Below are 57484 nucleotides of genomic sequence, written 5' to 3' on the forward strand. Positions count from 1 at the left end.
GGCGGAACGCCTCGGCAGCAGCGTCGACCTCTGTACGGTCCTGCACGACCGGGCGGTGCTGGCGGCCCGGGCCGGAGACACGGCACAGGCCCTGGAGAGCGTCCGCGAAGCCCGCCGGATCCGGGCGACGGTCGCCGCGGAGGACGACGGCCATGCCGAGAGTCCCGCCTCCTTCGCGCTCCAGCACGCGTATGTCGCCCGGCAGAGCGGCCGGTTCGAGGAGGCGCTGGGCGCCCTGGAGGACATGCGCGACCTCGCGCTCGCGGCCGGACACCGCCCGGCCGCGGCCTGGGCCCTCAGCGAACTGGGCGTCACCTGGGACCTGCTCGGCGAACACGCGCGGGCCGAGGAGTTCCTGGCGAAGGCGGCCACGGAGGCCGAGCTGATCGGGCGCCACACCTGGGCCGACCACTGGCGGCACCGGACCCCCGACCAGCCCCGCCACGACGGGAACGAGAACGAGAGGCCCACCTCCTGGCACCGTGCGGCGTCCCTCATGCTCCGCACGCCCGACCGGGCCGCGGAGGCCGTGCCGCTGCTGCGCAAGGCGATCGCCGAGGCCCGCGCCGACCACCACCCGGATGTCGAGGCGGACGCCCGCACCCAGCTGGCCGCCGCGCTGGTGCGGTGCGGGCAGCCGCAGCAGGCGCAGCTCGCCATGCGCGCGGCCATCGCCACCACCCGGCGCTCGGGCGACCTGCTGCGCGAGGTCCGCTACGTCACCAACCTCGCCCACCTCCTCGTCTTCGAGGACGAGCCCGAGGAGGCCGGGAAGGAGATCGAGTCGGCCATCGAACGCGGTGAACAGCTGCGCGCCCGAGCGGCCACCGTCGAGCTCAGCCAGAACGTGGCCATCGCGCTCGCCCGCGCCTACGACATCGCGATCCTCATCGCCGCCGCGCTGTACCGGGGCGGGCTCGACAGCGGGCAGGAGGAGGGCATCGCCCTCGCCCGCCGGCAGCCCGACGTGCTGCTGGCGCTGGGCCAGCGGGCCCGGGCCGCCACCATGACCCAGGCCCTGCGGGCCGGCCTGATCACCGAGGAACACGCGGACTCGGCCCCCGCGCTGGTACCGGCGATGCTGGAGCTGCGCGCCGGCGAGGCCGCCGTACAACTGGCCGCCGCACGCGGCGAGAACCTGTCCGCGGCGATCTCACAGCGGGACCGGGCCGCCGGCCGGCTCCAGGACACCGCCGCCGCTGCCGGGGTGTCCCTCACGGTCGGCGCGGACCCGGTGCCGACGGACCAACTCGCCGCCGCCCTCGCACCGGACGAGGTCCTCGTCGACCTGCTCACCGTCCCCGAGGGCGTCGTCGTCACCTGCCTCGCCCCCGACGGGCGGTCCGCCGTCGAACTCCTCGTGTGGGAGGAGAGCGACCGGCGCCGCATGCGGCAGCGGCTCCAGCGGACCTACCGGGAGCGGCTGCGCGCCCATCCCGACGACCTGGCGGAGACCCGGCTGCTGGCCGAGGCCGCCCTGGACGACCTGGACGGCGTCCTGCTCACCCCGGTGGCCGACACCGTACGGCAGCTCGTCGGGGCGGCCGGGTGGCCGCGCCGGATCCTGGTGAGCCCGGAGAACGAGCTGTTCCATCTGCCGTACTGGCGGCTCTCGGCGCACCTGGGCGGCTGCACGGTGAGCATCCTGCCGACGCCCGGAGCCCTGCCGCTGCTGCGCGCACGGCGGCGCGACGGGCGGCGCCCGTGGATCTCGGTGAGCGACCCCTCCGGGGAGCTGCGGCATGCCGCCCGGGACCTCGCCCCGGAGCTGGGCTACCGGCCCTGTGCCCCGGACGCCGCGGCCCTGCTGAGCACGCTCCCGGCCGCCGGACGCGTCCACTTCGCCTGCCACGGGGAGTTCGACGCGCACAACGCGCACCTGTCCGGGCTGCACGTACGCCCCGCCCCCTCTTCGCCGGATCCGGCGGCCGATCCGCTCGGCCTGCCCCGGGACGCGGACCCCGAGGCCCGGGACCTGTTCACGGTGGCCCAGATCTCCGGCCGGCTGTACCTGCCGCACTGCACCCTGGTGGTCCTCTCGGCCTGCACGTCCGGCCTGCCCCGGGTGCACCCGGCCAGCGAGTTCACCAGCCTGCCCGGGGCGTTCCTGATGTCCGGGGCCCGCAACGTCGTCGCCTCCGTGTGGCTGGCGGACGACGGGGCGGCGGCCCTGTTCATGCGCGCCTTCTACGCCGAGCTGACGGACAGCCCGTCCGCCGCACTGGCCGCGGCGCGACGGCGGCTGGCCACCACGAGCCGCGCCGAGGCCGCCGAGGCACTGGGCACCGACGATCTCCCGCCCTTCGATCCGCCCTTCGCGGAGAGCGTGTACACCGACTGCTTCCAGCACTACGGAGTCGACTGATGGCCGATCCCTCCCGCGCGTTCATCCGTGCCCTGACCGGTGTCTGGGGCCAGGACTACTGGGTCACCTGGCATCCCTCGTCCCGGCTGTCCCTCGGTGCCATCGGCACGGTGGGGCACCCCGGGCTGGTCCCCATCGGGGAACTCCTCGACCACGGCATCGTGCAGCCCGAGGTGGAGCCGGGCGGCCGCGACAGCCTGACCTGGCAGACCGCGGGCGCCGTCAAGGTGACCCACCGGGCAGCGGCGGAGGCCGGCGAGCCGACCGGCGCGCTCGCCGCGGCCCGGGCCGGCACGCTGGTCGAGTTCACGCACAAGAACGCCGTGCTCGTGGTCTACCGAGGGCTGTCCGAGACCCGTCTCGCCGACCAGCCGGGGCTGGCGAAGGAACTCATCAGGCGCTACTGGAACGGCGACTGGAAGACGGACTGGTGCGTCGTCAGTCACCTGGTGACGGCGAGGTCCGGCACCGTCCTGATGTCGGCCGACAAGGGAGCGACGGTCGAACTCAGCGCGAGCGGCTCGGGCACCGCCGGGCCGGTGACGCTCGCCGACCTGGGCACCGAGGTCCGGGCCACCCGGTCGTCCGCCCTGCAGTGCGAACTGGTGGGCCGCCGGATGACCCCCTTCTACCGGGTGCTCCGCCTGCGCCGGCGCTTCATCCGCGGGATCGAGGCGGACTACGGCCAGGTCCGCAGCACACACCGCTCCCCCGACCGCCCACGCCCGGTACCCCCGGACCTCCTGGAGGAGGTCCAGGACACCCCCTACGAAGCCCTGGAACTCGTCCCCCAGCCGCTCGCCCCACCGGACGAGGAGGCCACCGACGCAGACGGAGCGTGAGGCTGCTCCAGCAGCTTTCCGCGGGCGCGGTGGCTTGCCGACTCCGATCCCGGAACCCGTCCGGGACCAGCATGCGGAGAGTCACGGATGCCCCGGGAAGCGCCCTGTCTGACCGTCACGGAGGCGCTGCGAGCGTGGCGGGCCGTCCACGGGCAGCAGGCGGACGACCTGCTCGGCGAAGGCGCCGGCTGACCGACCGACCGGCATCGCCGGCGCCCGGGACGCTCGGGGTCAGGACGTGTAGCGCCGGTTCGTCAGAGGCTGCTGCGGGTGGTCGGTGGGGTGCCAGGGCTGGTCGGTGGAGGGGGTGGGGGCGAGGATCTCCGGGGTGTTCCAGTCGCGTTGGCCGCCGACGACCTCCGGGTCGAACATGACGACGGCTGCCGCGAGGATCAGGGCCGCCACCGGGCCGGCCAGCATGACCAGGAGGAAGGCGAGCAGGCTTGTCGAGGACTGGCCGCCCGTCTGGGCCTGGGCGACGTGGACGCTCACCGCGGCCATGCCGGTGTAGTGCATGGTCGCGACGGCCGCGCCCATCACCAGACTGGCGCCCACGGTGGCCCAGACCGCGCTGATCGACACCGCCGCCCAGAGCGCGGCGGTCGCGGCGACCACGGCGATCACCACGGAGAGGACGACGATCGTGGTGTCGTAGTGCACGCTGCCGCCGGTGTTCATCGCGGTCATGCCGAGGTAGTGCATGGCCGCCACACCGAGACCGGTGAGGACGCCCGCGGTGCCCAGGGTGACAGGGCCCGCGCCCCGGTAGCCGACCAGGAAGACGCCGGCGGCGACCACCGCGATGCAGACGACGAGGCTCAGCACCGTCCGGCCCGCGTCGTAGCTGACCAGGGCGCCGTCCACGCTGAAGCCGATCATCGCGATGAAGTGCATGGTCCAGATGCCGCAGCCGAGGGACGCCGCGCCCAGGGCAAGCCAGCCGAAACGTTTCTCCCCACGGCCGCGGCCGATCGAACGGGTCGTGCAGCGCAGGGCCAGCACGGCGCCCAGGCAGGCCATCAGATAGGCGGCTATCGGAGTGACCAGGCCGTAGTGGAATTCGGACACGTCAGCAGTCATCGCGGGCAACTTTCTTCACGCGAAACGGGGACGACGGTGGCAAGAAACGAATGGAACCAGCCACCTGACCGATTCCTTCACCATTCAAACACAACCTGAGCGCACCGTGTCCACACCCGTACCGCCAGCGATCGAATCGCAACAACGACTGTGCGTCATGACTGTGCGTTACGACTGTGCGGCTGGCATGTGCGTCTCCCGGGCTATCCCGGCGTCACCAGCCGTGCCTCGTAGGCGAACACCGCCGCCTGGGTCCGGTCCCGCAGGCCCAGCTTCACCAGGATCCGGCTGACATGTGTCTTCACGGTCGACTCGGCCACCACCAGGCGCTCGGCCATCTCCGCGTTGGACAGGCCCTGGGCGATGAGGACCAGGACCTCCGTCTCGCGGTCCGTGAGGTCGCCGTAGGCGGCGTGGGCCGTGGGCATCAGGCGCGGGATGTCGGAGAGCCTGGAGAACTCCGTGATCAGGCGCCTGGTGACCGAGGGCGCCAGCAGGGCCTCGCCGGCCGCCACCACCCGCACGCCGTCCGCGAGTTGACGGGCCGACGCGTCCTTGAGGAGGAACCCCGAGGCCCCGGCGCGCAGGGCCTGGTACACGTACTCGTCGAGGTCGAACGTGGTCAGGACCAGGACCTTGGACGTCGCGTCGGCGGCGACTATCTCCCGGGTCGCCTCGATGCCGTTCAGCTCGGGCATACGGATGTCCATCAGGACCACGTCCGGGGCGAGTTCCCGGACCCGGTCCACCGCCTCCCGGCCGTTGACCGCCTCGCCGACGACCTCGATGTCCGGCATCGCGTTCAGCAGGACCGAGAAGCCCTCGCGCACCATCATCTGGTCGTCGGCGATCAGTACGCGGATGGTGCCGTTGGTCATGCGTCACCCTCGCGGGTGGTGGCGACGGGGAGGAAGACCGTCACCTCGTAGCCTCCGTCGGGCGTCGGGGCCGCCGTCATCTCGCCGTTCAGCATGGAGACCCGCTCCCGCATGCCCGTGATGCCGTGGCCTGCCCCGGGGGACGGTTCGACGAGGGCGGGCCGCGGCGGCGGGCCGTTGACCACGCGCAGGCCCAGGCCGCCGATGACATAGCCGATCTCGACGCGGGCGTCCGCTCCCGGCGCGTGCCGCAGGGTGTTGCTCAGCGCCTCCTGGACGATCCGGTACGCCGACAGCTCCACGCCCTGCGGGAGTTCACGCACCGCGCCGGTCACCCCCTTGCCGACGGCGAGGCCCGCCTCCCGCACGTTGTCGAGCAGCGCGTCCAGGTCGGCGAGGGTGGGCTGCGGGGCGTCCGGCGCCTCGTAGTCCTCCGCGCGGACCACACCCAGCACGCGGCGCAGTTCGGTGAGCGCCGCCACCGCGTTCTCCCGGATCGTGACGAACGCCTTCTCCAGCTCCGGCGGCGGGTTCTCGACCCGGTAGGGCGCGGCCTCCGCCTGGATGGCCACGACCGACATGTGGTGGGCCACCACGTCGTGCAGCTCGCGGGCGATCGTCGTGCGCTCCTCCAGGAGGGTGCGCCGGGACCGCTCGTGGGCGGTCACCGTCTGCTGGGCGGTCACCTCCTGCCGGGCGTCGCTGCGTATGTGCCGGACCGTCACGCCCAGCAGGGACAGCGCGGACAGGAACAGCAGCCCCATGGTGTCGGAGTCGAAGTAGTGGCCGCCGCGGAAGCCCGTCTCCGCCATGACGCCGTACACCGCCGTCAGCACCCACATCCAGGCGGCCGTGCGCGGCCTGGTGCGTATCGCCACGATCGTGAGCACCAGCAGGTGGCAGGCGTAACTGCCGGGCAGCCAGGGCCACTCGCTGTCCCAGTCGCTCCCCAGAGCGGCCGCGACCGGGGTCGCCGCCATCGACAGCCAGAACGCGCCGACGGGCCGCACCATGGTCAGCAGGACCGGGGCCAGGGCGAGCAGCCCGAGACCCAGGTTGAGCGCCGCGCCGTTGACCTCGCTGTCGGAGGCGATGAGCATCGCGACGAGGCCGCCCGCGCAGATCAGGGCGTGCGGCGCCCAGGCCGCGTACTCCCGCAGCCGGCCGGGGAGCCGGCGGGCGAGGGCGCTGTCGGTGCTCGCCGCGGGCAGCGGGCGGTAGGCGAAGGCGTCGTGGAACAGGTCCTGCCGCAGTCCGCGCAGGGCGTCCATCGCCGCCCGGAACTCCGGACTGCGCGGCTTGTACGGCTCGAACGCGCTGTCCGGCGGCTCCGGCGGCATCGGCTGCGTGTGGGTCGTCTCGGTCACGTACACGACCGTAGGGGCAGGGCCGGGTCACCGTCGTCACCAGTGAGAAGGGTCCTCGGCCGTCCTTCTCAGGTACTACGGGTACGGCGGAGGGCGGCCGGTCAGTAGCCCGAGGGCCGCACCAGCCCGGACTCGTACGCGAACACCGCCGCCTGGGTGCGGTCCCTGAGGCCCAGCTTCACCAGGATGCGGCCCACGTGTGTCTTCACGGTCTGCTCGGCGACGACCAGCCGCTGGGCGATCTCCGCGTTCGACAGGCCCTGCGCGATGAGGGCGAGGACCTCCGTCTCGCGCTCGGTCAGATCGGCGATCCGCGCCTTCAGCGGGGCCCGCACCCCACCCCCGTCCAGCTGGGAGAACTGGGTGATCAGCCGCCGGGTGATGCCGGGCGCGAGCAGCGCGTCGCCGGCGGCCACCACCCGTACCGCCTCCGCCAGTTTGTCCGCGGACGCGTCCTTGAGCAGGAACCCGGACGCGCCGGAACGCAACGCCTCGTACACGTACTCGTCCAGGTCGAAGGTGGTGAGCACCAGCACCTTGATGTGCGGGTGCGCGCCGGCGATCCGGCGGGTCGCCTCGATGCCGCCCAGTTCGGGCATGCGGATGTCCATGAGGACCACGTCCGGGTCGAGTTCGGCGACCTTGGCCACCGCGTCCAGGCCGTCCACCGCCTGGCCGACCACCTCGATGCCGGGCTGGGCGTTCAGCAGCACGGTGAAGCCCTGCCGGACCATCTGCTGGTCGTCGGCGATGACCACCCGGATGGGGCTGCCGGTGCTGCTCGTCATGCGCGGTCGTCCTTCGGGTCGGCGGCACGGGTGGTGCCGGTGGTGGGGTCCGCGGTCCTGCGGGACATCAGGCCGGGCGCGGTGGCCGGGAGCTCCGCGAAGATCCGGTAGCCGCCGTCCGCCGACGGGCCCGCCGTCAGCGTCCCGCCGAGCATCATGGCCCGCTCCCGCATGCCGAGCAGCCCGTGCCCGGCGCCCGGCGACGGCGGCGCGGGCCGGGTCGGCCGGGAGTTCGCCACGGACAGCAGCAGCCCGTAGGGGATGTACTCGATCTCGACATGGGCGGTCGCCCCCGGCGCGTGCCGCAGGACGTTGCTCAGCGCCTCCTGCACGATCCTGTACGCCGACAGCTCCACGCCCGACTGCATCGGGCGCCGCTCGCCGTTGATCCGGGTGGTGACGGTCAGACCGGCCGCCCTGGTGTTCTCGACCAGCCGGTCCAGCCGGTCCAGGGTGGGCTGCGGGCTGTGCGGGCCGGTGCCGGGGCCGTCGTCGGGCGCGTCCTCGTCGGGGCTCTCGGAACGCAGCACGCCCAGCACCCTGCGCAGTTCGGTCAGCGCCTCCAGCGCGTTGTGCCGGATGCCGTCGAGGTTCTCGCGCAGCTCGTCCGGCGGGTTCTCCACCAGGTGCGGGGCGACCTGCGCCTGGATGGAGATGACCGACATGTGGTGGGCGACCACGTCGTGCAGCTCGCGCGCGATCCGGCTGCGCTCCTCCAGCAGGGTGCGCCGGGCCCGCTCCTCCGCGGTGAGCGAGGCCTGGCGGCCGAGCTCCGCGCGCGCCTCGCGGCGGCCGCGCAGCGCGGTGCCGAGCGCCACGACGATCACGGCCAGGACGACGGTGACCACCGAGGTCGACTGGTGCGGCGGCGCACCCCAGACCCCGTCGAGCAGCCAGGTGAGCAGCACCGTCACGGTCAGTGCCTCGACGGCCGCCCGGGCCCGGACCCGCAGCGCGAGCAGCAGCAGGACCAGCAGCTGCGCGATGATCCCGGCCACGGGCCAGGGCCAGGTGAACAGGACCCCCGGTGTCCTGCCCAGCCCGCCGTGCAGCGCGACGGCGCCCACCAGCATGGCCCCCACCGACATCCACCACGCCGGGACGGGCCGCCACATCGCGAGGAGCACGGCGCCGCCCTGCGCGAGGCCGAGCGGAAAGGCGAGCCCGGCGACGAGATGGCCGTTGTCCTGGAGTTGGGCGATGCCGCCGACGGTGATGCCGAGCGCCGCCAGGCACAGCACGCCGTGCGGCAGCCAGCGCAGCCATACCGAGGGGGGCAGCGGGTCGACGCGAACGGTGCACAGGTCGTCGCGGAGTGTCCGCAGCCAGCGCAGCACACGGCCGGTCCCGATCCACTCCGGCCGCCGGGCCCCCGTCTGCGTCACAGCGATCAGCCTAGACATGACGGGCTCCCGTCGACGTCGCCCGGCCGGACGCGGGGCGGGTCCTGACGACGCGCGAGCGGGACCGCGGGCGGCCGCGCTCGTACCCGTGGAACGCCGCCCGGCACAGACCGAGCACCAGGGCGAAAGCCGGCAGCCAGAGCAGGCGGGCCGCGACCCAGCCGGGGTGGTCGGGGGGCGTGTGCAGGCCGGGCAGGCGGCCGAGCAGGAGGCCGGTGGCCGTGGTCGCCATGAGAGCCGTCTGGTGCCAGAGGAAGATCGTCATCGCGGAGAGGTTCACGACGGCGACCGCCGCCCAGGCCAGGGGCCGGCGCATCGCACGGCGCAGCCGCTCGCGCAGCAACAGGGCGAGGCCGCACTGGGCCAGGCCGAAGGTGACGGCGGCCAGGGTGGGCGGGTCGAGGTTGGAGACGGACGCGCCGGGCACGCCGACCATCGACGCCGGGTAACCCGCCCACGCGACCAGGCCGGCCGTCGCCGCCGTGCCGCCGATGAGCAGGACCCAGCCGGCGCGCGGGCGGTCCAGTTCGCCGCGGGTCCAGGCGGCGCCCAGGGAGTACGGCACCAGCCAGCCGGCGGCCAGGTTCACCCAGCCGACACCGGGCGGGGCGCCGAAGCCGAAACGGAGCAGGTCCACATGGAGGACGACGGCCAGCGGCCACAGCGGGTTGAGCCGGGCGACGAGCGGGGTCGCCGCCGTCAGCGCCGCGAAGACCAGGAGGAACCAGAGGGGGGACAGGGCGAGTTTGGCGAGGGTGCGGACGGTGGTGAAGTCGGTGCCGGACAGCAGGAGGGCGGCGGTCACGATCGTCCAGAGGACGAGGAGCGCGGCGACCGGCCGGGAGAGGCGGGACAGACGGGCCGTCAGCCAGGTCCGGTAGGGGGTGCCCCCGGCCCGGGCGATGGCGTAGCCGCGGGTGGCGACGTGGCCGCCGACCAGGAAGAACACGGCGAGGGTCTGGAAGAGCCAGGAGACCGGGGCCAGTTGCGGCAGCCGCTGCAGGGGGCTGTCGGTGTGCAGTCCGCCGCCCTCCGCGACCAGTGCCGTGACCAGCCAGTGGCCCAGGACCACACCGAGGACGGCGACCGCGCGCAGGGCGTCCACGGCACGGTCCCGGCCGGGCGGGGTGGCGGTGTCGACGCGGAGGGCGAAGTGCCGTACGCGGTGCTGTACGCGGTCGCGGAGACGGGGTGTCGACGGCTTACGCACGGGTGACCTCCGCTGACTCGCCGAGGACGATCCGGGCGAGGTTGGCCAGGGAGGCCGAGCCCGGGGTGAAGTAGTCGCTGTGGCCGCCGGAGCCCGCCGCGAAGACGCGGGCGCCGAAGGACGGGGAGACCGGGTCGGTGCCGAAGCCGACGGTCGTGCCGAAGAGGTCGGCGCGGACATGCGGGACCTCGGCTATCCAGTCGGCCGCTCCCCGGGCCGCCCAGACACGGGCGGAGGTGTGCAGGGCCGCGGCCGAGGCGGCGCCGGTGCCGGGACTGCCGACCAGGGCGATGTCGGTGACGCCCAGGCCGGTGAGGGCGGGGGCGGCGCGGGCGCAGACCACCGTGCCGTAGGAGTGGCAGAGGAGGGCGAGGGACGCGGGTCCGGGGGCGGTGAGGGTGCGCAGTTCGCGGAGGAACCGGCGCAGGTGCGGGGCGGCCCGGGCGGCCCGGCCCGGGGTGAGGACCGCGGTGCTGATCGTGGCGGGGGTGCGGTAGCCGAGCCAGGCGACGACGGCGACCCGGGTGCGTCGCCGCTCGTGGTCGCGGGTTCGCTGGTCGTGGGCTCGCTGGTCGCGGGTCCGGTGGCCGCGGATCCGGTGGTCGCGGGTCCGCTGGTCGTCGGTGAGGCGCCGGTACAGGGACTCGGCCGCCGTGTGGAATCGGGCGTAGGTGTCGAGGGTGGTGTCCGAGCCGGGCACCAGGACGGCGACGCGCGTCGCGTGCGCCAGATCGCCGAAGACCTCGGTGACCTGGCCGGTACCGCGGGCGTCGAGGTGGAGCAGGTGACGGGCGGGGGACGCGAGGGAGCGGTCGACGGCGGCCCGGGAGAGGTCGCCGTCGGCGGCGGCCATGCGGGCGGCCTCGGCGGCGTTGTCGCGGTTGGCCGCGTAGGCGGTGGCGAGGCCTGCCGGGGGGAGAGGGGCGGGGAGTACGGCGGGCGGCGGGGCGGGTATCCCGGGCCGGGTGGCCGCGGACAGCGGGAGGACCACGGCGGCGGCGAGGAGGGCGGCGAGAAGAGTGCGGCACAGCCTCCCGCGCCGATGCCCCCGGTCCGGCCGACCCCGATCCCGACGCCGACGGTCCCGGTCCGGCCCGTACCAGCGCCCCTGCTCCTGCGCCTGTCGCTGCCCCTGCGCCTGCTCCTGTCGCTCCGTCTGCTCCGGCCCAGGCCCGTGCAGTTCCCCCGTCACCGCCGTCATGGTCGGTCCCCCCGTTCAGTCGCCCGGCCGTCGGGCTCCTCTGATCGGGAAATTACGGACCGGACCGCGTCGTTCGCGTCCCGCCCGGGAGCTCACCTGGGAAGTAGCTCTCAGGTACTACGGGTATGCGGGGGAACTCTCAGGGATGCCCCGTCACCAGGCCAGTTGGGCCCATAAGGCGAGTTGGGCTCACCAAGCGGTCGGGCTCACCAAGCCGGTCGGGCTCACCAAGCCGGTCAGGCTCACCAGGCCGGTCGGGCTCACCAAGCCGGTCAGGCTCACCAGGCCGGTCGGGCTCACCAGGCCAGCTGGGCGATCTCCTCCGCCACCACGGCGCAGGCGTCCGCCGCCGGGTCGATGAGGGGGAAGTGGCCGACCTCCTCCAGCAGCGTCAGGCCCACCACCTCGCCCGCCTTGGCGGCCGCGTCCGCGTAGGACTCGGCGACCGCCTGCGGGACGACCACGTCCGTGCGGCCCTGGACCAGCGTGGTCGCGATGCCGGTCGGCAGCAGGAGCGCGGGGTCGGCGTACGGCTGCCGGTCGGCGAACTTCTCGTCGCCGCCGAGCAGTTGCAGGGCCGCGTTGCCGCAGACGTCGAGCTTCTCGGCCATCGCGAAGTCCGCGATCGGGGCCAGGGCCACGACACCGCGCAGGGGCGCGGGACCGGCGGTGCGCCACGCGGCGTCCGCCGGGAGGACGTGCCGTGCCGCCGCCCACAGCGCCAGGTGGCCGCCCGCCGAGTGGCCGGTGAGGACCGTACGGCGCAGGTCCGCCTGCGGGACCGCCTCGCGGACGAGGGTCGGCAGGGCGTCCAGCGCCGCCGCCACGTCGTCGAAGGTGTCCGGCCAGCGGCCCGCCACCGGGGCCGTACCGCCCTGCGCGGGCAGCGTCGTACCGCGCCGGTACTCGACGTTGGCCACCGCGAAACCGCGCCGGGCCAGGTAGTCGGCGAACGGCGTCACGTGGCCGCGGTCGTACGGCGCCCGCCACGCGCCCCCGTGCAGGACCACCACCAGCGGGGCCAGCGGGTCCTCGGTACGCGGGGCGTAGAAGTCGATCACCTGGTCGGGATGGTCGCCGTAGGCGGCCGTGGCGTCGGGCGCGACGTGCGGGTGCGAGAAGGCCGACTCCTCCTCGGCGGCGGCCCGGGTTGCTGCGTCGTCGTCCGGCATGCTCCAACCTCTCAGCGACGTGATCAATGTGGCGGACCAGGTGGGGAATTCGGCCGTTGGCCGGGACGGTATCAGGCCCGTGACGTGCGGGGACACGTGGATGTGACGCACGGTGAGGATTGCTCGGTTCTGTACCGTCCCGGCCCCTGTCCGGGGATCACTATGTCGCCATGTCGCTAGGCTCCGACCGCTCCCGTCTGCGCCTCCTGCACCTCGCTCAGGACCTCCGCCAGCACCCGCGCCGCCCGCTCCGCGTCCGCGAAGCCGACGTACAGCGGGGTGAAGCCGAAGCGGAGCACGTCCGGGTGCCGGAAGTCGCCGACCACGCCCCGCTCGATCAGCCGTCTCATCACGTCCCCGGCACCGGAACAGCGCAGCGCGATCTGGCTGCCGCGCTCCTCGTGGGCGACCGGGGTCACGCACTCGACGCGGCCCGCCGGGACGTACGCCTCGACGCACTCCAGGAAGAAGTCCGTCAGGGCGAGGGACTTGGCGCGTACGGCCGCCACCCGCACCCCCTCCCACACCTCCAGCGCCGCCTCCAGGGCGAGCATGGAGAGGATGTCCGGGGTACCGACGCGACCGCGTACCGCCCCGCCCGCCGGTTCGTACGCCGGGCGCATCCCGAAGGGCTCAGCGTGGGAGTTCCAGCCGGGGAGCGGGGAGTCGAAGCGGTCCTGCAGCTCCCGCCGTACATACAGGTAAGCCGGTGAACCGGGGCCGCCGTTCAGGTACTTGTAGGTGCAGCCGACGGCCAGGTCGACCCCGTGCTCGTCGAGGCCCACCGGCAGCGCGCCCGCGCTGTGGCACAGGTCCCAGACGGACACGGCCCCGGCCGCGTGGACCGCGGCGGTGAGGGCGGGCAGGTCGTGGAGGCGTCCGGTGCGGTAGTCGACGTGGTTGAGGAGAACGGCGGCGGTACGGTCGCCGAGCGCCGCCGGGACCTCGGCGGGGGCGAGCGGGCGCAGGGTGCACCCCGTCAGCCGGGCCGCCGACTCGGCGATGTAGCCGTCCGTGGGGAAGGTCGTCGCGTCGACGAGGATCTCGTCGCGGCCCTCCCCCGCCAGCCGTACCGCACCCACAAGTGCCTTGAAGACGTTGACACTCGTCGAGTCGCCGACCACGATCTGGCCGGCCGCGGCGCCGACCAGCGGGGCGATCCGGTCGCCGATCCGCTCCGGCGCCGTCCACCAGCCGCTCTCGTCCCAGGACCGGATCCGCAGCTCGCCCCACTGCCGGCGGACGACGTCCTCGACGCGGCCGGGGACGTGCGCGGGCAGGGCGCCCAGCGAATTGCCGTCCAGGTAGACGACCTCGTCGAGGACGAAGCGCTCGCGCACCCCGGCCAGTTCGTCCTCGGCGTCCAGTTTCTCCGCCCTCAGGGCCCGCTCAGACATGGGACCTCGCCGTCCACAGCTCGGGGAACACGTTCTTGCGGGCGCGCTTCTCCAGCCAGGCGACCCCGGCCGAACCGCCGGTGCCCACCTTGGCGCCCATGGCGCGGCGGGTGGCGACCAGGTGGTCGTTGCGCCAGCGCCAGACGAGCTCGGCGACGTCGGTCAGCGCCTCGCCGAGCCGGGCGAGGTCGGCGTCCTCGTCGCCGGAGTAGACGGCGGTCCAGGCGGCCTCGACGGCCTCGGAAGGTGTATAGGGCAGTGATATGTCACGTTCCACCATCACCGCCTCCGGGATCGGGTACCCCCGCCGCCCCAGCACCCGCACCACCTCGTCGTACAGGCTCGGCTCGTGCAGCGCCTTCTCCAGTTCCGCGTGCACCCGCGGCGCGCCGCGGTGCGGGACGAGCATGGACGCGGACTTCTCCCCGAGCAGGAACTCCATCCGCCGGTACATCGCCGACTGGAAACCGGAGCCCTCGCCGAGGGCGGACCGGTAGGAGTTGAACTGGGCCGGAGTGAGCTGGCCGAGCGGCCTCCAGGAGGCGTTCAGCGCCTCCAGCTCGCGGCCGGAACGCTTCAGCGCGGCGATCGCGGTGGGGATGTCGTCGCCGCGCAGCGCCGCCGCGGCCGTCTCCCACTCGTGGACGATGACGGTGAACCACAGCTCCATCACCTGGGTCGTGACCAGGAAGACCATCTCTCCGGGATCGTCGGAGAGGGTGTGCTGGAGGTGGGTGAGCACGTCCGCCTTGACGTAGTCCTCGTACGGCGTGGTGCCGGCGAAGTCGAGATGCGGGGTCTCGGGCTCGTTGTTTTCGAGAGCCTCGTGGGACATCGCTGTCTCCTGTAGTACTCCGGGTAGCGGTCCGCCCCTGCCGATGCCGACACGGGGGCCCCGGTCCCCACCGGCATCTTCCGCAACGTAACCCGGATACGGCAAGGCCCGCCCGTCGGGAGCCCCCGTCCGGCGGGCCACCGTTCAGCCGCGGACCGTCCGTCCCCGGTACAGCCGTCCGGGCACCCCTTCGAAGGCCAGGTCGAGCCCGGCTCCGTCGCGTTCCGCGTGCAGGTGCAGGTGGGGCTCGGTGCTGTTGCCGCTGTTGCCGACCTCGCCGAGCAGTTGCCCGGCCCGGACCGTGTCGCCCGCCGTCACCGTGACCGAGCCGGGGCGCAGGTGGGCGAGTTTCACGATCTCCCGGCCGGTGTCGAGGAACACGTGGTTGCCGTACGGCGGCTGGTAGCGGATCTCCCCCGGGCGCTGGTCGGCGACGCCGTCGGCCGCGGAGACCACCGTGCCGTCGCACGGAGACCGGACCGGCCGCCCGTAGGCGGCGTACGCCGTCGCTTCGCGGCCGGGCCGGGTACGGGTGCCGTACCGGCCGAGCGCGACCAGGTCGAGGGCGGCGCGCTGCTCCGGCACCCGGGCGTGGTGGTTCACCGCCGGGCCGCCGCCCTGTACGACGTACCAGGCGCCCTCCAGCGGGAACCGCAGCGGCCGGGAGACCGTGGCGGGCCCGCGGTGCAGCCGGGCGGCGGTGACCAGCCACCCGGCGCCCGCGAGCAGGACGAGCCCGACGGCGAGTCCGGACAGGCCGGCTCCGGCCGGCAGCTCCGGCAGCCGCCAGGCCGAGGCGAGGGCGGCCACCGCGCCCGCCTCGACCGCCCGTCTGAGCGGACGCGGTTGCATCGCCGGTGCGCCGCAGCCCTCCACGACCACGTAGAACGCGGCGAGGGTGGCCAGGTCCGCGGTCCAGGCGATGCGGTCGCCGGCCGTCCAGAGGATCAGGACGTTCCAGGCGGTGACCAGGGCGAGGCAGACCGTCCAGGCGAGGTGCGCGGGCAGCCGCCGCCCGGGCGGGGTGTAGCGGGCGCCCTCGATGCGCAGGGCGGTGAGTTCGCCGTCGGGGGCCGTCTGGGCCCAGGCCCGCACCCGGCCCGTGCTGCCGGACACGATGAGCCCGTCCGGGCCGTCCGTGACGGTGCCGAACGCACCGATCCGGGCGTTCGTGGCGTGCACGATCCGCTCCAGTGCCGGGATGCCGACCGCCGCCGTCACCCGCGGGGCGAGCCGGGGCCACTGCTCCGGGTCCGCGGTGAGAAAACGGGCCAGGGCGTCGGCCTCCGCCGGCCGCCCGCCGGGCATCGGATCACGCACGTGTGCTCCCCCTGCCGTCCCGCCTGCCGTCCCGGCTGCCGTCCCGGCTGCCGTCCCGGCTGCCGTCACCCGTGCCGTCCCGGCTGCCGTCGCCCACCGACCGGGCGGTCTGGAAGACGGCGGGACGCGGGGTGAGGTTGCCGGCGGTGGCAGACTTGCGCCATGACGACGCACACGAACCTGCTCGGCGGCCCGGAGCCGACGTATCTGCCGGAGAACGAAGAGGCGTACCGCCTGCTGGACGAGGAGTCGCTGGCTCCCGTCGAGGTGGCGGCGAAGTTCCCGACCTTCTCGCCGGCCTGGGCGCTGCTCGCCGACGAGGCGTTCGAGCGCGGCGCGGTCGTCGAGTCGTACGCCTACGCGCGCACCGGCTACCACCGCGGTCTTGACGCCCTGCGCCGCGCCGGGTGGAAGGGGCACGGCCCCGTTCCGTGGGAGCACCGGGCCAACCAGGGCTTCCTGCGCTGCCTCGCGGCGCTCGCCCGTGCCGCCGGTGAGATCGACGAGAAGGACGAGAACGAGCGCTGCTGGCAGTTCCTGAAGGACAGCAGCGCGGAGGCGTACACCGAGCTGCACGGATAGCCACGACCAGGCACGACCAGGCACGACAGCAGCGGCGGTTCAGGCTCCGGGGCACCCGGCGGCCGTCCAGGCGGCGTACTCCTGGCGGACGTAGAGCCGGTGTCCGGGCCTGGGCGTGATCACGCCGGGGTGGTAGGGGCCGGCCACCAGGTCGGGATGGCGGCGGTCGTACCGGACGAGTTCCCCGGCGGTCTGTGCGGCGGCCGCGGCCGGACCGGAGCCGCCGCCCTGGGCCATCCGGTCCATGAGGGCCGCCCTGCGCAGCAGCCAGGCCCGTTCGGCGGCGGCCGCGTCCACGTCGGCCGGGGTGCCGGTGCGGGGCCCGGCCTGACGGCCGTCGCGCTCCGCCCCGAGCGCGAGCAGCCGGTGCATCTCACGGCGCAGGTCGGGAGCGTTCGCGTAGGCCCGGTGCGCGGGCGGGGCGCCCGTCTGCGTACGGCTGTCCGAGGTGGCGTCCATGGTCATCACTCCACCGGTACGCGGGGGCCGGTGCCGCAGCGGCGGCACGGTGCCGGTTCCTGGACCCGGGCCGGACCCGGGCAGTCGTCGACGGGGCACGGCCTGTGGGTCGCGAGGGGCCACTCGCCGGGTCGTGCGGTGACCGGGGGCCGCGGCTCGCCGGGAACGCCGCAAGCGCGGGAAGCGCCGGGGCCGGTCATGCCGAGCACCGCAGGCAGGCGCGGACCTCACGGCCGCCGCGGGTCTGGTGGACCTCGGTCGACTGGGCGAGGTACTGGACGATGCCGGTGCCACGGCCGTGCTCGTCGGGTGCCGCGTCGCGGCGACGGCGCTCCACCGTCATGCCGGAGTCGGTGACGACGATGTGCAGGGTGCCGTGGTCGAGGACGAGCGACAGGGTCATGCGCTCACGGCCGTACTGGGCGGCGTTGGCGGCGAGTTCGTCCACGATGAGCACGGCGGAGTCCCGCTCGCTCGCGGGCACGCTCCAGGTCTCCAGCAGATCGGCCGCGAAGTGACGGGCGGCGGGGACGTGCGCCTCCTGCGCGGGCAGGGTCAGCAGCGCCTGGTAACGGCAGGGCTCGCCGGGCAGTGAACTCGGGCGGGGCGAATGGGTCACGAACATGGTCTTCTGGCTCTTCCGTGGAGGTGCGGAGACCGGGACGGGGAGAGACCTCCGACGGAGTCGGGAGGGTCGGTGTGCCGGTCCTGCAGTGGCGCGCTCATTCAGTTCCACGGACGGCACGCGCCCGACGGTTCGAGCCGTTCACGCCTTTTGTGACGAATTTCGCGAGCTCCGACGGAGACCCGCGACAGCCACAGCCACAGCCACAGCCACAGCCACAGCCACAGCCACAGCCACAGCCACAGCGACAGCGACAGCGACAGCGACAGCGACACGGAACGCCTCACGACCGGATGGTGACCAGCTTCTGGCCGTCACCCGCGAGGATCTCGAAGTGCTGGATGGCCCCCGGGGACATGTCGACCGCCCCTTGGACCGTGGTGCCCGGAGGGTATTCACCCGCCCGCCAGGTGGCGCCGTCCGCCCTCGCGCCGCCGGACCCGACGGCCTGGAGCCGGCAGGTGATTCCGGCGGGCGCCCCCTTGGCGTGGACCTGGAGGACGCTCCCCCAGGCGGAGGGGTAGACCCGCACCGAGGCGGTGACGCCGGTGGTGGGGTCGCTCCCGGAGAACGTGCGCGACGCGGTCGGCGCGGTCGCGCCGGGCGGCGTCGCCTGGCTGGTCACGGTTCCGACCGTGGCCAGCCACGTGCCGCCGGCCGCCGCCCCGACGAACGCCAGGGAGGCGGCGGCGCCCGCCAGTTGCAGACGGCGACTCCTGCGCCGCCGGGCCGCGGCCCGCTGGAGCAGGTTCTCCAGCACCCCCGCCTGTGGTGGCTGCGGCGCCGCCACGGGCGATGCGGGCGAGGAGAGCCGGGCGCTCTCGGCCGCCTGGGCCACCAGCCGGTCGGCCAGGCCGCCGTCGACCGCCGACGTCGTCCGGCCCGCGGCCTCGGCCTCGGCGGCCGTCACCGTCGCCAGCAACGCGGGCAGTCCCGCCAGCCGGGCGTGTTCGGCCCGGCACTCGTCGCACTCCGCCAGGTGGGCCCGCACCCGTTCCGTCTCCGCGGGGGGCAGTGTGCCCAGGACGTATCCACCCAGCGCCAGCCGCAGGGCATCGTGCTCCGCACCCACGGTCACCACCTCCCGCTCATCACGGTCACGGCTCGATCCCCCGCTCCTGGAGCGCCAGCCGCAGGGCGTGCAGGGCGTAGTACGTACGCGACTTCACGGTGCCCAGCGGAATGCCCAGCACCTGTGCGGCCTCCACCATGGTCCGACCCCGGTAGTAGGTCTCCAGCAGCACCGCGCGGTGATCCGGGGACAGCGCCCGCAGGGCGTCGGCGACCGCCCAGCTCTGCAGTGCCTGCTCGATCTCGTCCTCGCCCGGCGTCTGCTCGGCGGCCCGCTCGAGCGCCTCGCCACCCGCCTCGGCCGGCCTGGCCCGCCGGGCCCGGTGGGCGTCGATGACCAGATGCCGGGCGACCGTGCACAGCCAGGCCCGGGCCGGGCCGCGTGCGGGCTCGAACGCGGCGGGGTGCTGCCACGCCCGAAGCAGGGTCTCCTGGACCACGTCCTCCGCCCATTGCCGATCTCCCGATGTCAGTCGCAGCACGTAGTGGAACAGGGGCCCTGCGTGCTCCGCGTACAGAGTGCGCAGCAGCTCCTCGTCCGCGGTCGAAAGCGTTCCTCTACCAGAGACACGGCGCACGGAGCGATCCGGATCGACCCTTGGATCACGCTTTCGGAAACTCCGGGGCATATGTCGATGATCGCTCACATGGAGTCCTTTGTCCCGTAACGCAGAGCACGGGGCGGACGGCGCTCCGTGTCGAGACGAAGAAATTTCGCAAAAGTGCATATGTACCGAACCGTCTGCCCGCCGCCGTCCGTGGAGCCGGACAGGAACCGACCTACGCGAGCAAAGGACGGATCAGACGTGAACCGGACGCACCACCCCCCGAACTCCCGCACCCGAGGCCGACGCTCACGCGGCGCGGCCGGGCTGGCCCTCGCCACCGCCGCCACCGTCGGCACGCTGGGGCTGCTCAGCGCCTGCGGCGGGTCGCCGCACTCCTCGTCGACGGCCACCACGAAGTCGATGCCCACCATGAACATGCCCATGAGCCGCCCGAGCGCGGGCAGGCCGGTGAGCGGGACCGCCGTCGCGATCAAGAACTTCGCCTTCGCCCCGGCCACGCTGAAGGTGCCGGTGGGTACGACCGTGACCTGGACCAACCAGGACACCGACGCCCACACCGTCACCAGCACCGGACCGGGCGGTCCGCTGCACTCCGCCGCCCTGGGCACCCACGCCACCTACAGCCACACCTTCACCAAGCCCGGTACCTACGCGTACCTCTGCACCATCCATCCGTTCATGACCGCCACCGTGGAGGTGACCCGATGACCGCCTACGACGTCCACGACTCCAACAACTCCTACGACGCCCACGACGAATCCGGTCAGCCGCGTGAGCTGCGTGAGCCCGCCACGGAGCACGGCATGACGCGTCGCCAGCTCATGCGGCACGCCGGGTGGTTCGGCGGCGCGGTGGTGCTGACGGTGGCCGGCGGAGAGGTGATCAGCCAGATCGCCGGCTCCCGGGGCTCCGTCGCCGAGGCCGCCACCGGTGCCACGCACGCCACCGGCGCCGCCGACACCACCGGCGCCGCCGCGGCGGCCGACGGCACGCTCCGGTTCGTGCAGGTCTCCGACAGCCACATCGGGTTCCAGGGCCCGGCCAACACCGACGTGGCCGGGTCCTTCACCGAAGCGGTCAACCAGGTCAACTCGCTCGGTTTCAGGCCGGACTTCGTCATGCACAGCGGCGACCTGACCCACCTGTCCACGGCCGGGCAGTTCGACCAGGTCAAGCAGATGCTGTCCGGGCTCAAGACGGACCGGGTCTTCACCGTGCCGGGCGAGCACGACTCCATCGGCGACGCGGGCCGCGCCTACCGGCGGGCCTTCGGCGCGGGCACGCTCGGCGACGGCTGGTACAGCTTCGACACCCACGGCGTGCACTTCATAGCCCTGGTCAACACCCTGAGCCTGGAGAAGCTCGGCCACCTCGGCAACAGCCAGATCGACTTCGTCCGCAAGGACCTGGCCGGGCTGTCCTCGGACACCCCCGTCGTGGTCTTCAGCCACATCCCGCTGTTCGCCATGTACCCGAAGTGGGGCTGGAGCACCGACGACGCCCTCAAGGTCATCGCCCTGCTGCGCCGCTTCTCCTCCGTCACCTGCCTCAACGGGCACGTCCACCAGCTGTTCACGAAGACCGAGGGCAACATCACCTTCCACTCCGCCACCACCACCGCCTACCCCCTGCCCAAACCGGGCCGGGCCCCCGCCCCCACCCCGCAGGTCGTCCCGGCCCGGCAGCTCAAGGACGCGCTCGGCATCCGCAGCGTCGGCTACCGCCGGGGCGACCGCGAACTGGCCGTCAAGGACGAGAGGCTGGCATGAACCACCGAAGGCTCCTCGCCACCGCCCTGCGGTGGGCGACCGCCGGCACCCTCGCCGCCGGCGGATACCTCCACGCCCAGCTGTACGTCGACGGGTACCGCTACGTCCACGTCATCGGCCCCCTCTTCCTCCTCCAGGCCAGTGCGTCCTTCGCCCTCGCGGCCCTGCTGGCGGCGGGGACGCCACCCCTGCTGCTGCGGGCCGCCGTGGCCGGCGTCGCGCTCGGCGCCCTCGGCGGCTTCGCGGCCTCGCGCACGGTGGGCGTGTTCGGCTTCACCGAACACGGTCTGCAGCCCGCGCCCCAGGCCGGCCTCAGCCTCCTCGCCGAAACCGGCACACTGCTGTTGCTCGCGGCCTGGCAGCTGGCCGCGACCACCGCCGGACGGCAGGAGGCGCCTTCCGGGCTTCTGGAACCACGCCCGGGCAGCGCCTGGCCGAGCCCGCGCCTGCGCGAACTGAGGGAGACCGTGCGCGCCCTGCTCGGCCTGGACGACGACACCGCCGTCGTCATCCGCCAGCTCGGCCGTGACACACACGGCCGCCCGCCGCTGGAAACCGTCGTCGAGGTACTGCCCATGGACGGCGGCCCGACCCACCGCTGGAGACTCGACCGCCCCGCCGACCAGATCACCGAACACGACCTGCGGACGACCCTGCTCCGCCGGCGCCAGTAGTCTCCAGCGGCTCCCCAGCGCCCCATCAGGGCGCCGGCGGTCCCCCCGGCCGAAGGCCGGGGGGGAGGAACCGCGCGACCAGCCGCAACAGCACCACAGTCGCCAGACGGCAGACAGCAGTCGCCAGACGGCAGACGCCAGACGCCAGACGGCAGACGCCAGACGCCAGACGCCAGACGGCAGACGCCAGACGCCAGACGGCAGACGCCAGACGCCAGACGGCAGACGCCAGACGCCAGACGGCAGTCGCCAGACGCCAGACGGCAGTCGCCAGACGCCAGACGGCAGTCGACAGACGGCGGCTGCCCCTCCGGCGGGGCGCCTAGCTGCCCCTCGCCTCGATCGGCGGCGAGGTCACGTTTCCGTGGGTACGGCACTCCGGGCGGGCGCAGCCCGGGGCCGGCCTGCGGACCATGGCGAAGGCCAGGACCGAGCCGACCACCAGGACACCGGCGCAGACGGGCATGGCCCGGTCGAACGCGGCGTCGAAGGCCGTGGGCGACCGGTACGCCTCCGGGCCCATCCCCGCGATCAGCGGCAGCGCCGCCACCGCGATCAGGCTGGCCGCGCGGGCCGCCGCGTTGTTGATGCCGCTGGCGATGCCCGCCCGGGCCGTGTCCACGGAGGCGAGGACGGAGGCGGTGAGCGGGGCCACCAAGGTGACCATGCCGACGCCCTGGACCAGGACCGCCGGGAGGACGTCGGTCAGGTAGTTCGCGTGTTCGCCGACGCGCAGCATCAGGAGCATCGCGGTCGCGCACAGCAGGGGCCCCACCGTGAGCGGGATGCGCGGGCCGATGCGGTCGGCGAGGGCGCCCGAGCGGGCCGAGAAGAACAGCATCAGGGCCGTCGTCGGCAGCAGGGCGGTGCCGGCGGCCAGGGCCGAGTAACCCGCCACCACCTGGAGTTGGAGAGCGGTGAGGAAGAAGTAGCCGCCGAACGCGCCGTACACGCACAGGGTGACGATGTTCAGCGCCGTGAACTGGCGGGACGCGAAGATGTCCAGCGGGAGCATCGGGTCCCGGCGGCGCTTCTCGACGTACACGAAGGCCACGCCGGCCGCGACGCCGGCGACCGCGAGGAGCGAGGTGGTCCCGGCCTCGATCAGCGCGAAGGTCACCAGCCCGAGGGCCAGGGCGCCCAGCACCGCACCGAGGATGTCGAAGCGCCCGTGGGCCCGGCCTCCCCCACTCTCGGCTTCGCTCGAGCGGGAGGTGCCCCCGGCCGACTCGGGGACGTGTCGCAGCGCGATGGGGACGCAGAGCAGGGCCAGCGGGACGTTGAGGAGGAAGACCCAGCGCCAGCCGGGCCCGTCCACCAGCCAGCCGCCGAGGAACGGCCCCACCGCCGCGCCGATGCCGCCGAAGCCGGACCACAGGCCGACCGCACGGGACCGGTCGTCGGGGTGGAAGGAGGCCTGGATCAGGGCCAGGGACCCGGGGGTGAGGAGCGCGCCGCCGATGCCCTGGAGGGCGCGGGCGCCGATCAGGACGCCGTCGGTCGGAGCCAGGCCGCACATCAGGGAGGCGGCCGCGAACCAGACGACCCCGATCACGAAGATCTTCCGGCGGCCGTACTGGTCGCCGAGCGAGCCGCCCAGCAGGATCAGGCCGGCCAGCGTCAGCATGTACGCGTTGATCGTCCACTGGAGCGCGGACAGGCTCGCGTCCAGGTCGTCGCCGATGCGAGGCAGGGCGACGTTGACGACCGTCGAGTCCAGCAGCGCCATACTGGAGCCGAGGACCGTGGTGATCAGGATCCACTTGCCCTGGGCTGAGGCGATCCGGACGTCGGGCATGGTTCCAGGTATACAGCGGACCCGGCGCCGTAGACAGACGAACGCCGGGTCCTGACCGTAATGCGGCTTACTTGATCTTGTTGCCGGCCGAGCGCAGGTTCTGCGTGGCCTCGACGACGCGCGCGGCCATGCCGGCCTCGGCCAGCTTGCCCCAGGTGCGCGGGTCGTAGGTCTTCTTGGAGCCGACCTCGCCGTCGACCTTCAGGACGCCGTCGTAGTTCTTGAACATGTGATCGGCGACCGGACGGGTGAAGGCGTACTGGGTGTCGGTGTCGAGGTTCATCTTCACGACGCCGTTCTCCAGCGCGGTCAGGATCTCCTGCTCGGTGGAGCCGGAGCCGCCGTGGAAGACGAAGTCGAACGGCGACTGCTTGCCGAACTTGGCGGCCACGCCGTCGTTCAGCTCCTTCAGCAGGTCGGGGCGGAGCACCACGTTGCCCGGCTTGTACACGCCGTGCACGTTGCCGAAGGAGGCGGCGAGCAGGTAGCGGCCCTTCTCACCGAGGCCCAGCGCCTCGGCGGTGCGGATCGCGTCCTCGACCGTGGTGTACAGCGAGTCGTTGATCTCGTGGGAGACGCCGTCCTCCTCGCCACCGGTCGGGGTGATCTCGACCTCGAGGATGATGTTGGCGCGGCGGGCCTGCTCCAGGAGCTCCTGCGCGATGGCCAGGTTGTCGGCAAGGGTCTCGGCGGAGCCGTCCCACATGTGCGACTGGAAGAGCGGGTTGCGGCCGTTCTTCACCCGCTCCTCGGAGATCGCGAGCAGCGGACGGACGTACCCGTCGAGCTTGTCCTTCGGGCAGTGGTCCGTGTGCAGCGCGATGTTCACCGGGTACTTCTCGGCGACGACGTGCGCGAACTCGGCGAGCGCCACCGAACCGGTGACCATGTCCTTCTTGTACTGGCCGCCCAGGAACTCGGCCCCACCCGTGGAGATCTGGACGATGCCGTCGCTCTCCGCCTCCGCGAAGCCGCGCAGCGCCGCGTGCAGGGTCTGGGTCGAGGTGACGTTGATGGCCGGGTAGGCGAACCTGCCTGCCTTCGCCCGGTCGAGCATCTCGTTGTAGACCTCGGGGGTTGCGATGGGCATTGTCCGCTCCTTGAGTGTGCGGGTCGGCGTACTGCTGCTTTTCCTACGGCCCTGACCTAGACCTTGGGGGCGACGTCATCGTCGTCCCCATCTTTCCAGACATGAACCGATGCTCCACGCGCCGGTCAAATCCGGGTCAATCCCAGTCGTCAACCCGCTGTTCAGTCCAGTCCCAGTTCATCCTTCGAGAAGGCGAACAGGTACGGCACCCCGGCGCCCTCCTGGATCTTCTCGGCGGCGCCGGTGGCGCGGTCCACGATGGTGGCGACGGCGACGACCTCGGCGCCGGCCTCGCGCACGGCCTCCACGGCGGTGAGCGGGGAACCGCCGGTGGTGGAGGTGTCCTCGACGACCAGGACACGCCGGCCCTTGATCTCCGGTCCCTCGACGCGGCGCTGCATGCCGTGCGCCTTCGCCGCCTTGCGCACGACGAAGGCGTCGAGCCGCCTTCCGCGGGCGGCGGCCGCGTGCAGCATGGCGCCGGCGACCGGGTCGGCGCCCATGGTGAGCCCGCCGACGGCGTCGTACTCCAGGTCGGCGGTCAGGTCCAGCAGCACCTGGCCGACCAGCGGGGCGGCCTCGCCGTCGAGGGTGACCCGGCGGAGGTCGATGTAGTAGTCGGCCTCCAGGCCCGACGACAGGGTCACCCTGCCGTGCACCACGGCCTTGTCCTTGATCTGTTGCAGCAGCTCAGCACGTACGTCGCTCATGCCGACCAGCTTAGAGGCGCGTCCACGTCCAGGTGGTCGTGGCTTCCAGCGGCTCCAGGGGCGTGACGAACTTGGGCAGCGTGTTCAGCCCGTTGGGCGGTCCGGTCTGCGGCTCCACGCAGACCGCCTCCGCCTGCTCGTCGTAGACGACGACCCAGCGCTCGCGGCTGGCGACCTTCAACTCCAGCTGCCCCGGCCAGGTGAGGGTGACGTCGACACCGTCGGGCATGCCGAAGCAGTCGTCCCAGGGGCCGGGCTTCGGGTCGACGCGGTCGCCGGTGGGCAGGTGGTCCGCGCCGCGCTCCTCCTGCCAGGCGGGCGCGAAGTCCACCCGGGCGTCCTGGTCGCCGAGGTTCCGGTTGAACCAGGGGTGCCAGCCGATCTGCGCCGGGAAGGAGTCCTCGTACGTCTCCACGGACATCGTCAGCGTCAGGGAGTCCTCGGCGAGCTGCACGACGTGGGTGACGCGGGCGGGGTGCGGCCAGGGGGCACCGAGTTCGCACGTGATGACGGCCTCGGCCGCCGAGACGCGCGCGGTGCGCCAGGCGCCGTCGCGGGCGGTGCCGTGGATGGCGTGCGGCGGGGAGTTGAGGGGCATCTGGACGAGGGTGGCACCGTCGAGGAAGCGGCCGTCCCGGATCCGGCCGCACCAGGGAACCATCGGGAAGCAGCCGAAACGGTCGCCCTGCCGGAGCAGTTCGAGGCCGCCGACCTCGAGTCCGGCGATCCGGCCGCCGTTTCCGGGGTGCAGGTGCAGGGTGACGTCGCCTGCGGTCAGCGTGATGTCTTCGTTACTCACGGGACGAGCGTAATGGGGAGAGCGCGTCGCGCTTCGCCTGCGGGTGGGTGGTGGCTGCTCGCGCAGTTCCTCACGCCCCACATACCCACCTGGCCGCGGGCAGCCGTGCCGCAGGGCGGCACGGGTGAGCGCGGCGGCAGCCGGCAGGCGCCGGTGAGCGTCCCCACCCCCGGCCCGCTCAACGCCGGCGCCGCAAAGCCCTCGTCACCACGATCGCCGACGCGAGTGCCAGTGCCGCCGCCGGGGCGGCCCAGCGGAGGGTGGAGGCGCCTGCCACCGTCTGGGGTGCCGGGACCGGCGCGTAGCGGCCGCGGGGCGGCGCGTGGTCCACCTCCTCCGCGCTGCGGCCGATCATCGTCCGCCGCGCGTGCGCCGCCTCCGCGAAGATCTCGGGCAGCGGCTCCACGACCGGCTCGCTCACCGCCTCCTCCACCTCCTCCCGCTCCGGCTCCCGCTCCGGTGCCAGGGACGGCGGCGGGACCTCCGTCTCGAACACCGAGGCCGGTTCGGCGCCGGGCGTCTCCCCCAGCCCCTCCGCGAAACGGCCCAGCAGCCTCGTCCCCGCCGCCTGCACCGCCTCCGCCGGCAGCTCCGCGACCCGCCCGTCGGCGGAGGCCGTACCGGTCACCGTGACCGTGCACCCGTCGCCCGTCGCCGTAAGGCGGAAGGTCAGCGCCAGCTTCACCGTGCCGGTGCCGCGGGCCTCGGTGGCGTCGGCGTCGACCGCGTACGAACCGTCGTCGTGGGGACTCACACGCAGGGAGCCCCGGTAGGTGATCGAGTGGCTGCCGATGCGGACCTTGAGGCGGCCGGTACCGGGGGCGGCGCCCGCGTCCTGCTGGAGGCCGGGGACCGCCCGGGCGACCCGCGCGGGGTCGGCCAGCGCCTCCCTGAGCCGCGAGGCCGGGGCCGGGACGTACACCTGGTGCTCCATGCCGACTGAGCCTACCCACGAGTCGGTCCGACACACCCTCCCCGGCACACGGCACACGGCACGCTGCGAGCCTCCTTGACGCGCGGGCCCGTTCAGTACCGCGGGTGCACCAGCGTGGACGGCGGCGGCAGCCCGGCCGCCGGCCCCCTCAGGGCGTCCTTCTCCAGTCCCCCTTCCGTGAGCGTGCGCAGTCGCGGCCCGCCCGCCGGGAGGCGCAGCGGGGGCGCGCGGGGACCCGCGGCCGCGAGGACGAAGCCCCAGTCGTGCGGGGCCCTGGACTCGCCCGCCGAGCGGTCGGGACCCGGGGTGAATCCGGCGTCCTGGCCGGGGACCCGGTAGGGGGTGGTGGCGAGGCCCGCCGCCCGCAGGGTCGCGGCGACCGTCCAGAAGGCGTGCGGGCGGCCCTGGACCGGTCCGGCGTGGACCACCAGACGGCCACCGGGGGCGAGGGCGCGGCGGACGAGGCCGTAGAACTCCTCGGAGTACAGCTTGGTGCTGGCGGTGATGCCGGGGTCGGGCAGGTCCGCGACGACGACGTCGTAGCCGGAGTAGCCCGACCGGGGTGCCCCGCGCAGCCAGCGGAAGGCGTCGGCGGTGAACACGTGGACGCGCGGGTCGTCGTAGGCGTGGCCGTTGAGCGCGGACAGGGCGGGGTCGTGGCGGGCGAGGCGGACCAGGCCCGCGTCGAGTTCGACGATGTCGACGCGGTCGACGCCCCGGTGGCGCAGCACCTCGCGCGCGGCCATGCCGTCGCCACCGCCGAGGATCAGCACACGCGCGTGCGGGCCGGTCATCGCGGGGTGGACGAGGGCTTCGTGGTACCGGCGTTCGTCGCGGCCGCCGACCCGCAGCCGGCCGTCGAGGAAGAGGTCGAGGGGGCGGCCGTGGGTGCCGCCGGTGAGGACGATCTCCTGGACGTCCGTCTGGAGGGCGACCCGGACGTCGGCGCCGTAGACGGCGTGCCGCGCGGCCCGTTCGAAGTCGCCGACGAGGGCGGCGGCGGAGGCGAGGAGGCCGAGAACGGTGGCGCCCGCGACGAGGAGGGTCCAGCGGGTCCGGCGGGACAGGTCGCGGCGGAACAGGCCGAGGACCAGGGCGCCCCCGGCGACGACGTTGACGGTGCCGGTGAGCAGGGTGCCCGTCAACTGGCCCAGGAAGGGCAGCAGCAGGAACGGGAAGGCGAGGCCGCCGACCAGCGCGCCCACGTAGTCGGCCGCGAACAGGTCGGCGACCGCGCCGCCCGCGTCCTGGCGGCGGATGCGCTGGATGAGCTCCATCAGCAGCGGCACCTCGGCGCCGATCAGCAGGCCGATGGCGAGGGAGAAGGCGACCAGGAGGCAGCGCGGGCCGGCCGCCCACAGGCCGCCCCAGTCGCCGGTCCAGGCGAAGACGGCGTAGAGCGCCATCGCGCTGCAGCCGCCGACCAGCGCCAGCGCGGTCTCCACCGCGGCGAACCCGGCCGCCGCGTGCCAGCGCAGCCGTTTCGCGGCGAGGGAGCCGACCCCCATCGCGAAGACCATCACGGACAGCACGACGGAGGCCTGGGTGACCGAGTCCCCGATCAGGTACGAGGCGAGGGCGACGAGTTCGAGTTCGTACACCAATCCGCAGGCGGCGCAGACGAACACGCACGCCAGAACCAGGAAGCGGCCCGTCCCCGGCCGCACGGGCAGCGGCGCGGGGGCGCCCCAGGGCGGCGGTGTGCCGGGAGGGGCGGGTGCGTGCGGATCGATCACTCTGCGACGTTACGTCACTCGCTCGGTACGCTTCGTCACCCACACGTGTGGAACTCCGTACCCTTTGACGCCCGGTGGGTTTATGTCATCAGGCGACGGGTTGGGGCACCGGGACCCGTACGCCGACCCGGGTCCGGGTCGCGACCAGCTGGCCGTCCTGCGGGTACGCGTGCCAGGTCCGCCAGTGCACCTGGCCCTCGTGACGCTGGGCCAGCATCGCGGTGAACGCGTGCGGGCTGCCCGGGAAGACCCCGGCGAGGCCGTGCGGATGCTCGGAGACGAGGGCCAGCAGCTCCTGGGCGCGGCCCGCGAAGGAGCCCGGGGACAGCACCTCGACGCGGGCCGCGAACTCGTACTCCCAGTCGCCGTTGCGCTTGGCGACCCCGAGCGGCAGGGGGGTGCTGGACCCCGGGATGCACGCCACCGTCTCCGAACAGCCGCCGCACTCCTCCTCCAGGAGCACCTGATGGGACGCGCCGAGCAGTCTCAACTGCAGCTTCGCCCCGTTCAGTTCCAGGTCGAGGGTGGCCAGGGCGGGCAGCGGCTCGCGCCCCAGGGTCCAGGCGAGGTCGGCCGCGCGCGTATCGGTGTAGGTGGTGTTCAGGGTCGTGAGCATGGATCGGCTCCGCTAGCACGCAAAAGGGGAGGAGTGTGGTCCGGTGCACCTCGGTCGACACCGGGAGATCGGCCCGGCCGGCCCAGCCGGGGGAGGGTGTCGTCAGGACGTCCGAGGTGCTGCTTTGGTGATTTAGAGGGAATCATGAACTGTGGCGCTGCCACAGCGTTTTTACCCAACTTCGTGGGGTTTCCATCCCTCAGAGGGCTCCACAGCTCAACTGTTCAACCAAGACGTGCGCTCCACTCCTTCCGGCGCACGCCGGGGCACCCGGCGAGAGCTCCCCTGCTCCGCGTCCGGACGCCCCGGTTCCCCGCCGCCCGCGGGCGGCTCAGCTGCTCCCTCCGCAGCCACCCCCGCCGCCGCACGACGAGCCGCCGCCGCAGGACGAGCCGCCGCCGCACGAGGAGTGCCCGCCGCCGCAGGAGTGGCCGCCGCCGTGGTGCCCCCCGTGCTGACCGCCGTGCGAGGACGACGATCCCGAGTCCCCGGCCCACCAGCTGCCGGAGCTGTCGTAGGAGGAGGAGCCGCCCCCGCGGTACGCCCCCTTGCCCCCGCCGCCCCCGCTGCCCCTGCGGACCGCCGTGGCGACGATCGCGAGGCAGATGACCGCGGCCACCACCACGATGAAGACGGTGCCCATGGCGTCACCTTCTTTCCGTTCCCCCGAAGGCGGCCCCCCGTGGGCGCCCCGGCCGCCGCGCGAGCGCGGCGTGGACTGGGGATGCCCGGCCGCCACGGCGGCCAAAGCGGAGTTGAGGAACTCCAGAGCTTGGGCGCAGGATGACCGGCATGACCTCCAGCGAACGCCCGCTCCTGAACCGCCGGCTGGCCGAGTTCGGCACCACGATCTTCGCCGAGATGTCCGCCCTCGCCGTGCGCACCGGATCCATCAACCTGGGGCAGGGTTTCCCGGACACCGACGGCCCCGAGGAGGTCAGGGAGGCCGCCGTGCGCGCGCTGCGCGAGGGGCGCGGCAACCAGTACCCGCCGGGGCCCGGCGTCCCCGAGCTGCGCACCGCGATCACGGCGCACCAGCAGCGCCGCTACGGGCTGTCGTACGACCCGGACGCCGAGGTGCTGGTGACGGCGGGCGCCACCGAGGCGATCGCGGCCGCTCTGCTGGCCCTGGTGGAGCCCGGCGACGAGGTGGTCGCCCTGGAGCCGTACTACGACTCCTACGCGGCGAGCATCGCGATGGCGGGCGGCACCCGGGTCCCGGTCACCCTGCGCCCGGACGCCGGCGCCTTCCGCCTCGACCTCGACGAGCTGCGCGCCGCCGTCACCCCGCGCACCCGGCTCCTCCTGGTCAACACCCCGCACAACCCGACCGGCACGGTCCTCACCCGCGCCGAGCTGACCGCGGTCGCCGAGCTGGCGGTGGAGCGGGACCTGCTGGTGGTGACCGACGAGGTGTACGAGCACCTGGTCTACGACGAGGCGGAACACGTCCCCCTCGCCACCCTGCCCGGCATGCGCGAGCGCACGGTCACCATCGGCTCGGCCGGCAAGACGTTCTCCTTCACGGGCTGGAAGGTCGGCTGGGTGACGTCGACGCCGGAGCTGGTCACGGCGGTGCGCTCGGCGAAGCAGTTCCTGACGTACGTCGCCTCGGGCCCCTTCCAGTACGCGGTCGCGGAGGCCCTCGCCCTCCCGGACGCCTACTTCGAGGCGTTCCGCCGGGACATGCAGGCCAAGCGGGACATCCTCGCGGCGGGCCTCGCGGAGGCGGGCTTCCAGGTCTACGACACCGCCGGCACGTACTTCATCACCACCGACATCCGCCCCCTCGGCGAGACCGACGGCTTCGCCTTCTGCCGCTCCCTGCCGGAACGGGCGGGGATCGTCGCCATCCCGAACGCGGTCTTCTACGACCACCGCGAGCAGGGTGCGCCGTTCGTGCGGTTCGCCTTCTGCAAGCGCACGGGGGTGCTGGAGGAGGCCGCCGCCCGGCTCAAGACACTGGCCGGGTAGCAGCCGGCAGCCGTACCGGCGGGGGGCACCGCTCAGAAGACCCCCTTGTACCCCTGCCACCCGGTGGCGATCTTCGTGCGGGCGCCGAACGACCCCTTGCCGTTGCCGTTGTTGCGCCACAGGTTGCCGGAGGTGTCGCGGGACAGGAGGTCGGCCCTGCCGTCGCCGGTGAGGTCGCCGGCGCCGACGACGGTGTCGTACGAGCCGCCCCAGGCGGAGAACAGCTTCACGCGCGCGGAGAAGGTGCCGTTGCCCTTGCCGTAGTAGCGGTACAGGTTGTTGGACCTGTCCTGGGCGACCAGGTCGCCGATGCCGTCGCCGTTGAGGTCGCCGACGCCCACGATCTTCTTGTACGTCCTCCAGTCGGCGTAGAGCTTCACGCGCGCGGAGAGTTTTCCGCTGCTCGTCCCCTTGTAGAGGTAGACCGCGCCGGTGGCGGAGTTGCGGGCGACGAGGTCGGGACGGCCGTCGCCGCTGATGTCGCCGGGCGAGGTCAGGACGTCGTACTGGTTCCAGCCCTTGCCCAGCGAGGTGTGCGGGGTGCTGGTGAGGAACGCCTGACCGAGCATGGTCCGGTACACCCGCAGTTCGCCGCTGCTGAACCGGACGAGGACGTCGTTGCGCCGGTCGCCGTCGAGGTCGCCGAAGGGGACGAGCTTCACGGAGGTGGGCCAGCCGGAGGCGGACATGGCCTTGCCCAGGGTGCCCGTGCCGGTGCCCGGCCGGTAGCTGACGGTGCCGGCGGAGCCGAGGGTCAGGATGTCGCCGGTGCCGTCGGGCGCCCAGGAACCGCCACCGGTGAAGTCGTGGCGCACGGCGGCCCCGTCGGACACCTTCACCGTCTGCGACACGGTGAGCGCGCGTCCCGAGCCGTCGGCGGGCGGGACCGTCACCGTGAGGGCGTAGGTGCCGTCGGGGACGAACGCGCCCCGGGCGTCGCGGATGTCCCACCGGACGGTCAGGTCGCCCTGCACCGCCCCGCCGGACAGGGTGCGGACGACGGCACCGGTGGCCTTGCTGGTGAGGGTGGCCGTCCAGGAGGCGGCGGGCTTGGAGAGGAGTCCGCGCCACTGCCACCACGGGGCGCCGGCCGCGCTGCTCTGTCCGGCGTTGCCGCTCGTCTCGGACTCGACGGCGGAGAGCGGCTGGGTGGCGACCCCGCTGGGCACCAGGTGGATCCGGTGGTCCGCGTCGACGTAGGCGACGGGGCCGCCGAACTTGTCCACGGTCCAGGTCGTCCCGCGCCCGCCGGAGGTGGCCGCCGGGAGGTCGGCTATCGCACGGGTGGCTGCGGTGCCGTCGGCGAAGGCGGTGAGGAGGAGCGTGCCGGTCGTCGTGTCCTGCCGGACGAGGTATCCGTCGCCGAGCTGGACCTGGCCGGAGGGGACGGGGATGTTCTTCTTCGCCGTACTGTCCCAGACGCCGGCCGTCCCGCCGGTCCCGCAGGACCAGTAGATCCAGCGGCTCACCACCTGGAGCTCCTTGGGCACGCACGGCGCGCCGGTGCTGACGGTGGCGGCGATCGCGCCGGTCCTCAGGTTCCTGGCGGTGACGACACCGTTGCCGGAACCCGGCGTCCACAGGCTGGTCCCCCAGACGGAGGCGGCCGTGACGGAGCGGGTGAGGACGGGCTGCAGGTCGGTGTGGACGCCGAGGTCGCCGACGTACTGTCTGCTGGGGGAGGAACCGTTGACGACCGCGTAGCGGCCGGTGACGTCGAGGACGGTGCCGGAGGCCGAGGGCAGGTAGAAGAAGCCGGCCGCCTCGTCGCCGTCGACGGACTGGACGTACGAGCCGGCCGGGTCGGAATCGGCGGTGAACGTCACCGCTCGGCCGTCCCCGGTGGCGTACGGCCCCGAACCGAGGCCGTCCCACTTCCGCCAGGTCCGGGTGCCGGGTGTTCCGTCCGCGGCGACCGGCCGGGTGTAGTACGCGCCCATGAAGCTGCTGTCGGCCTCGTCGGTGGCCAGGGTGCCGTTCTCCAGCGACAGCCGCGTGATCTTCGCCGCCACCGGCGGTACGGCGGTCAGTTCGGCCGGTACCGGGGTGTCCGCGCCCGTGCCGGTGACCCGGCGGACCGCCCAGTGCCCGGCGTCGGTGCCGCCGACGACCAGCAGGCTGCCGTCGGGGGCGGGTACGACGGAGCTGTTCGCGTGCCGGAGCAGCGTGACCGGGGCGCCGCCCGTGACGGGGACGGCCATGAGCCGCTCGCCGGACTCGTCGGCCAGATCGGAGGGGTCCGACGGCACGGTACGGGCCACCACCAGCCAGTCCCCGGTGATGCCGACCGACGGGGTGCCCTCGGTGCCGGGCAGCGTCACCGTCGTCCCGGGGGAGGTGAGGTCGCCGCGGTCCAGGACGTGTGCCGTCGGCGTGGTGCCGGACGGGTACCACACCAACCGGTCCGCGCTCAGCGCGACGGCTGCCGGAGCGGCGGACAGGGTGACGTCGCCGGTGACCTGCGCGGCAGCCAGGTCCACCAGCGCCAGGTGCTGCACGCCTGCCAGCGCGTAGCCGACGACGGCGGTGCCGCTGTCGCCGCCCAGCACCCGGAAGTTCGACGTGATCCCGGCCGGCCACCCGTCGACGAGGGTGCCGTCGGCGGGGGCACCGCCGCCGTAGAGCCACAGCCTGCGGCTGTCGTCCGTGTCCCGGGCCTGGGTCAGCACGTGGGCGCCGTAGGTGGCCACGTACGTGCCGTGGGTGAGGGCGACGTCGGCGCTGGTGCCGGCGGCGAGGTCACGGAGGACGACCTTCTGGGTGGGCGAGACGACGTCGGTCACGATGTCGGACGACGAGCCCAGGTAGCCGGCGAGTTCGAGTCGCGACAGCTCGCCCAGTTCGGTCGTCGCCCCGGTGGCGTACGACGTCCACAGATAGCCGGAGCGCCCCTCCTGGGCGTGCAGGTAGCCAACCGCACCGGCGCTGTGGAGCCGGTCGGCGCGGGGCTGGTAACGGTCGGACTGGAAGACCTTCTCGGTCGCGAGCGCGGTGCTCCCGGTGCCGTCGCCCGCGTCGGCCGTGCCGACGAGCGGGCCGGGACCGGCGACGACGGTGAGGACTGCCAGCGCGGCGACGACGCCGCGGACGGTGGTACGACGAGCCATCGTCGCCTCCTGAGGGCTTCCGGCGGAAAGAGGCGTGCCGGAGGCCGACGGCCGGGAAGGCGTGTGTCGATGCCGCCGCGAAATATCCGCCCCCGAACATCCCCCCGCACGCGGCGAGTTGAGGATAACAGTGGCCACAGGTTTCGCCGGGGCACCGGTTGGGCGGGATCCTGGTCGTCTTCGCGACGGCCGCGCTGCAGCTCGCCTGGCTGCGGGACGCTTCCCCCATCGGGCGCACATTTCTCGCACCGGGCCCGATCCCCCGGCACTGTGCCAATGTGAGCCACGCCAGCACCACCGCCCTCGCCCCGCCCGTCGCGCAGCAGCCCGGCGCCCGGCTGTCCGTCGTCGCCGCGGGCGGGGTCGCCGTGGGGCTGTTCGCGGCGGTCCGGCTCACCGGCATGACCCTGCTGGCGCTGGCCGCCTGGGCGGGCGGCCGCCATCCGCTGACGCTGCTCGGGAGGTCGTGGGACGCGGCGTGGTACCTCGGCATCGCGGCGCACGGCTACGGCCGCACCCTGTACTTCGGCCCCGGCATCGTCCACAGCGACCTGGCGTTCTTCCCGCTCTACCCGGCCCTCGTCCGGACCCTGACGGCGGTGACCCCGCTCAGCGGGGCCGGCGCGGGGCTGCTGGTGTCCTGGACGGCCGCCGCCGTCGCCGCGGGCGGGATCTACGCGGTGGGCGCCCGGCTGCACGGCCGGGCGGTGGGCACCGCCCTGGTGGTGCTCTGGGGGCTGCTCCCGCACTCCGTGGTGCTGTCCATGGCGTACACGGAACCGGTCCTGACCGCCTTCGCCGCCTGGTCGCTGTACGCCGTCCTGGCCGGGAACTGGCTCTGGGCAGGCAGCCTGGCCGCCCTGGCCGGGCTGTCCCGCCCGAACGGCTTCGCGGTCGCGGTCGCCGTCCTGCTCGCCGCCGGCCGCGAGCTGTACCGCACCCGCGGCCGGGTTGCCCACAGGCTGTGGACGGGCGCGGCGCTCGCCCCGCTGGGCTGGACCGGCTACGTCCTGTGGGTCGGCAGCCGCACCGGCGACGTGCTGGGCGGCTACTTCGGCGTCCAGCGGCTGTGGGGCTCGCGCTTCGACTTCGGCCGGGGCTCGCTGGCGTTCGTGCGTACCCTGCTGCTGCGCGGCGACCGGTTCGTCTTCCCGATGACGATGGTGATCGTCGCGGCGGCGGTGGTGCTGTTCGCCCTGCTGGCCCTGGACCGCGCGCCGGTCCCGCTGCTCGCCTACACCGCCGTGCTCCTGCTGATCGCCGTCGGCGGCTCGGGCTTCTTCGAGTCGAAGCCGCGCTTCCTGCTCCCGGCCTTCCCGCTGCTGCTCCCGCTGGCCCGGGCGCTGGTCCGCACGGCGAGAGCCCGGCCCTGGCACGCGACGGTGGTGGTCACGGCCCTGGCCGGGCTCTCGTTCGGCTACGGCACGTACCTCGTCGTGTACGCGCACACACCGTTGTAGGTCCTACTCGTCGTCGTCCGACTCGTCGGCCTCGTTGACGGCCTCCTCCAGGCCGAGCTGCTCGACGAGCCACTTGTCGAACTCGATCGCGGCCCGCACCCAGCTGACCGTGGACGACACGAAGTGGTTGATGTCGACACCCGTGCCGATCAGCATCTGGGCCTCACCGATGAGACGGACGGTGCCGTCGTCGTGGGTGTGGGTGTAGACCTTGGGCCACAGGGTCCGCCGGTTCCAGTCGTCGATGGACTCGAGCAGCTGCGGCTTCTCGTCGATCTTGTGGGGGCGGTCGTAGAACGTCCGCACCGAGAAGACGGCCTGCTCGTCCTCGCCACGGAACATGAAGTACGTACGGAACTGCTCCCACGGCGCCGCGAGGTCGCCCTCGTCGTCGACGACGTACTTGAGCTCCATCTGGTCGAGGAGCTGCTTCACAAGATCCTGATCCGGGACGACGGGGCCCGCCGGTCCTTGGGGCTGCGGCTCGGGCTGGCCCCCGAAGTTCGGAATCGAGGACGGGTCGATGGTCACCGTGTTTTTCCCTTCATACGGATTCCGCCATCCTCCCCCATCCGGGGAGGGGGGTGGCAACCCCCGCCCCGGCGGGTTCATCTCGCGTTGGCGCAATTCCGCTCAGAGCGTTTTTCCGGGCTCCTGACCGGTGCCTTCGACGGCGTTCTCCGCCGTCGCCGGTCCCACGATCAGGCCCTCTCCGAACGCGTCGACGCGGATCGTGTCGCCGTCCTTGACCTCGCCGGCGAGGATCTCCCTGGCCAGCCGGTCGCCGATGGCGGTCTGGACCAGGCGGCGGAGCGGGCGGGCGCCGTAGGCCGGGTCGTTGCCCTCCTCGGCGAGCCAGGCCAGGGCCTCGGGGGTGATCTCCAGGGCCAGGCGGCGGTCGGCGAGGCGGGCCGCCAGCCGGTCGATCTGGAGCCGGGCGATGCGGGCCAGTTCGTCCTTGGCCAGGGCGGAGAAGACCACCAGGTCGTCGAGGCGGTTGAGGAACTCCGGCTTGAAGGACTGCCGGACCGTCTCCAGGACCTGCCGCTTCTTCTCCTCCTCGCCGAGGACCGGGTCGACCAGGTACTGGCTGCCCAGGTTCGAGGTGAGGACCAGGATCGTGTTGCGGAAGTCGACCGTGCGGCCCTGGCCGTCGGTGAGGCGGCCGTCGTCCAGCACCTGGAGGAGGATGTCGAAGACCTCGGGATGGGCCTTCTCGACCTCGTCCAGCAGGACGACGGTGTAGGGGCGGCGGCGGACGGCCTCGGTGAGCTGGCCGCCCTCCTCGTAGCCGACGTATCCGGGCGGGGCGCCGACCAGCCGGGCCACGCTGTGCTTCTCGCTGTACTCCGACATGTCGATGCGGACCATGGCCCGCTCGTCGTCGAAGAGGAAGTCGGCGAGGGCCTTGGCGAGCTCCGTCTTGCCGACGCCGGTCGGGCCGAGGAAGAGGAAGGAGCCGGTGGGGCGGTCGGGGTCGGCGATGCCGGCGCGGGAGCGGCGGACGGCGTCGGAGACCGCGCGGACGGCCTCGGTCTGGCCGATCAGGCGGCGGCCCAGTTCGTCCTCCATGCGGAGCAGCTTCTGGGTCTCGCCCTCCAGCAGCCGGCCGGCCGGGATGCCGGTCCAGGCGGCCACCACGTCGGCGATGTCGTCGGAGCCGACCTCGTCCTTGACCATGGTGTCCCTGGCCGTCTCCTCCTCGGCCTCGGACGCGGCCTCCAGCTCCTTCTCCAGCTGCGGGATCTCGCCGTAGAGCAGCTTGGAGGCGGTGTCGAAGTCGCCGTCACGCTGGGCGCGTTCGGCGGTGCCGCGCAGGGCGTCGAGCTTCTCCTTCAGCTCGCCGACCCGGTTCAGGGACTGCTTCTCGCGCTCCCAGCGGGCGTTGAGGCCGCGCAGGTCCTCCTCCTTGTCGGCGAGATCGCGGCGCAGCTTCTCCAGGCGGTCCCGGGAGGCCGGGTCGGTCTCCTTCACCAGCGCCAGCTCCTCCATCTTCAACCGGTCGACGGAGCGCTGGAGTTCGTCGATCTCGACGGGGGAGGAGTCGATCTCCATGCGGAGCCGGGAGGCGGCCTCGTCGACGAGGTCGATGGCCTTGTCGGGGAGGAAGCGGGAGGTGATGTAGCGGTCGGAGAGGGTCGCGGAGGCGACCAGTGCAGAGTCCGCGATCTGGACCTTGTGGTGGGCCTCGTAACGGCCCTTCAGGCCTCGGAGGATGGCGATGGTGTCCTCGACGGTCGGCTCCGCGACCAGGACCTGCTGGAAGCGGCGCTCCAGGGCCGGGTCCTTCTCGATGCGTTCGCGGTACTCGTCGAGGGTGGTGGCGCCGACCATGCGCAGTTCGCCGCGGGCCAGCATCGGCTTCAGCATGTTGCCGGCGTCCATGGCGGAGTCGCCGCCGGCGCCCGCGCCGACGACCGTGTGCAGCTCGTCGATGAAGGTGATGATCTGGCCGTCGGAGTCCTTGATCTCGGCGAGGACGGTCTTGAGCCGCTCCTCGAACTCGCCGCGGTACTTGGCGCCCGCGACCATCGCGCCGAGGTCGAGCGACACCAGCCGCTTGTCCTTCAGCGACTCGGGGACGTCGCCCTTGACGATCCGCTGGGCGAGTCCCTCGACGACGGCGGTCTTGCCGACGCCGGGCTCGCCGATGAGGACCGGGTTGTTCTTGGTGCGGCGGGAGAGCACCTGCACGACCCGGCGGATCTCCTGGTCGCGGCCGATGACGGGGTCGAGCTTGCCGTCCCGGGCGGCGGCCGTGAAGTCGGTGCCGAACTTCTCCAGCGCCTTGTACTGGCCCTCGGGGTCGGCGGTGGTCACCCGGCGCCCGCCGCGCGCCTTGCGGAAGGCCTCCGCCAGCTTCTTCGCGCCGGCGCCCTGCCGCTCGAGGACCTCGCCGGCCGCGCCGCCCTTGGCGGCGATGCCGATGAGCAGGTGCTCGGTGGAGAGGTAGTCGTCACCGAGGTCCTTGGCGCGTTCGCCGGCGTCGGCGATGACCGCGAGCAGTTCGCGGTTGGGCTGCGGCGGCGCGACCGTGGAACCGGTCACGCTGGGCAGCGCGGCCAGCACGCGCTCGGCGCCCTGGCGTACGGCGGCCTGGTCGGCGTCGACGGCCGCGAGCAGGTCGGTGATGTTCTCGTTGTCCTGCCCGGCAAGCAGAGCCAGCAGCAGGTGGGCAGGGGTGAGGTCCGCGTGCCCCTCGGTCACGGCCCGGCTGCTGGCCGCGTTGATCGCGTCCCGGCTCCTGTTGGTCAGCTCGGCGTCCACGTTCGCTTTCTCCTCCTCGGCATCGTTCGGCTGACTCAGCCAACGTACACAAAGTTGAGTCTATTCCACTCAAGGTGCGAGTGGGAGCCCTTCCCGGAACCGCCTTTCGGGCCATCGGGTCCCGGTGACGGGGAGGCGTGGGTGGCGGAGACCGAGTACCGGTGCGCCGGGCGGCACGGGAGGGCGCCGGGAGAGGACCCGTCGGGCGCGGCGGCCGGGATCGCGGGGGAACGGGCGCCGGCACGGCCGGGGACCGGGCGCCGGCGCGGCCGGGGTGCGGCCGGGGTGCGGCCGGGGGCGGGGCGGTCGACCGGTTCTGACGACGGGTTTCAGCCACCGTGGCGCGCGGCCGAAACCGGCCGAAACATCGAAATGTCCCCCAAAACTGCAGCGGCGTCACCGTGTTCAGGTCACGGTGACGCCGCTGCGGGGGGAAGCACCTGAGCGATCTTTTACGACGGGGGAATCGCGTCAGGCACTGCGGGGGGTGGCCGAGATGGTCCTCACGTCCGGGACATCCGGCTCAGCCAGCCGGTGGTCCCGTTGGTCCAGATTCACAAAGATCATTCCGTACCGGATCGCGCACCGCACGGGCTGCGGCGCACCCCGGGGCTTGCGCAGGCACCGGTACGCCCGTACGTCCTCGTCCTCGTCGCGCGTGACGACGACCGGCTCACCGAAGACCGTCACCATCAGCGAGTCACCGGAGTGGGGGATCGCGGTGACAAGGTCGATGAAGTGCCAGCCCGAGCGGTAGGCCGTGGCCATTTCGCGACGGAAGGAGCGGTCGTCGGGTGGGGTGGTCATGACGAGACGGCCCAGCTGCTGTCGGCCGGGGCAACCCATGAGCTGTCCCCCGGGACGTCGGACGCCACGATCACCCAACTGCTGTCGGCGGGAACCGCGGCCGTGGTGCTCCAGCTGCTGTCCTTCGCGATATCACTCTTCGTCGCCGAGAGGCCGCTCAGTGCTCCGAAGGCCACAACCGCGGAGAAGGCGGCGACAAGCACCGAGCGAAGCATTCTCTTATGCATAGTCGGCTTCGTCCTCATTTGAAGGTCACCTCTCCCCCGTCCGAATACGACGATGGCCCATTCCGGCACGTCGTGGCCACACAATCGATGCATCATGTTCCTGCACGTTCAGGACCCTGGGGGGTGAAGATTTGGCAATAAATGAGACTAAGCGGACACATCCCCACGGGCTGACCGACCTGTGCGAGGACGGGCGCCGTCTCTACGGGAACGCTCTCCGGACGGGACGCGTCGCCCGTGCGGATGTGGAACCGGCGCCCTGTCTGATGGAGTTCGCCCTCCTTCATGCCGATCCCGACGACCCGAACTGGCTGCGACCGGTCCCCCCTTCGATCGCCCTCGCCCAGCGGCTGAACCCGATCGAGAGCGAGATCACCCAGCGCAGGCGGATGTCGATCGAACTCGCCGACGCTTTCGAGCCGTTCATGACCCTGAGCGCCCAGTCCACGACACCCACGCACTCCATCACGGTGCTGGAGGGCCTGGACCGGATCAACGCGGCCCTCGATCTGGCCACCGCCCAGTGCCAGACCGAGATGCTCACCGTCCAGCCGAGCCGCCGGCGCCTGGAACACACCCTCACCAAGGCCCTGGAGCGCGACCGGCCGCTGATCGAGCGCGGCTGCCGTATCCGCACGCTCTACCAGCACCCGGCACGTTACAGCCCCGAGACGCTCGCCTACGTCGCCCAGTTCACCGACGGCAAGGTGGAGTACCGGACGATCGACGAACTCGTCGAGCGCCTGATCATCTGCGACGAGAGCGTGGCCTTCATCCCGACCCGCGACGACGGCGAGATCGCCCTCGAACTCCGGCACCCGGGACTCGTCCGCTACCTGATCAAGGTCTTCGAGTTCATGTGGAACCGCGCGGTCCCGCTGAGCGCCGGCGCGCCCTACGAGACCGCCCCGGACGGCATCACCGAGATCCAGCACTCCATCGCCAAGCTCCTCATCGAGGGCCATGTCGACGAGGCGATAGCCCGCCGCCTGGGCATGAACGTCCGCACCTGCCGGGCCCACATCGCCAAGCTGGCGCAGCTCCTGGGCAGCGGCAGCCGCGCCCAGCTCGGCTACCTGATCGCCCAGTCCGGCATCCTGGATCAGACGCCTCCCGAGGAGGCCGGCAGGCCGTGACCCCCGACCCTCATGCCGAGCACGGCGTCGAGGACCTGTGCGCCGCGGGCGCGGAACTCTACGAGCGTGCCCTCGGCCGCGGGCACGTCCGCGCCCAGGACGCCGCGGGCGTGCCCTGCCTCGTCGAGCTCGGCCTGCTGCACCCGGCGCTCGACGACGCCGGCCGGCTGGAGCCCGTCGCCCCGGACGTCGCGCTGACCCGGCTGCTGCGCGGGGTCCGCGCCCGCGTCACCGAGGAATGGCGGCTGGAGCAGCGCCTGGTGGAGCTCTTCGAACCGCTCATGAACGTCCAGGCACCGCCCCGCGCGACCACGGACTCCCCGGCGCTGCGGCTGCTGAGCGGCACCCGGCGGATCAACCAGGCCATCGGGGAGTCCATGGCGGAGGCCCGGGAGGAGGTCCTGTGCGTCCAGCCGCACGCCGGTCTGGTCGGCGAGCGCGGTGCCCAGGCCCGCCCCGCCGCCTTCGAACGCGACCAGGCGTTCCTCGACCGCGGCGGCCGGTTCCGCACGCTGTACCAGAACACCCTGCGCCATGTGCCCAACGTGTTCACCTACGCCGAGCTCCTGACGGGCGACAACGTGGCCCGCGGCCTCGACGAGGTGCCCGACCGGCTCATCGTCATCGACCGGACGGTCGCCTTCCTCCCCGCCAAGGACGACGGCTCCCTCGCCCTGGAGGTCCGCCACCCGGCCCTGATCGACTACCTGACCAGCGCCTTCGACCGGCTCTGGCGGCTGGCCACCCCGATGTTCCCGAAGGCCGAGTTCCGCCCCACGGTCAACGGTGTCACCCCCCGTCAGCAGGCCATCGCCGCCCTCCTCGTGGACGGGCACACCGACGCCGTCATCGCCCAGCGGCTCGGCATGAACATCCGCACCGTCCGCGTCCACATCGCCAAACTCGCCGCCACGCTCGGCAGCGAGAGCCGCGCCCAGCTCGGCTACCTCATCGCCCGCTCGGGGATCCTCGACGAGCCGGAGCCCACCCCGTGAGCCGCTGCGAGCACGGCCTGGAGGAGCTGTGCCCGGCCGGCGTCGTGCTGTACGAACGCGCCCTGCGCACGGGGCACATCGCCGCCCGGGAGGCCGCGGACACGCCCTGTCTCACCGACTTCGGCCTCCTCCACCCGGCCCTCGACGACCCCGACCGGCTGGAGCCCGTGGCGCCCGCCGCGGCCCTGAACCGGCTGCTGCGCTCCGCCCGGGGCCGGGTCGCCGCCGAACGGCGCCGGGAGGAACGGCTGGTGGACCTGTTCGCACCGCTCATGCGGGCCGACGGCCCGGGCCGCGCCACCTCGGACATCCCGACCATCAGCGTCCTCAGCGGTCTCGACCGCATCGGTGAGGTCATCGGCGAGGCCATGGTCGCCAGTTCCGGCGAACTTCTCGCGGTCCAGCCGCACATCACCCATCTGCCGGCCCACACCCCTCCCGAGGCACACGCCGAGGCCCTGGCCCGGGACCAGGCGCTGCTCGACCGCGGCGGCCGCATCCGGACCCTCTACCAGCACACCGTCCGCCACGCCCCCACGGTCATCGCGCGCTACGAGCAGATCCACGGCGACGTGGAGGCCCGCACGCTCGACGAGGTGACCGAACGCCTCCTCGTCATCGACCGCGCCGTCGCCTTCGTCCCCGCCAGCAAGGACCGCACCCTCGCCCTGGAGATCCGCCACCCCACCGTGGTCGGGTACCTCGCCACCGTCTTCGACCGGCTCTGGCGGCTGGCCACCCCGATGTACCCGGAGCCGGCGCGCCGCCCCACGGTCAACGGCATCACCCCCCGTCAGCAGGCCATCGCCGCCCTCCTGGTGGAAGGCCACACCGACGCCGTCGTCGCCCAGCGGCTGGGCATGAACATCCGCACCACGCGCGTCCACATCGCCAAGCTCGCCGACACCATGGGCAGCGAGAGCCGCGCCCAGCTGGGCTACCTCATCGCACGCTCGGGGATCCTTGATCCGGAAGGCTGACCGCGTCCGCGGCCGTGCCGGGAACCGCGTCCGGGTCCGTGCCGGAGACCCCGCCCGCCCCGCCCGGCGGCCGGTCCAGCCCCACCTGCGCTATCCGCACGCCGAGCTGGGTGCGGCTGGCCGCGCCCAGGGTCTCCGAGAGGCGGGCGATGTGGGCGCGGCAGGTGCGCACGCTGATGCCGAGGCGTTCGGCGATCACCGCGTCCTGGTGGCCCTCGGCGAGCAGCGCCGCGATGGACTGCTCCCGGTGCGAGATGCCTTCGATGCCGGTGTCGGGGAGCGGGGCGGTGAGCGGGATCGCGAGGCGCCAGAGGCGTTCGAAGACGGTGACGAAGTACTCGACGAGGGCGGGGTGGCGCAGCTCCAGGGCCATCGTGCGGTCCGCGTTCGCGGGGATGAACGCCACCGTGCGGTCGAAGAGGATGAGCCGGTCGATGACCTCGTCGAGGGTGCGGGCCTCGACCGCGTCGCCCATCAGCTCCAGGTAGTTGAGCAGGCCCTGGCCGTGCCGGGCGACATGCGTGTACAGGTCGCGCATCCGCACGCCCCGCCCGCGCAGGGCGACGGCCCGATGCAGGCCCTCGGTCAGCTCCGACTCGCGCCGGATGCCGCCCGGCTGCACGGTCAGCACCTCCTGCCTGCACGCCTCCGTCGCCTCGTCCATGGCCGCCTGGATCCGGGACAGCCCGTCGAGCACCCGGATGGCCGCCGTGCCCTCCGCGGACGCCGAGACGGCCTGCAGATGCCGTCCCAGCCCGGCGTACCACTCGAACGCCGCGACCGCCGACCCCATCCGCCGCTGGCTGTCCGTCACCTCGTCGTAGACCCCGCGCAGCAGCCGGGTCATGACCTCCTGCGGGGCGGTCGGCACCAGCCAGTCCATGTCGTCGGGATCGGGGTGCAGCAGCGCGAGTTCAAGCAGGCAGGGCACCGCGTCGGCGTCCGTGCGCGGCACCCGGCCGCGGCGCACGGCCCGGGAGTACACCCGGTCCCCGGCGGTGCACAGCCGGTCGGCACCGTGTGGATGCTCCTCCCTCCCGTGCCCGGCCATCGCCCATTCCACCCCCGGTTTGCTGCCTCTTCCGCAGCGCAACTATGAGCGGTCCGGACCGGGTCCGCAACACGGCTACCCGGACGCGGGGCGTCGTAATGACCGGATGCGACCGGGTATCGCACCGCCTCCGCCGACCACATTGCAACAAGATGACGGTGGTGACCGTGTGGTGGGCGCGGCATCGTGGGAGCCGCTTCCCACGGGTGTCGCCGGACACCCGGCGGGGCCCCGGGCCATCCTCCCCCGATCGGGCCGGGGCCCCGTGCAACGCGCCCACGGGGGAGATGCGTTGCAGGGAGGGCCGCTCGCGGGCACGTGGCGCGGCGGTCCCGGCGAATCCCCGAAATCCGCCAGTGATCGCCGCGTTACGTGCCCGCTCTAACGTCCCTCCATGGCGGACATATTCGACGCGTACGCGTTGGCCGACGCGTGGGACGAGATGTTTGTGCGGCCGGGTGAGGTCAGGACCGCCTATGAGCCGGTACTGGCTGCGCTCCAGCCGATCGAACCGAGTGAACTGCGGTTCCGGGCCGACCAGATGGCCCGGGCCTTCACCGACCGGGGGGTGACCTACGCCTTCGCGGGCGAGGAACGGCCCTGGCCGCTGGACCTGGTGCCGAGGATCCTCGACGCCCTGGAGTGGGATCTCGTACGAAGAGGCGTGGCCCAGCGCGTACGGGCCCTGGAGGCCTATCTGGCCGACGCCTACGGACACGCGCGGGCCTTCGAGGACGGGGTGGTGCCCTGGCGGCTGCTGCTGGGCTCGCCGCACTTCCACCGGGCCGCGCACGCGGTGGAGCCGCCCGGCGGGGTGCGCATCCATGTGGCCGGAATCGACCTGGTCCGGGACGAGGCCGGGGCCTTCCGGGTCCTGGAGGACAACGTCCGGGTGCCGAGCGGGGTGTCGTACGTCATCGAGAACCGCAGGGCGATGACCCGGATCTTCCCGTCGCTCTTCGCCGAGCAGCACGTACTCCCGGTGGACGGGTACCCGGGGCGGCTGCTCGCCGCCCTGCGGGCCGCCGCGCCGGGCGGGGCGGCGAGCGATCCCCGGGTGGTCGTCCTCACCCCCGGGCCCAGCAACGCGGCCTACTTCGAACACGCCCTGCTGGCCCGGCTGATGGGCGTGCAGCTGGTGGAGGGGCACGACCTGGTGTGCCGGAGCAACCGGGTGTGGATGCGCACGACCCGTGGCGAGGTGCCCGTGCACGTCGTGTACCGGCGCCTGGACGACGACTTCCTCGACCCGCTGCACTTCCGCCCCGACTCGGTGATCGGCTGCCCCGGCATCCTGGGCGCCGCCATCGCGGGCAACGTCACACTCGCGAACGCCGTGGGCAACGGCATCGCGGACGACAAACTCCTCTACACCTACGTCCCGGACCTGATCCGCTACTACCTCGGCGAGGAACCGGTCCTCCCCAACGTCGAGTCCTACCGACCTGACGAACCAGGCCAGTTGGCGGCCGTCCTCGACCAGCTCGACCAGCTGGTGGTGAAGCCCGTGGACGGGGCCGGCGGGCAGGGCATCGTGATCGGCCCGAAGGCCGACAAGGAGACCCTGGAACGCACTCGCAAAGCCGTCGCCGCCGACCCGCGCGGCTTCATCGCGCAGCGTCCGGTCGCCCTCTCCACCTCCCCCACCCTCTCGGGTGAACGGATGGCCCCGCGCCACATCGACCTCAGGCCGTTCGCCGTGAACGACGGCGACGGCATCTGGGTACTGCCCGGCGGCCTCACCCGGGTCGCCCTCCAGGAGGGCAACCTGATCGTCAACTCCAGCCAGGGCGGCGGCTCCAAGGACACCTGGGTGCTCGCCGAGGGCCCGGCGGAGCGCCCCGAGCCGGTCGGCGCGGGCCCGATCCCCGCCGTCGCCCCGCGCCGCCTCGGGCCGGACGGCACCCGTGCGGTCGTACCGGAAGGAGCGCAGCAGCAGTGAACGACGTGATCCTCTCCCGTATCGCCGAGTCGCTGACCTGGACCGGGCGGTACGTCGAACGGGCCGACGCCACCGGCCGGATCCTCGACGCCTACCTGCACCGGCTGCTGGAGGACCCCTGGCGCGACGAGGACGCCGCCTGCCGCTCCCTGTACGCGATCCTCGGCGTGGACGCCGGTCCGGAACGGGTCGACATGCAGCAGGTGCTGGACCAGCTCGCCTTCGACGCCCGCTCCACCTGCTCCATCGAGGGCGCCCTGGGCGCCGCCCGGCTGAACGCGCGCAGCGCCCGGGAGGCCGTCTCCTCCGAGATGTGGGAGTGCCTCAACTCCACCTGGCACGCGCTCGGCGACCGGCGCCGTGCGGCCCGCCGCACCGGCCCGTACGCCTACCTGGAGCTGGTGCGCAGCCGGGCCGCGCTCTTCTTCGGGCTGGCCGACTCGACGATGAGCCGGGACGACAGCTGGCGGTTCGTCGTCCTCGGACGGAGCCTGGAGCGGGTGGACATGACGGTACGGCTGCTCTCGGTGCGCGTGCTGGACGCGGCGCACGCGCCGGACTGGCCGACGCTGCTCAGCGCGAGCGGCGCCGACGAGGCGTACGCCCGCGTGCACAGCGGCTTCGGGGACACCCCGAGGGTGGCCGAGTTCCTGCTCCTGGACCGGGACTTCCCGCGCTCGGCGCTGCACGCGCTGACCACGGCCGAGGAGTGCCTGGCCGCGCTCGGGCGGCCCCGGCAGGACCCGGCCCGCTCCCCCGTCGGCCGGGCCCGCACCCGCCTCGAATACCTGGACACCGCGGCCCTGGAGGAGCAGCTGCCGGTCCTGCTGCGCGACCTGCAGCAGGCCTGCGTGGCGTCCGCCGACGCGGTGGCGGAGCGGTTCTTCCCGTACCAGGGGCCCGTGCAGTGGGCCCAGGAAGGAGTCTGAGATGGCTCGTCGCCTCCGCATCCGGCACACCACCCGGGTCTCCTACGCGCAGCCCGCGGCGTCCTCGCACAACGAGGTCCGGATGACGCCGCTGACCCTGCCGGGACAGACCACGCTGGACGCCCGGGTCACGGTGCATCCGGCGACCGCCGTCTGGTCCTACTGGGACTACTGGGGCACCCAGGTCACCGGATTCGACCTCCTCGAGCCGCACGAGGACCTGACGATCATCGCGTCCAGCCTGGTGGAGACGGCGGCGCCGGGTCCGCTGCCGGCCGCGCCGGGGTGGGCGGAGCTGGCCGAACGGGCCTCGGGGTCACGGCTGTTGGAGTTCGTGAACCCGACGGCGCGGACGTCGGTGCCGAAGAAGCTGGTGCGGAAGGCGCTGGGCGCCGCGGCGGGGCTGGGTCCGCACGAGGCCGCGGTGGCCGTGTCCGGGATGGTCGCCGACCGGGTGACGTACCTGCCGGGGGCGACCGGGGTGAACACCTCGCCCGCCGAGGCGTGGGCCCAGCGGGCCGGCGTCTGCCAGGACATCACCCACCTCACCGTCGCCCTGCTGCGCGGGCTGGGGCTGCCGGCCCGGTATGTCTCCGGGTACCTGCACCCGGAGCGGGAGGCCGAGCCGAACCGGCCGGTGGCCGGGCAGAGCCACGCCTGGATCGAGTACTGGGCCGGCGACTGGTGCGGGTACGACCCGACGAACCGGGTGCGGGCCGGGGAGGACCACGTGGTGGTGGGCCGGGGGCGGGACTACGACGACGTGACTCCGCACAAGGGGATCTACCGGGGGGTGCCGGGAGGGACGCCGGAGGTGACGGTGGAGTTCACGAGGGTCGCGTAGCCGTCCGCGGGCGCGTGGGGGCCGAGCGCGCAGTTCCCCGCGCCCCCGAAAGACAAGAACCCAGCCGCGGGCCACCGCTCCACCGCAGACCGGTGGGGGCTGAGCGCGCGGTTCCTCCCCCGGCCTGCGGCCGGGGGTACCCCCAGCGCCCCTTACGGCTACCCGGCTGCGGGCAGGCGTGCCGCAGGGCGGCACGGGTGGGCGCAGCGGTACCGGCAAGCGCCGGTGAACGTCCCCACCCCCGCCGCCCGACGGCCTACTTGAGGCCCACCGCCGCGCAGGCGGACTTGTACGCGGCCGTGCAGATCTGCGAGACCTTGTAGATGCCGTCCGCGACGACGGTGTCCTTGATCTTGCTCTTGGTCACGGCGCTGACCTGCACCAGCTGGGACGGGATGCCCTTGTTGGTCGGGCTGTCGACGGTGTCCTGGGTGAGCGCGTCGAACTGGATGTCCTTGCCCTGCACCTTGTAGACAGCCATCTGGGCGGCGGCCTCGGCCTCGTCGGGGTACGGCTTGTAGACCGTCATGTACTGCTCGCCGGCGAGGATCCGCTGGATGGCGTCGAGGTCCGCGTCCTGGCCGGTGATCGGGGGCATGTTGGTCACGCCCGCCGCCTTGAGCGCCTTGACGGCACCGCCCGCCATCGCGTCGTTGGCGGAGTAGACGGCGGCGATGTTGTCCTTGCCGAGCAGGCCGATGGCCTTGGTGACCTCCTGCTCGGCGATGACCGGGTCCCAGTCCTTGGTGTCGTACGAGTAGCCCGCGGTCGTCACCTTGCCGTTCAGCTCGGACAGGGCGCCCGTCTTGAACTGCTTGGCGTTGGGGTCGGTCGGCGAGCCGTTGATCATGACGACCTTGTCGGAGGTGTCGACGTTCGAGCCGAGCGCCTCCAGGAGGGTACGGGCCTGGACCTCGCCCACCAGCTCGTTGTCGAAGGAGACGTAGGCGTCGATGGGGCCCTCGGCGAGGCGGTCGTAGGCGATGACCGGGATGCCCGCCGCCTTGGCCTTCTTCACGGTGCCGCCGATGGCGTGCGCGTCGACGGCGTCCAGGATGATCACGTCGACCTTGTCGACGATCATCTGCTGCATCTGCGTCGCCTGCGTGGAGGCGGACGAGGCGGCGTTCTGGTAGTCGACCTTGCCCCGGTTGCCGGTGAGCTCGGCGATCTTCGACTTCATGATCGGGTAGTCGAAGTTGCTGTAGCGGGTGTTGATCTTGTCCGGCATCAGCACGCCCACCGTGATGTCGTTGCCCTTCGTCGGGGTCGCGGACGTCGACGATCCTGTCGCGTTGAGCACGCCGCAGCCGGCGAGCGAAAGGGTCATCGTGGACGCGGCCACAAACATGGCTATACGACGCATACGGGGGCTCACTTCAGGTGCGTTCCGGACGTGGGCTGCTTTGCGACCCAGATGTCTGAAAAGCCAACGCGTAGGCCACACCCGGCGTCAAGCGGAACTACTTAACGAGTGCGCAACACCACGCTCCGCTGCAACTGTGAAGGCTCAGCGGAATCGCCTCCAAACACCCTTTACGGACCCTCCATCCAAAGGGAGTTCATGGGTAGGCAAAGATCAGTACAACCAACGCGGTTCCTCACGAGTCGACATCCGGAACGACCGTCTCCGTCGCACGGATACGACCAGAGGATCGAATGAACCCAGCCAGAAGCGCCGTGGCCGCCGCCGCGGTACTCGCCACCGCCGGCACCCTGCTCGGCGGCGCCGTCGCCACCGCCTCGGCGGCCACCACCTGCTCCTCCCCCGTCTTCAAGCGGGAGTTGTTCGCGAACACCACGTTCAAGGGCACCCCGAGGAAGACCGCCTGCGACTCCGCGATCGACGAGAGCTGGAGCGGCGCCCCGGCGGCCGGCCTCCCGAGGGACGGCTTCGGGGTGCGCTGGACCGTCACCCGTGACTTCGGCTCCGGCGGCCCCTTCGTCCTCACCGCCTCCGGCCTCGACGGCATCCGCGTCCACCTCGACGGCAAGCGCAGGCTCGACCTGTGGAAGAACACCAGCAGGCCGGTGAGCAAGGCGGTCGACGTGACCGTCCCGCCCGGCAGGCACACCCTGCGCATCGACTACGTCAACTGGACCGGCGCCGCCAGGGTCAAGGTCACGTACGCACCCCGCACCTCGGCCTCCGTCGACAAGGTCCGGCCGCTCGCCCCCGGCGGGACCTCGGTGTCGTACGACGCTACGTCCGGCAGGGCCCGGCTCGGCTGGGCCCGGAACAAGGAGATGGACCTCGCGGGGTACCGGGTCTACCGGCGCCTGAAGGGAACGCCGTTCGGCAGCAGGCCGACGGCGACCACCACCGCCGCCGCGTACTCCGACGTCCCGCCGAGGACCGGCGCCACGTACTACTACGAGGTCCGCGCCTACGACAAGGCGGGCCACGAGTCCGCCGGAAGCGCCGACCAGGGCGTCACGACCCCCGACAGGACCCCGCCGGCCGCGCCGTTCGTCGAGTTGGACGGGTGCCCGGCCGACCAGCCCTACGCGGGCCCCGAACTCGTCACGACCGCGGCGAACGCGGCGGACGTCGTCCTGTACGAGCTGCAGCGGAGGAACCCCGTCACGGGCGCCTGGGCCACCGTCCACACCGGCGCCAAGGGCGCGATCTGCGACACCGGTCAGCCGGCCGACGGCAGCAGGGTCACCTACCGGGGCCGGGCCCGCGACGCCGCCGGGAACTGGTCCGCGTACTCGGCCGCCGCCACGTTCACCACCAGCGACCGGACGCCTCCGGCGGCCGTCGCCGGCGTCCGTGTCGAGTACCGTTCGGGCGTGCCGCACCTGGTGTGGGCACCCGTCGACGGCGCCGCCTCGTACCAGGTTCTGCAGTACGACCCGGCGACCGGCGGCTACCGCGACGCACTGCCCGGCACGGGCACCGGCACCGCCGTGCGCACCACCGTGGACACCGACGTCGTCCCGAGCCAGCGGCTCGCGGTCGCCGACGGCTACCGGTACGCGGTGCGCTCGGTGGACGCGGCCGGCAACGCGGCCGCCCCCGTGGAGGTCACCCTGGCGATGGCGGACCGTGCGGAGGCCGTCCCCGCGTTCCAGACCCGTGCGAGCCGGTTCGACGAGGGCGTGTTCGTCCGGTGGAGCAGCGCGGACCCGTGGACCTTCGGCGAGGACCGGCCGCTGCTCACCTACCGGGTGGTCCGCACCGACAGGGCGACCGGCGTCAGCAGCACCGTGGCCGGGTGCAAGCCGAACAACGCGCTGGACCTGCCGCTGACGGACCCCGAGACGTACTGGACCTGGACCGGCGACGACGCCCCCGCGTACGCCGGCGACCGGCAGATCAACGGCGCCTGCTGGGACGTCTCCGGCGCGTCCGAGACGACCTACGACTACACGGTCGTGACGATCGACCCGTACGGCCACGAGTCGCTGCCCGGTCCGGCGGCCACGGCGACCACGCCGGACACCGTGCGCCCGGCCCCGGTGCAGAACCTGACGGCCGAACCCGTCCCGCTGGGCGTCCGCCTGACGTGGACCCCGCCCGCCGACGACGACGTGACCGAGTACTACGTGTGGCAGGGCACGACGGACCCGGAGACCGGCGAGACGGTCTGGAGGAAGAACTGCTGGACCTCGAACTCGTCCGAGACCGGGATCGTCTGCCCGACCGTCCCGGACGGCGCCACCCACGTCTACCGCGTGGCCGCCGCGGACGGTTTCCACCTGTACGAGAACGAGGGCCCCGACTTCTTCCACACCACGGCCGTCCCGGTCGCCCTGCCGGACACCCGGCCGCCCGGCTGGACCACGACCGGTGTCCGTGGGGACCGTTACCCGGAGCTGTACGTCGACTGCTCGGAGAGCTCCGGCCTCGGCGACTGCTCCCGGTTCGCCGCCTACCGGGTGGAGCGCTGGGACCCGGCGGCGGCCGCCTGGGACACCCTGGCCGAGGGCCTCGCGGGCACCGCCACGTACTACATGGACACGACCGTGTCCGGGGACGAACTGGGCCTCCACTACTACCGCGTCGTCCGCCTGGACGCCGCGGGCGCCGAGGCGTCGGTCACCTCGGCGGCCTACGGCATCTGGGACTACTGACCCCCTGACGGCATGACGAAAGGGGCCCGGAGGTCGTGACCTCGGGGCCCCTTCGCACGGGTACCGCTAGTCCTTGGCCTTCTTCGGCCGCCACACCACCAGCGCGCTGGTCTGCTGGACCTCCTGGTACGGGACCAGGTCGCGGCGGTAGGAGGCGTGGACGGCGGCCTCGCGCTGCTGCATCGCGGCCGCCGCACCGTCGACGGCCGCCTCCAGCTCGGCGACGCGCTGCTGGAGCGCCATGACCTGGTTCTCCAGTTCGATGATGCGCTTGATGCCGGCCAGGTTGATGCCCTCGTCCTGGGACAGCGCCTGCACCTGGCGGAGCAGTTCGATGTCGCGGGCCGAGTAGCGGCGGCCGCGGCCGGCCGTGCGGTCGGGGGAGACCAGGCCGAGGCGGTCGTACTGACGCAGCGTCTGCGGGTGCAGTCCGGAGAGCTGGGCCGCCACCGAGATGACGTAGACCGGGGTCTCCTCGGTCAGTTCATACGGATTACGTCGACGGCCGTCCATCTCTGTCATGCTCCCTTCGCGGCCTCGAACAACTGGGCGCGCGGGTCCTCGCCCGCGGTCGCCTCGCGATACGCCTCCAGTGCGTCCCGAGCATTCCCCGACAGGTCCTTCGGAACACTCACCTCGACGGTGACCAGGAGGTCGCCGCGGGTGCCGTCCTTGCGGACCGCGCCCTTGCCACGGGCGCGCATGGTACGGCCGTTGGGCGTGCCCGGAGGCAGCTTCAGGGTGACCGGCGGTCCGCCCAGGGTCGGGACCCTGACCTCGCCGCCGAGCGCCGCCTCGGTGAAGGTCACCGGGACGGTCACCGTGAGGTTGTCGTCCTTGCGGCCGAACACCGGGTGGGCGTCCACGTGCACCATGACGTACAGGTCGCCCGCGGGGCCGCCGCGTTCGCCCGGTGCGCCCTTGCCGCGCAGCCGGATCCGCTGGCCGTCGGTCACCCCGGCGGGGATGCGGACCTGCATGGTCCGGGACGACTTGGCGCGGCCGCTGCCCTTGCAGTCCGGGCAGGGGTTCTCCGCGATCAGGCCGCGGCCCTTGCAGTCCGGGCAGGGGTCGGTCAGCGAGAAGCCGCCGCCGGAGCCCCGTGCCACCTGGCCGGTGCCGACGCAGGTCGGGCACACGCGCGGTGTGCCGTTCGCGTCGCCGGTGCCCGAACAGGCCTTGCAGGGGGCCTGCGAGGACATCCGCAGCGGGACCGTGGCGCCCTCGATGGCCTCCGTGAAGCTCAGCGTGACCTCGGACTCGATGTCCTGGCCGCGCCGCGGCTGGGTACGGCCCGCCGTGCCGCCGCCCCGGTTGAACAGGCCCCCCAGGACGTCACTGAAGCCGCCGCCGCCACCGCCGAAGCCGCCGCCGCCCTGGGCGCCGCCTCCGAAGAGGTCGCCCAGGTCGAAGTTGAAGTTGCCGCCGCCCGCGCCCGGCCCCGGGCGGAACCCGCCGTTGCCGAAGAGGGCGCGGGCCTCGTCGTACTCCTTGCGCTTCTTGGGGTCGCCGAGTATGTCGTTCGCCTCGGAGATCTCCTTGAAGCGCTCCTCGGCCTTGGCGTTGCCCTTGTTGGCGTCCGGGTGGAACTCGCGGGCGAGCTTCCGGTACGCCTTCTTGATCTCGGCCTCGGTGGCGTCCTTGGGGACGCCGAGGACCTTGTAGTAGTCCTTCTCGATGAAGTCCTTGGTGCTCATCCCCGACGCGCCCCCTTTCCGGTGTTCCACGTGTTACCTACGACGTCAGCCCTCCTCAGGGCCGTTGTCCTTGTCGTCCCCGGCCGCCGGGGCCTCTTCGGCCCCCTCGGCCTTCGCCGGCGTCGCCCCCGGCTGCGGTTCGGCGACCGCCACCCGCGCGGGGCGGATGGTGCGCTCGCCGATGCGATACCCGGGCTGCAGGATGGCCACGCACGTCGTCTCGGTGACGTCCGGCGCGTAGCTGTGCATCAGCGCCTCGTGGATCGTCGGGTCGAAGGGCTCGCCCTCCTTGCCGAACTGCTGCAGGCCCATCTTCGCCGCGACCGTCTCCAGCGACTCGGCCACCGACTTGAAACCGCCGACCAGTTCGCCGTGTTCCCGGGCCCGGCCGATGTCGTCGAGCACGGGCAGGAGTTCGGTCAGGAGGTTCGCGATGGCGATCTCCCGGACCGTGATCCGGTCGCGCTCCACCCGGCGGCGGTAGTTCTGGTACTCGGCCTGCAGGCGCTGGAGGTCCGCGGTGCGCTCGCCGAGCGCGGTGCGTACCTGGTCCAGCTGCGCGGTCAGACCGGCCAGCTGTGCGCTTGAGTCCCCGGCCGGGGCCGCCCCCTGTGCGGGAGCGGCCTTCGGCTCGGCGTCGTCGGGGGTGGCGCCGGAGGGGACGTCGGGCTTCTCGTCGAAGCCCGGGGTCTCCTCCGTCACGCGGCACCGTCCTTGCGCTCGTCGTCGACGATCTCGGCGTCCACCACGTCGTCGGCTCCGTCACCGGCGGGGGCACCGCCGGCCGCGGCCCCGGAGGCCTGGGCGTCGGCGTACATGGCCTGGCCCAGCTTCTGGGAGACGGCCGCGACCTTCTCGGTGGCGGTGCGGATCTCGGCGGTGTCCTCGCCCTTGAGCTTCTCCTTGAGCTCCTCGATCGAGGCCTCGACCTCGGTCTTGATCTCGCCCGGGACCTTGTCCTCGTTGTCCTTGAGGAACTTCTCGGTCTGGTAGACGAGCTGCTCGCCCTGGTTGCGGGTCTCGGCGGCCTCGCGGCGGCGGTGGTCCTCCTCCGCGTACTGCTCGGCCTCCTGGCGCATCCGGTCGACCTCGTCCTTCGGCAGCGAGGAGCCGCCGGTGACGGTCATCTTCTGCTCCTTGCCCGTGCCCAGGTCCTTGGCGGTCACGTGCATGATGCCGTTGGCGTCGATGTCGAAGGAGACCTCGATCTGCGGGACGCCGCGCGGGGCCGGCGGCAGACCGGTCAGCTCGAACATGCCGAGCTTCTTGTTGTACGCCGCGATCTCGCGCTCGCCCTGGTAGACCTGGATCTGGACGGAGGGCTGGTTGTCCTCGGCGGTGGTGAAGATCTCGGACCGCTTGGTCGGGATCGTCGTGTTCCGCTCGATGAGCTTGGTCATGATGCCGCCCTTGGTCTCGATACCGAGGGACAGCGGGGTCACGTCGAGGAGCAGGACGTCCTTGACCTCACCCTTGAGCACGCCGGCCTGGAGCGAGGCGCCGATGGCGACGACCTCGTCCGGGTTCACACCCTTGTTGGCCTCCTTGCCGCCGGTCAGCTCCTTGACGAGCTCGGCGACGGCGGGCATGCGGGTGGAGCCGCCGACGAGAACGACGTGGTCGATCTCGCCGAGCTGGATGCCGGCGTCCTTGATGACGTTGTGGAACGGCGTCTTGCAGCGCTCCAGGAGGTCCGCGGTCAGCTGCTGGAACTGGGCGCGGGTGAGCTTCTCGTCGAGGTGCAGGGGGCCCTCGGCCGAGGCGGTGATGTACGGCAGGTTGATCGAGGTCTCCGTGGAGGAGGACAGCTCGATCTTGGCCTTCTCGGCGGCCTCGCGGAGGCGCTGCAGGGCCATCTTGTCCTTGCCGAGGTCCACGCCGTGGCCGGCCGCGAACTGCTTGACCAGGTAGTCGACGACGCGCTGGTCCCAGTCGTCACCACCGAGGTGGTTGTCGCCGTTGGTGGCCTTCACCTCGACGACGCCGTCACCGATCTCCAGGAGGGACACGTCGAAGGTGCCGCCACCGAGGTCGAAGACGAGGATCGTCTGGTCGTCCTTGTCGAGGCCGTACGCCAGCGCGGCGGCGGTGGGCTCGTTCACGATGCGCAGGACGTTCAGACCGGCGATCTCGCCGGCCTCCTTCGTCGCCTGGCGCTCGGAGTCGTTGAAGTAGGCCGGGACGGTGATGACCGCGTCGGTCACCTTCTCGCCCAGGTAGGCCTCGGCGTCCCGCTTGAGCTTCTGCAGGATGAACGCGGAGATCTGCTGGGGGTTGAAGTCCTTCCCGTCCAGCTGGATCTTCCAGTCGGTGCCCATGTGACGCTTCACGGACCGGATGGTCCGGTCCACGTTGGTGACCGCCTGACGCTTGGCGACCTCGCCGACCAGAACCTCGCCGTTCTTCGCGAAGGCGACGACGGACGGCGTGGTCCGGGCACCCTCGGCGTTGGTGATGACGGTGGGCTCGCCGCCTTCAAGAACGCTGACGACGGAGTTAGTCGTGCCCAGGTCGATGCCGACCGCACGTGCCATGGTGATTTCCTCCAGCTGACTTGAGTGGAACGGACTCAAGTGTGCATCAAGCCGCGCCCGGGGTCAACAGACCTGAGTCCATCCGACTCAAGTCTTATCCGTTCCTTACACGCAAGTGGCCGCTGACCTGCGTCGCTACGGCGTTACGGGGCCCGTACACCGGAACCCGAAGGAGTAGCAGCACGATGCTGAAGGTGACGCAGGCGACGCACGTGGCGCCGGTCCGGCCGATCCAGCCGCCGTGCACGAGCACCGCGACGAGCACCCCGGCGAAGGACGCGGCGCCGAGGACGACGGTTGCCCGCTGCGAGCTGAGCCCGAGCCGCCGCAGCCGGTGCGCGAGGTGGTCGGGCCCGCGGCGCAGCACCGGGCGCCCGGCGAGGAGCCGTGACAGCACGACGAGCAGCACGTCGGCGCTCGCCACCGCGGTGAGCGCGAACAGCACGCCCGCACTGGCCTCGGGGTCGTAGCCGGACCGGGTGACCAGCGCGGCCGCGGCCAGCACGAACCCGGTGAACAGCGAGCCGGTGGCGCCGAGGGCGATCCGCGCGGGGGACCAGTTGTGCAGCAGGAACCCGGTGAGCGCGGCCGCGAGCACGCTCAGCAGCGCGGCGAGCCCGTCCATCACCTCGGCGGCGGCACAGGCGCCGACCCCGAAGGAGGTCACCACCCCGACGGTCCCGGCCAGCCCGTCGGCGTGGTCGAGCCCCTTGAAGGCGACGGCGACGAAGGCGATCCAGGCCGCCCCGAGCACCCCGCCGACGATCCCGAACTCGCCGTAGGGCACCACGCACGCGGCCGCGACCGCCGTGCCGAACAGCAGGAACCGCGTCTTGAGGCGCCACACGTCGGCGACCACTCCGAGCAGCGCCACGGCTCCCCCGGCGGCCACCAGCTCCCCGACGCCGGTACCGAGCGGGGCGACCCGGCTCCAGTCGCCGGCGAAGGCGACCAGGCAGGTGGCGCCGACCACGGCGAGGCCGCCCAGCGCGGGCACCCGCCGGGCCCGCCGCCGGTCGACGAGCCCGAGCCGCAGGGCACACGGGCGGATCAGCGCGGCGAGGAAGGCGGCGAGCAGGAAGGCGGTGGTGGCGGCGACGATCCCGTAGAGCACAGGTCCAAATTAGACCTGAATGTAACAATTCTGTACGAATAACACGATCG

Annotated in this window: 50 protein-coding genes (1 of these 50 only partly in view); 15 read left to right on the forward strand and 35 right to left on the reverse strand. The window is 72.7% G+C overall.

What is annotated here, in order from left to right; genetic code table 11:
- Both AB0472_RS07900 and AB0472_RS07905 read left to right on the forward strand, forming a co-directional pair.
- On the forward strand, positions 1-2365 hold the 3' portion of the coding sequence (locus tag AB0472_RS07900) for a CHAT domain-containing protein (RefSeq protein WP_366354368.1). It extends 458 nt beyond the left edge of the window; only the last 2365 of its 2823 coding nucleotides appear in the window; its start codon lies off the left edge, out of view; it ends in the stop codon at positions 2363-2365.
- Positions 2365-3207 (forward strand): hypothetical protein, encoded by an 843-nt coding sequence (locus AB0472_RS07905; protein ID WP_366354370.1) that lies wholly within the window; start codon positions 2365-2367, stop codon positions 3205-3207. Before AB0472_RS07900 ends, AB0472_RS07905 begins: the two co-directional genes overlap by 1 nt.
- A gap of 231 nt (positions 3208-3438) precedes the next feature.
- Here AB0472_RS07905 and AB0472_RS07910 read toward each other — a convergent pair whose 3' ends face one another.
- From AB0472_RS07910 to AB0472_RS07960, 11 genes are all read right to left on the reverse strand, one after another.
- Complete coding sequence (locus AB0472_RS07910; protein ID WP_366354372.1) at positions 3439-4287, reverse strand: MHYT domain-containing protein; 849 nt, start codon at positions 4285-4287, stop codon at positions 3439-3441.
- A gap of 203 nt (positions 4288-4490) precedes the next feature.
- On the reverse strand, positions 4491-5165 hold the full coding sequence (locus AB0472_RS07915) for a response regulator transcription factor (protein WP_366354373.1): 675 nt from the start codon (positions 5163-5165) through the stop codon (positions 4491-4493).
- Entirely contained in the window at positions 5162-6505 is a 1344-nt protein-coding gene (locus AB0472_RS07920) for a histidine kinase (RefSeq protein WP_366354668.1), read from the reverse strand. The genes AB0472_RS07915 and AB0472_RS07920 overlap by 4 nt, the downstream gene beginning before the upstream one ends.
- Positions 6506-6633: 128 nt before the next feature.
- Positions 6634-7320, reverse strand: coding sequence for a response regulator transcription factor (locus AB0472_RS07925; protein WP_366354374.1), 687 nt, complete (start codon positions 7318-7320; stop codon positions 6634-6636).
- Positions 7317-8723 carry a sensor histidine kinase gene (locus AB0472_RS07930; RefSeq protein ID WP_366354376.1) on the reverse strand — a complete coding sequence of 469 codons (1407 nt, stop codon included), beginning with the start codon at positions 8721-8723 and terminating at the stop codon, positions 7317-7319. The genes AB0472_RS07925 and AB0472_RS07930 overlap by 4 nt, the downstream gene beginning before the upstream one ends.
- The gene (locus AB0472_RS07935) at positions 8716-9933 is read right to left on the reverse strand and encodes an acyltransferase (RefSeq protein ID WP_366354378.1); all 1218 of its coding nucleotides are present in this window, start codon (positions 9931-9933) and stop codon (positions 8716-8718) included. The genes AB0472_RS07930 and AB0472_RS07935 overlap by 8 nt, the downstream gene beginning before the upstream one ends.
- Positions 9926-11134 (reverse strand): alpha/beta hydrolase, encoded by a 1209-nt coding sequence (locus AB0472_RS07940; protein WP_366354379.1) that lies wholly within the window; start codon positions 11132-11134, stop codon positions 9926-9928. The genes AB0472_RS07935 and AB0472_RS07940 overlap by 8 nt, the downstream gene beginning before the upstream one ends.
- 296 nt (positions 11135-11430) lie before the next feature.
- The gene (locus AB0472_RS07945; RefSeq protein ID WP_366354381.1) at positions 11431-12306 is read right to left on the reverse strand and encodes an alpha/beta hydrolase; all 876 of its coding nucleotides are present in this window, start codon (positions 12304-12306) and stop codon (positions 11431-11433) included.
- 176 nt (positions 12307-12482) lie between these two features.
- Positions 12483-13703, reverse strand: coding sequence for a kynureninase (gene kynU, locus AB0472_RS07950; protein ID WP_366354382.1), 1221 nt, complete (start codon positions 13701-13703; stop codon positions 12483-12485).
- Positions 13696-14538 (reverse strand): tryptophan 2,3-dioxygenase family protein, encoded by an 843-nt coding sequence (locus tag AB0472_RS07955; RefSeq protein ID WP_366354383.1) that lies wholly within the window; start codon positions 14536-14538, stop codon positions 13696-13698. Before AB0472_RS07955 ends, kynU begins: the two co-directional genes overlap by 8 nt.
- 144 nt (positions 14539-14682) lie before the next feature.
- On the reverse strand, positions 14683-15858 hold the full coding sequence (locus AB0472_RS07960) for a M23 family metallopeptidase (RefSeq protein ID WP_366354385.1): 1176 nt from the start codon (positions 15856-15858) through the stop codon (positions 14683-14685).
- 162 nt (positions 15859-16020) lie between these two features.
- Between AB0472_RS07960 and AB0472_RS07965 the strand changes: the two genes are divergently transcribed.
- Positions 16021-16440 (forward strand): DUF3151 domain-containing protein, encoded by a 420-nt coding sequence (locus AB0472_RS07965; RefSeq protein ID WP_366354387.1) that lies wholly within the window; start codon positions 16021-16023, stop codon positions 16438-16440.
- 39 nt (positions 16441-16479) lie between these two features.
- Here the strand turns inward: AB0472_RS07965 and AB0472_RS07970 are convergent, their stop codons facing one another.
- From AB0472_RS07970 to AB0472_RS07990, 5 genes are all read right to left on the reverse strand, one after another.
- Positions 16480-16899: a hypothetical protein gene (locus AB0472_RS07970; protein ID WP_366354389.1), complete on the reverse strand. Its 420-nt coding sequence runs from the start codon at positions 16897-16899 to the stop codon at positions 16480-16482.
- A 196-nt stretch (positions 16900-17095) separates the two neighbouring features.
- Complete coding sequence (locus AB0472_RS07975) at positions 17096-17524, reverse strand: ATP-binding protein (protein ID WP_366354391.1); 429 nt, start codon at positions 17522-17524, stop codon at positions 17096-17098.
- A gap of 101 nt (positions 17525-17625) precedes the next feature.
- Entirely contained in the window at positions 17626-17811 is a 186-nt protein-coding gene (locus tag AB0472_RS07980) for a hypothetical protein (protein ID WP_366354392.1), read from the reverse strand.
- Positions 17808-18596, reverse strand: a complete 789-nt coding sequence (locus tag AB0472_RS07985; RefSeq protein ID WP_366354394.1) for a zf-HC2 domain-containing protein — start codon at positions 18594-18596, stop codon at positions 17808-17810. Before AB0472_RS07985 ends, AB0472_RS07980 begins: the two co-directional genes overlap by 4 nt.
- A 25-nt stretch (positions 18597-18621) precedes the next feature.
- On the reverse strand, positions 18622-19173 hold the full coding sequence (locus AB0472_RS07990) for a sigma-70 family RNA polymerase sigma factor (protein ID WP_366354396.1): 552 nt from the start codon (positions 19171-19173) through the stop codon (positions 18622-18624).
- Positions 19174-19401: 228 nt separating this feature from the next.
- Here AB0472_RS07990 and AB0472_RS07995 point away from each other — a divergent pair, with 228 nt between their 5' ends.
- Genes AB0472_RS07995 through AB0472_RS08005 form a run of 3 tightly spaced genes read left to right on the forward strand, consistent with a single transcriptional unit; the run spans position 19402 to position 21607 of the window.
- Positions 19402-19872 (forward strand): plastocyanin/azurin family copper-binding protein, encoded by a 471-nt coding sequence (locus AB0472_RS07995; protein ID WP_366354397.1) that lies wholly within the window; start codon positions 19402-19404, stop codon positions 19870-19872.
- Positions 19869-20933, forward strand: coding sequence for a metallophosphoesterase (locus AB0472_RS08000; protein ID WP_366354399.1), 1065 nt, complete (start codon positions 19869-19871; stop codon positions 20931-20933). Before AB0472_RS07995 ends, AB0472_RS08000 begins: the two co-directional genes overlap by 4 nt.
- On the forward strand, positions 20930-21607 hold the full coding sequence (locus AB0472_RS08005; protein ID WP_366354400.1) for a hypothetical protein: 678 nt from the start codon (positions 20930-20932) through the stop codon (positions 21605-21607). The genes AB0472_RS08000 and AB0472_RS08005 overlap by 4 nt, the downstream gene beginning before the upstream one ends.
- A 322-nt stretch (positions 21608-21929) precedes the next feature.
- Here AB0472_RS08005 and AB0472_RS08010 read toward each other — a convergent pair whose 3' ends face one another.
- The 8 genes from AB0472_RS08010 to AB0472_RS08045 form a co-directional block, all read right to left on the reverse strand.
- Entirely contained in the window at positions 21930-23405 is a 1476-nt protein-coding gene (locus AB0472_RS08010) for an MFS transporter (protein ID WP_366354402.1), read from the reverse strand.
- Positions 23406-23472: 67 nt separating this feature from the next.
- A complete protein-coding gene (gene fbaA / locus AB0472_RS08015) occupies positions 23473-24495 on the reverse strand; it encodes a class II fructose-bisphosphate aldolase (protein ID WP_366354404.1) in 1023 nt (340 codons plus the stop codon).
- 161 nt (positions 24496-24656) lie between these two features.
- The gene (gene pyrE / locus AB0472_RS08020; RefSeq protein ID WP_352364161.1) at positions 24657-25205 is read right to left on the reverse strand and encodes an orotate phosphoribosyltransferase; all 549 of its coding nucleotides are present in this window, start codon (positions 25203-25205) and stop codon (positions 24657-24659) included.
- A 10-nt stretch (positions 25206-25215) separates the two neighbouring features.
- Positions 25216-26004, reverse strand: coding sequence for an aldose 1-epimerase (locus AB0472_RS08025; RefSeq protein WP_366354406.1), 789 nt, complete (start codon positions 26002-26004; stop codon positions 25216-25218).
- Between the two features lie 178 nt (positions 26005-26182).
- A complete protein-coding gene (locus AB0472_RS08030) occupies positions 26183-26938 on the reverse strand; it encodes an SRPBCC family protein (RefSeq protein ID WP_366354408.1) in 756 nt (251 codons plus the stop codon).
- 92 nt (positions 26939-27030) lie between these two features.
- Positions 27031-28674: a polyamine aminopropyltransferase gene (locus tag AB0472_RS08035; RefSeq protein ID WP_366354410.1), complete on the reverse strand. Its 1644-nt coding sequence runs from the start codon at positions 28672-28674 to the stop codon at positions 27031-27033.
- A gap of 88 nt (positions 28675-28762) precedes the next feature.
- Positions 28763-29290 (reverse strand): DUF2617 family protein, encoded by a 528-nt coding sequence (locus AB0472_RS08040; RefSeq protein ID WP_366354412.1) that lies wholly within the window; start codon positions 29288-29290, stop codon positions 28763-28765.
- Positions 29291-29621: 331 nt separating this feature from the next.
- Positions 29622-29933, reverse strand: a complete 312-nt coding sequence (locus AB0472_RS08045; protein WP_366354413.1) for a hypothetical protein — start codon at positions 29931-29933, stop codon at positions 29622-29624.
- Positions 29934-30073: 140 nt separating this feature from the next.
- Between AB0472_RS08045 and AB0472_RS08050 the strand changes: the two genes are divergently transcribed.
- The gene (locus AB0472_RS08050) at positions 30074-31264 is read left to right on the forward strand and encodes a pyridoxal phosphate-dependent aminotransferase (protein ID WP_366354415.1); all 1191 of its coding nucleotides are present in this window, start codon (positions 30074-30076) and stop codon (positions 31262-31264) included.
- A gap of 32 nt (positions 31265-31296) precedes the next feature.
- Here the strand turns inward: AB0472_RS08050 and AB0472_RS08055 are convergent, their stop codons facing one another.
- A complete protein-coding gene (locus tag AB0472_RS08055; RefSeq protein WP_366354416.1) occupies positions 31297-34371 on the reverse strand; it encodes an FG-GAP-like repeat-containing protein in 3075 nt (1024 codons plus the stop codon).
- A gap of 401 nt (positions 34372-34772) precedes the next feature.
- Between AB0472_RS08055 and AB0472_RS08060 the strand changes: the two genes are divergently transcribed.
- Positions 34773-35831 carry a hypothetical protein gene (locus AB0472_RS08060; protein WP_366354669.1) on the forward strand — a complete coding sequence of 353 codons (1059 nt, stop codon included), beginning with the start codon at positions 34773-34775 and terminating at the stop codon, positions 35829-35831.
- A gap of 3 nt (positions 35832-35834) precedes the next feature.
- On the opposite strand, the gene AB0472_RS08065 is transcribed toward AB0472_RS08060, so the two are convergent.
- From AB0472_RS08065 to AB0472_RS08075, 3 genes are all read right to left on the reverse strand, one after another.
- Entirely contained in the window at positions 35835-36362 is a 528-nt protein-coding gene (locus AB0472_RS08065) for a YbjN domain-containing protein (RefSeq protein WP_366354418.1), read from the reverse strand.
- A 102-nt stretch (positions 36363-36464) separates the two neighbouring features.
- A complete protein-coding gene (gene clpB / locus AB0472_RS08070; RefSeq protein ID WP_366354420.1) occupies positions 36465-39098 on the reverse strand; it encodes an ATP-dependent chaperone ClpB in 2634 nt (877 codons plus the stop codon).
- Positions 39099-39569: 471 nt separating this feature from the next.
- Complete coding sequence (locus tag AB0472_RS08075; RefSeq protein WP_089100103.1) at positions 39570-39905, reverse strand: hypothetical protein; 336 nt, start codon at positions 39903-39905, stop codon at positions 39570-39572.
- Positions 39906-40302: 397 nt separating this feature from the next.
- Here AB0472_RS08075 and AB0472_RS08080 point away from each other — a divergent pair, with 397 nt between their 5' ends.
- Genes AB0472_RS08080 through AB0472_RS08090 form a run of 3 tightly spaced genes read left to right on the forward strand, consistent with a single transcriptional unit; the run spans position 40303 to position 43243 of the window.
- The gene (locus AB0472_RS08080; protein ID WP_366354670.1) at positions 40303-41268 is read left to right on the forward strand and encodes a helix-turn-helix transcriptional regulator; all 966 of its coding nucleotides are present in this window, start codon (positions 40303-40305) and stop codon (positions 41266-41268) included.
- Entirely contained in the window at positions 41265-42263 is a 999-nt protein-coding gene (locus AB0472_RS08085) for a helix-turn-helix transcriptional regulator (protein ID WP_366354422.1), read from the forward strand. Before AB0472_RS08080 ends, AB0472_RS08085 begins: the two co-directional genes overlap by 4 nt.
- Positions 42260-43243, forward strand: a complete 984-nt coding sequence (locus tag AB0472_RS08090; RefSeq protein ID WP_366354424.1) for a helix-turn-helix transcriptional regulator — start codon at positions 42260-42262, stop codon at positions 43241-43243. Before AB0472_RS08085 ends, AB0472_RS08090 begins: the two co-directional genes overlap by 4 nt.
- Here AB0472_RS08090 and AB0472_RS08095 read toward each other — a convergent pair.
- On the reverse strand, positions 43206-44294 hold the full coding sequence (locus AB0472_RS08095) for a helix-turn-helix transcriptional regulator (RefSeq protein WP_366354426.1): 1089 nt from the start codon (positions 44292-44294) through the stop codon (positions 43206-43208). The genes AB0472_RS08090 and AB0472_RS08095 overlap by 38 nt on opposite strands.
- Positions 44295-44688: 394 nt before the next feature.
- Between AB0472_RS08095 and AB0472_RS08100 the strand changes: the two genes are divergently transcribed.
- From AB0472_RS08100 to AB0472_RS08110, 3 genes are read left to right on the forward strand one after another with little or no spacing between them, the layout of a single operon-like run.
- Positions 44689-46236, forward strand: coding sequence for a circularly permuted type 2 ATP-grasp protein (locus AB0472_RS08100; RefSeq protein ID WP_366354428.1), 1548 nt, complete (start codon positions 44689-44691; stop codon positions 46234-46236).
- The gene (locus AB0472_RS08105) at positions 46233-47165 is read left to right on the forward strand and encodes an alpha-E domain-containing protein (RefSeq protein ID WP_366354430.1); all 933 of its coding nucleotides are present in this window, start codon (positions 46233-46235) and stop codon (positions 47163-47165) included. The genes AB0472_RS08100 and AB0472_RS08105 overlap by 4 nt, the downstream gene beginning before the upstream one ends.
- Before the next feature lies 1 nt (position 47166).
- Positions 47167-48009, forward strand: coding sequence for a transglutaminase family protein (locus AB0472_RS08110; RefSeq protein ID WP_366354432.1), 843 nt, complete (start codon positions 47167-47169; stop codon positions 48007-48009).
- A 256-nt stretch (positions 48010-48265) separates the two neighbouring features.
- On the opposite strand, the gene AB0472_RS08115 is transcribed toward AB0472_RS08110, so the two are convergent.
- Positions 48266-49375: a substrate-binding domain-containing protein gene (locus AB0472_RS08115; protein ID WP_366354434.1), complete on the reverse strand. Its 1110-nt coding sequence runs from the start codon at positions 49373-49375 to the stop codon at positions 48266-48268.
- A gap of 293 nt (positions 49376-49668) precedes the next feature.
- Here AB0472_RS08115 and AB0472_RS08120 point away from each other — a divergent pair, with 293 nt between their 5' ends.
- Positions 49669-52089 (forward strand): hypothetical protein, encoded by a 2421-nt coding sequence (locus AB0472_RS08120; RefSeq protein WP_366354436.1) that lies wholly within the window; start codon positions 49669-49671, stop codon positions 52087-52089.
- A 66-nt stretch (positions 52090-52155) separates the two neighbouring features.
- On the opposite strand, the gene AB0472_RS08125 is transcribed toward AB0472_RS08120, so the two are convergent.
- The 5 genes from AB0472_RS08125 to AB0472_RS08145 all read right to left on the reverse strand — a co-directional run bounded on the left by AB0472_RS08125 (position 52156) and on the right by AB0472_RS08145 (position 57434).
- On the reverse strand, positions 52156-52602 hold the full coding sequence (locus AB0472_RS08125; RefSeq protein WP_366354671.1) for a helix-turn-helix domain-containing protein: 447 nt from the start codon (positions 52600-52602) through the stop codon (positions 52156-52158).
- A gap of 5 nt (positions 52603-52607) precedes the next feature.
- Positions 52608-53786 (reverse strand): molecular chaperone DnaJ, encoded by a 1179-nt coding sequence (dnaJ, locus tag AB0472_RS08130; protein WP_366354437.1) that lies wholly within the window; start codon positions 53784-53786, stop codon positions 52608-52610.
- A 45-nt stretch (positions 53787-53831) separates the two neighbouring features.
- Positions 53832-54488, reverse strand: a complete 657-nt coding sequence (grpE, locus tag AB0472_RS08135; RefSeq protein WP_366354438.1) for a nucleotide exchange factor GrpE — start codon at positions 54486-54488, stop codon at positions 53832-53834.
- Entirely contained in the window at positions 54485-56320 is a 1836-nt protein-coding gene (dnaK, locus tag AB0472_RS08140; RefSeq protein ID WP_366354440.1) for a molecular chaperone DnaK, read from the reverse strand. Before dnaK ends, grpE begins: the two co-directional genes overlap by 4 nt.
- A gap of 94 nt (positions 56321-56414) precedes the next feature.
- Positions 56415-57434, reverse strand: a complete 1020-nt coding sequence (locus AB0472_RS08145) for an MraY family glycosyltransferase (protein WP_366354442.1) — start codon at positions 57432-57434, stop codon at positions 56415-56417.
- Positions 57435-57484: the final 50 nt, after the last annotated feature.

Source organism: Streptomyces sp. NPDC086777 (assembly GCF_040702065.1).
GTDB lineage: Bacteria > Actinomycetota > Actinomycetes > Streptomycetales > Streptomycetaceae > Streptomyces.

Bases quoted from the DNA above. Each gene is read 5' to 3' on its own strand.
- AB0472_RS08075 (WP_089100103.1), bottom strand. From the start codon at position 39,905: ATGACCACCCCACCCGACGACCGCTCCTTCCGTCGCGAAATGGCCACG.
- dnaJ (WP_366354437.1), bottom strand. From the start codon at position 53,786: ATGAGCACCAAGGACTTCATCGAGAAGGACTACTACAAGGTCCTCGGC.
- AB0472_RS08005 (WP_366354400.1), top strand. From the start codon at position 20,930: ATGAACCACCGAAGGCTCCTCGCCACCGCCCTGCGGTGGGCGACCGCC.
- AB0472_RS07945 (WP_366354381.1), bottom strand. From the start codon at position 12,306: ATGCCGGACGACGACGCAGCAACCCGGGCCGCCGCCGAGGAGGAGTCG.
- AB0472_RS07910 (WP_366354372.1), bottom strand. From the start codon at position 4,287: ATGACTGCTGACGTGTCCGAATTCCACTACGGCCTGGTCACTCCGATA.
- kynU (WP_366354382.1), bottom strand. From the start codon at position 13,703: ATGTCTGAGCGGGCCCTGAGGGCGGAGAAACTGGACGCCGAGGACGAA.
- AB0472_RS08050 (WP_366354415.1), top strand. From the start codon at position 30,074: ATGACCGGCATGACCTCCAGCGAACGCCCGCTCCTGAACCGCCGGCTG.
- AB0472_RS07970 (WP_366354389.1), bottom strand. From the start codon at position 16,899: ATGGACGCCACCTCGGACAGCCGTACGCAGACGGGCGCCCCGCCCGCG.
- AB0472_RS08055 (WP_366354416.1), bottom strand. From the start codon at position 34,371: ATGGCTCGTCGTACCACCGTCCGCGGCGTCGTCGCCGCGCTGGCAGTC.
- AB0472_RS08000 (WP_366354399.1), top strand. From the start codon at position 19,869: ATGACCGCCTACGACGTCCACGACTCCAACAACTCCTACGACGCCCAC.
- AB0472_RS08045 (WP_366354413.1), bottom strand. From the start codon at position 29,933: ATGGGCACCGTCTTCATCGTGGTGGTGGCCGCGGTCATCTGCCTCGCG.
- AB0472_RS07920 (WP_366354668.1), bottom strand. From the start codon at position 6,505: ATGCCGCCGGAGCCGCCGGACAGCGCGTTCGAGCCGTACAAGCCGCGC.
- AB0472_RS08095 (WP_366354426.1), bottom strand. From the start codon at position 44,294: ATGGCCGGGCACGGGAGGGAGGAGCATCCACACGGTGCCGACCGGCTG.
- AB0472_RS08115 (WP_366354434.1), bottom strand. From the start codon at position 49,375: ATGCGTCGTATAGCCATGTTTGTGGCCGCGTCCACGATGACCCTTTCG.
- AB0472_RS07955 (WP_366354383.1), bottom strand. From the start codon at position 14,538: ATGTCCCACGAGGCTCTCGAAAACAACGAGCCCGAGACCCCGCATCTC.
- AB0472_RS07965 (WP_366354387.1), top strand. From the start codon at position 16,021: ATGACGACGCACACGAACCTGCTCGGCGGCCCGGAGCCGACGTATCTG.
- AB0472_RS08100 (WP_366354428.1), top strand. From the start codon at position 44,689: ATGGCGGACATATTCGACGCGTACGCGTTGGCCGACGCGTGGGACGAG.
- dnaK (WP_366354440.1), bottom strand. From the start codon at position 56,320: ATGGCACGTGCGGTCGGCATCGACCTGGGCACGACTAACTCCGTCGTC.
- AB0472_RS08110 (WP_366354432.1), top strand. From the start codon at position 47,167: ATGGCTCGTCGCCTCCGCATCCGGCACACCACCCGGGTCTCCTACGCG.
- AB0472_RS08125 (WP_366354671.1), bottom strand. From the start codon at position 52,602: ATGGACGGCCGTCGACGTAATCCGTATGAACTGACCGAGGAGACCCCG.
- AB0472_RS07930 (WP_366354376.1), bottom strand. From the start codon at position 8,723: ATGTCTAGGCTGATCGCTGTGACGCAGACGGGGGCCCGGCGGCCGGAG.
- AB0472_RS08040 (WP_366354412.1), bottom strand. From the start codon at position 29,290: ATGCTCACGACCCTGAACACCACCTACACCGATACGCGCGCGGCCGAC.
- AB0472_RS07905 (WP_366354370.1), top strand. From the start codon at position 2,365: ATGGCCGATCCCTCCCGCGCGTTCATCCGTGCCCTGACCGGTGTCTGG.
- AB0472_RS07940 (WP_366354379.1), bottom strand. From the start codon at position 11,134: ATGACGGCGGTGACGGGGGAACTGCACGGGCCTGGGCCGGAGCAGACG.
- AB0472_RS07975 (WP_366354391.1), bottom strand. From the start codon at position 17,524: ATGTTCGTGACCCATTCGCCCCGCCCGAGTTCACTGCCCGGCGAGCCC.
- AB0472_RS07925 (WP_366354374.1), bottom strand. From the start codon at position 7,320: ATGACGAGCAGCACCGGCAGCCCCATCCGGGTGGTCATCGCCGACGAC.
- AB0472_RS08010 (WP_366354402.1), bottom strand. From the start codon at position 23,405: ATGCCCGACGTCCGGATCGCCTCAGCCCAGGGCAAGTGGATCCTGATC.
- pyrE (WP_352364161.1), bottom strand. From the start codon at position 25,205: ATGAGCGACGTACGTGCTGAGCTGCTGCAACAGATCAAGGACAAGGCC.
- fbaA (WP_366354404.1), bottom strand. From the start codon at position 24,495: ATGCCCATCGCAACCCCCGAGGTCTACAACGAGATGCTCGACCGGGCG.
- AB0472_RS08120 (WP_366354436.1), top strand. From the start codon at position 49,669: ATGAACCCAGCCAGAAGCGCCGTGGCCGCCGCCGCGGTACTCGCCACC.
- AB0472_RS08030 (WP_366354408.1), bottom strand. From the start codon at position 26,938: ATGGAGCACCAGGTGTACGTCCCGGCCCCGGCCTCGCGGCTCAGGGAG.
- AB0472_RS08060 (WP_366354669.1), top strand. From the start codon at position 34,773: ATGACCCTGCTGGCGCTGGCCGCCTGGGCGGGCGGCCGCCATCCGCTG.
- AB0472_RS07915 (WP_366354373.1), bottom strand. From the start codon at position 5,165: ATGACCAACGGCACCATCCGCGTACTGATCGCCGACGACCAGATGATG.